Raw genomic sequence first — 46794 nt, forward strand, 5'->3', positions numbered from 1 at the left:
GTGCGGGGGAGCGGGCGGCCCGAGCCTGGTGGGCGGCTCACCATAACTCGCCGCGACCAGGGCGTCGAACTCCTCACGCAGCCACTGGTCGTCGGCGCAGATCAGCTCTGCGAACTCGGGATCCACCCGTGACGGTGCCAGGCCGTGCATCTCGATCACTCCCCCGGAACCTTTGCCAGCGTTGCCAGGTCAACGACCGATCCACCATTCCTATACCCAACGAGCCATGAACCTGTCAACTGCAGCTAGAGGTATCCGGGCTCAGAGGTCTCGCGTGACCTCAAGCGGGCTTCACCATGGCTTTCACGCGACGTCTGCCGGCTGGCGCACGGTCGTTCTGACCGGCACCCGCCCGAAGGGTCGGCCCAGCTACCACGCAGGTTGACAATCCGAGCCACTGGTTATCTATAATTCGAGTTGCAGGTTTCCTTCTCAACCGGTCCATGCGTCCCGGGCCTGAGGACCCGGGGATCTTCGGAGGTGAAGCAACGATGCTGCTGACGTCGATCGACCCCTTCGTGCAGGAGTTCGAGCGCCAGTTCGACCGGGCGGTCCGTCAGGTCACCGGGCACGCCAACGGCGCGAGCATGCCGATGGACGGCATCCGCCGCGCCGACGACGTCGTGCTGCGGTTCGACCTGCCGGGCATCGACCCCGGCTCGATCGAGGTCACCGTCGACCGCGGGGTCCTGTCGGTGACCGCGCGGCGCGAGGAGGAGTTCGGCGAGGACGAGCGGGTGTTCGTTCGCGAACGGCCGATGGGCTCCTTCACCCGCCGCGTCTACCTGCCCGACCACCTGGACGCCGACCAGATCGAGGCCGCCTACAACAATGGCGTGCTGGCCGTCCGGATCCCGGTGCTGGAGAAGGCCCGGCCCCGCAAGGTCGCCATCCAGCAGAGCGGCGACGGCCACAAGTCCATCCGGGCTTGAGTGTGCCGGTCTCCGGCTCGCGGCGCTTTAGCCAGCGGTCAGTGCCAGTAGCGGTGAGCCGGTTCGCGGCCCCGTCTCGGCGAGTCACGGCGTTCAGGGTCACATCGCCGTCTCGCCGAGGCGGGGCCGCCCGCCTTCCCGCACCGGGTCACGCCCAAAGGATCACAACCGAAAGGAGGGGCGGTGACGCTGCCCATGGACGACGAGCACGCGGCCCTGTTCACCGTGGGGCAGGTCGCCGACATGCTGCACGTGCAGCAGGCGTTTCTGCGCCGCATCGATGACCACCAGGTCGTGTCCCCGCAACGCTCGGCGGGCGGGCAGCGCCGCTACTCCCGGCACGAGATCGGACGCATCCAGCAGGTCGTCGGGATGATGGGCGAAGGCATGACCCTGCCCGCCATCCGCCGCATCTTCGAGCTTCAGTACGAACTGGCCCAGGTGACCCGCGAACGCGACGAACTCGCCCGCCGCCTGAACGAGCTGGGTGAGCTGGACGCCGGATCCGCCGCGCCGCCCTGAGCACCCGACCCACGTGTCGGACAGCAACGCGGGCCCGCCCCGCGGGGGGACGGCACAGGCGCCACCACTCCGGCCTCCGAACAGCCCGTGCCGATCCCGGCCACGAGGAGGAGCCTGAGGGGAGGACGAGCGCCATGCCTTTGACCATCGAACATCACCGTTGCGGGGATCTGACGGTGGCGGTCCTGGCCGGAGAGGTCGACGTGGGCACCAGCGCGCAGCTGCGCGAGAGCCTGACCCGCTTGGTCGCCTCCGGCGCCCGCCACCTGATCTTGGACGTGCGCGCGGTCACCCTGATCGACTCCAATGGGCTGGGTGTCCTGCTGGCACTCCACCATCACCTGCGCGACCAGCACGGCTCGGGCACGGGGTCGGTCACGCTCACCGGGGTCAACTCGCGCGTCCGCGACGTTCTGCGGGTCACCCGGCTCACCTCGGTCTTCCCGATCTACGGGACGGTCGACGTCGCCGTCCACGCCCACTACGCCACCCGCGCCTGACACCACGCAGCGATGCCACTCTCACCGCCCTAGCGCGGCAGGCACAACACCAACGCAGGGTGCATGGCCCACTCCCTTCCAGCGGGGACCGGTGCGGCCAGGAGGTAAGGTCCTCACGCGTCGCCGAGCCGGTGCAGTTGACGCGGGGGTTTCGGATGCGTTGTTGAAGATGCCGGGGCCACTGCGAGATGCGAGTCGGGTGCATGAGTCCCGCTGCCGTGAGGTCATCGACGCTGGCCGTGGTCTGATGCGGCCAGCGTCGTAGAAGGTCCGGGCGGATGCCAAGGTCGCTGCTGAGCATGGCTGCGGCTTGCAGATCATCGACGCCGCCCGCCGGGAACCCGCAGATCGCCAACGGGCTGCAGCATGGCGCGATGATCCGGTTCGGAAAGCCGCGAGAGTGAAAGCCGGAGTCAGCCGGTCAGAAGTTCGTCCTGGACGGCCGCGCCCGGCGCCCGTCCCGCCGATCTGTCACACCGAAGGCCGGCGATCGCCTGGTGATCATCGTTGGCCGGGCGCGTTCAGGTGCCGTGACGCTGGCCGGGATTCGGTGCGGCGGTCGTCGGCGCGGCGGACGGTGAGGTGCCCCCATCGCGTGATCACAGCGGCGGCCAGGCGGGCGCGGTGTCGCCTGGTGCGGCGCTTGGCCAGCCCGGCGAGCAGCATCAGGGCGCCGGTGGCCAGCACGTGGCCGGTGAACAAGGCCAGGGCCGTCAGCCAGGTGCCTTGCAGGAGGTAGGCCAAGGCGAACATGCCGGTTGCGATGGCGGTGAGCGCCAGCCCACCGGCGGCGATGGTCGCGGCGGTGAGCGCGGCCAGCAGTGCGGTGGCGCGGAGCCAGCGGGTGGCCCGGAGGTACGGGGCGCCCCGGGTGGCGGCGCTGAGCCGCGGACGTGGACCGCGGGGCCGGGGCGGTGAGCTGGGTGTTCGGTTGCGGTCGGGTTGAGATCGGGGTGGGCCAGGGGGTGAGACGTGGGCGTCGTGTTTCGTCGTGTTGTCGTGTTCGGTCGTGCCCGAACGCGTTGGCACTGCTCGTCCACCAGCTCTCGTTGCTCACTGTGTTTGTGCATGTCCTCAAGTGACGAACACGTGAGCCTGCCACACCCCATTGACAACAGCAAGTATCCACTCAGTCGCTCACCGTGATGGCACGGGCAGTTGTAGACGGCGGCCGTGTGTTCAGCCGACCGCTGGTTGTCGGCCACCGGTTGAGAAGAGCGCTCAAAGGCTGCGGGCTTTAGGTGTGGCTCGACACTCTTTGGCCCGCTTCGTCCTGACCGGACACAGGAGAAAGCGCGGGCCGGTCACTGGCAGCGCTCCCGGCCCGCGCTGCGTGTGCTCCTACCCAAGAGATGGTCAGCAAACCGAACAGTGGAATCTTCGTTTGTAGCTCCCGGGTCGCGCATTCGGCATCGTCGCGGCACGGGACGGTCACTCCCGGCTGCACGTCCGTCGGCCGGCCCAGCCTCGTGCGCGAACGGGGGCGCGCACGGCAGCGCCTCTGATCGCCACGGTCACTCAACCGCAGCCGACGCGCTTCCACGAAGAAACGAATCACTCCCGAAACCGCTCCGTTCCTTGCTGCGTCTCTTTGGGAGGAGGTATTGCACCCCCTCGCTCCACTATCGTTTCGGGTGGACTTTCACGGAGGCTGAAGGTGGGACAAGAGCGTTTCGAAGCTCGTCGCGAGTTCTTCTATAGCACTTCAGCACTCCGTCCACGTGGAACCCTTTCATCCCTGTCACTCAGTATCTTCGCGAGAAATTGGATCGGCGATGGGTGCGGCGGCGGCTGAAAGGGCAGGTCGATGATCTGATGCGGCACACGCTGAAACTCCAGGAGGCGGCAGCACTCCCTGACCCGCGGGTGCCGACGTTGCGGACGGCGCGGTCCGCCATTCACAGTCTCCGCACCGAACTGGACGCATGGGGCGTCCTGGAGGTCAGACCAGGTCAACCGGGCGCGGCCGTTGAAGTGCTGTTGGAACTCGACATCGCCAAAGAACTCGGCAGGCAAGGCATCAGCCTGGACCCGTCGATCGCCGCGCGCCTGAAAGAACTGCGACGAAGGCTCCGCCGTGAACGAATCCAGGGCGTTCAGCTCCACCGCGATGATGACGGTTCGGGCGGGGACGGTGGCGCCGGGCTGAAAGAGTTGCTGGACCTCGCGCTCACGGTGATCGACGAGCTGCTCGAAGATGCCGACCCCGACGACACTCAGTGGCGCGAACGTGCCGGGCGCGTGCTGCACGCGGTCGTCGACCTGCTGTCGAATCTCGTCGTGGCGACCGCAGGAGTCGGCCTGACGATACTCGCCGTCGATGACACCCTCAGCAAGGAAGTCACCAAGAAGATCATTGAGATCCTCACAGGCATGATCGGGCTGGAGCTTGTCCGGGCGGCGAGATCGAAAACGGCGGCCCCTGACCTCGCTGCTGCTCTCCGTGCCGCCGACCGTGGCGTCCGCACCGAGGCCCGCAACCTGCTCACGGTCATGCGACGGATCAGCTCCCAGCGAGATCGTCGCGGCCGCGATCATCTCCAGGCCAAGAAGGCGCTGGCCTGCCTGAGAGGGCATGTCTTCACCGTGGAACGGCTGCTGGAACTCGGAGACACCGGCCAATGGCCGGAGTCCGATGGGTACGTCGAAGCGTGCAGGCGGCTGAACGAGCTCGCGCGGGAGGCGATCGACTCGTTGAAGGACACCTCACTCATCGGTCGATGGCGCACGCGTCGAGGGGTGATGGCGAAGTTTGACCGGGCGGTCGTCGAGCTCGCCACCTTCCAGGTTCCCGAGGCACTTCCAGCATGGCTGCCAAGCCGATTCTTCGGGGACGGCCGACCTCGATCGTGATCATGCCCGAAGGCAGGCTCGTGCCGAGACACGTCGAGGCGTGGCTGAGGGCTCAACCTGACGACCGCTCCGGCTTCAGTCCAGGGTGATGTCGAAGGCGCGGAGGCGGCTCGGGGCGGCGGTGATGTCGATGGCGGTGATCGTGGAGCCGGTGAAGGTGAACTGGATGACCAGGGAGAGCCGGCCTAGCGGGGCCATGACCAGCGCCGGGTCGCCGTCCACCAGGGCCGGGACGGTGAAGCGGGCGCGGGGGGCCGAGGCGAGGGCGCTCTTGGCCACGACCAGGGCACCTTGGAGGGTGAGAGGTCCGGCGGCGCCGGTGACCTCCGGATCGGCGCGCAACTCGACCTGGGGATCGAGCAGCGTCAGCAGCGCCTCGAAGTCTCCGGTCCGGGTCGCCGTCAGGTACGCCTCGACCGCTCGATGACGGCGGGCCGCGTCCGCGGTCATCGTTCCGGCGCCGCCCCGGACCTTGGCGCGGGCCCGGCTGGCCAGTTGCCGGACCGCGGCGGGGTTGCGCTCCATCATGTGCGCGATGTCGCCGAAACCCACGTCGAACATGTCGTGCAGGACGAACGAGACCCGCTCCGCCGGGCTCAGCCGGTCGAGGACGACCAGTAGCGCCAGCCCGATCGAGTCGGCCAGCTCGGCCTCCTCCTGCGGGACGCGGTCGTCGTCGGCCGCGCCGAGCCAGTCGGAGGTGAAGCTCTCCAGCGACTCCTCACGCCGGGTCTGCCGCGCCCGCAGCAGGTTGAGGCAGACCCGGGCGACCACCGTGGTCAGCCACGCGGCCAGGTTCTGCACCTGTGCCAGGTCGGTGCGGTCGTACCGCAGCCAGGCCTCCTGGACGGCGTCGTCGGCCTCGGCGGCGGAGCCGAGCATCCGGTAGGCCAGTGCCCGCAGCCGGGGACGCTCGGCCTCGAAGCCGTCCACCGCCGAAAAATCTTGGGTCACCCTGTCACGTTCCTGCGTTCGCCCGGGTCGTAGCCGTGTTACACCGTCAACCTACAAGAGGGAGATCAACCGATGTCCTCCACCATCCTGGTCACCGGCGGCACTGGGCTCTTGGGCGCGCAGGTGGTCGCGATCCTGCGGCGGTCCGGGCACACGGTCCGGGTACTGAGCCGGCATGACCGTGAACCCGCGGACGGCGTGCGGTACGTGGCGGTCGACCTGATGACCGGCGAGGGCCTGGACGCGGCGCTCAGCGGCGTGCGGACCGTGCTGCACCTGGCCGGAGGCCCCAAGGGCGATGACGTCAGCACCCGCAACCTGGTCGAGGCCGCCCAGCGCGCCGGCTCAGTGGAGCACCTGCTGCTGATCTCGGTCGTCGGTGCCGACGCCGTGCCGGTCGGCTACTTCGCCCGCAAGGCGGCGGCGGAGAAGATCGTGGCCGCCTCCGGCATCCCGTACACGATCCTGCGTGCCGCGCAGTTCCACGAGCTGACGCTGAAGACCGTGCGGGCGATGGCCAAGGCGCCGGTCCTGCCGGCGCCCGGCGGGATCCGCTGGCAGCCGGTCGCGTCCGGCGATGTGGCGGTCCGGCTGGCCGAACTGACCCTGGGGGCACCGGCGGGGCGCGTCCCCGACCTGGTCGGACCGCGCGTCTACACCCTGGAGGAGCTCCAGCGCGGCTACCTGGCCGCGGTGGGCAAGCGCCGGATGAGGCTCCCGATCCGCGTCCCCGGCAAGATCGGCAAGGCCTACAGGTCGGGAGCCAACCTCAGCCTGGACGCACCCGCCGGCAGCCACACCTGGGAGGAGTTCCTGACCACCCAGATCGCCGGCTCCTAGGTGCCTGCCGGTGCTCGGAGAGCCGCGAACAGGGATGGATCAGATGGTGCACGGTGTCTCGCCGCATCTCACGCGGCGGGCACCTCGCCGCCGTTGAGGCGGCTGATCACGTCCGCGTAGGGCCACGACCCGTCGACCGGTATCGGGTACAGGACGGGCAGGTCGACGCCGGCTTTCCGGTACTCCTCGATCCGGGCGCGGCATGCGGCGGGGTCGCCGTGCGCCACGAACGAGTCTGCGACGTGCTGTGGCACGTGGTGGGCGGCGCCGGACCAGTCGCCCGCGCGGACCAGGTCCTGTACGGCGTGGAGCGGGTCGCCGAACAGGCTCGGCGCGGCGGGATGCAGGGTGTAGCGGGGGACGACGGCGCGTGCCCCTCGGGCCGCGGCCTCCGCGTCGTCGGACAGGCAGGTGTGGACGACGCAGACGATCTCGACGTCCGCCGGGTCCCTGCCCGCCGCCGCGGCGGACTCGCGAACCGTGGCCACGGCCTCGGCGGCGCGGTCCGGTGACATGAGGTTGAGGATCACGCCGTCGGCGACGCGGCCCGCCAGCCTCAGCATGCGCGGGCCGAGCGCGGCCAGGTGGATGGGCAGGTCGGGGCGCACCGGCGGGCGGTCGAGCGGCACCCGGCCCGTACGGAAGATGTCGCCGCTGAACCCGGGCTCACCGGCCAGGACGGCGCGGACCACCGCCACGTACTCCTCGATCATCTGGAGCGGCGGCAGCGGCGGCAGGCCGAGCTGGGCGTTCTTGGCGGCGTTGGCGAGGCCCAGGCCGAGCCGGAAACGGCCGCCGGACGCGTCGTCCAGCAGCGCGGCGGTCTTGGCGGCCAGCACGGGTGGACGCAGCGCGGCGTTGGCTATCGCGGTTCCCACGGCCGCCGACGCGGTCGCCGCGATCAGCGGATGGCAGAGCGTCAGGGCGTCGCCGTTGACCTCGGCGACGAAGACGGCGTCGTATCCGGCGTCCTCGGCGGCCCGGGCAAGCTCGCCCATCTCCGTGGGCGGCAGGCCGCTGTTCGACGCGATGGACAGGCCGAGGCGTGCTCCCTGGACGTGCCGGCTCTGCATCTGGCTGCCCCTCTCGTCAGGTCGATGCCCGCATCATTGCAGAAATGAGTTCTGTAGAGCAGACTGCGCGGCGGTGAGCGGGGCCGCTCGTCCTAGATGATCAGTTGGTCGATCTCCCGTACCGCGTCGGTGAGGGCGGCGACGATCGTGCGGCGGGTGGGGACGTTCATGCGGCTCGCGGGAACGGAGATGTTCAGGGCCATCGGGGGGCGGTTCGAGCGGGGCAGGGCCATGGCCACCGACATGACGCCTTCTTCGCTCTCCTCCTTGCTGGTCGCGTAGCCCTTGCGGCGCACGTCCTTCAGCGCCTCCAGCAGGGCGTCGCGGGAGTCGATCGACGCGCCGGTCATTTGTTCGAGCTTGGGTTCGGGATAGAGCTGCATCAGGTCGCCGTCCGGCAACTGGGCGAGCATGGCCTTTCCCGTCGACGTGCAGTGCGCGAGGATGGATCGGCCGAGACGGGACCCGACGCGGACGGCTCGCGGGCTTTCGATCGAATCGATGAAGCGGACCATCTGCCCTTCGAGGGTTCCGAGATGGACGGTCTCCTGCAATTCGGCGTTGAGGCGCTCCAGCACCGGACGTGCGCGTTCGCGCACGTCGAGGCGGCCCAGCAGGGAGAAGGCGATCTTGTCGAGGGACGGCCCCGGCTCGTACACCCGGGACTGGCGGTTCTGCCGGACGAAACCGCGATACTGCAGCATCGCGAGGAGCCGGTGCGCGGTCGACGAGGCCACTCCGAGGTAGTCCCCGGCGTCGGTCAGGCGGAGGCCGCCGCGTTCGCCGATCAGCCAGAGCAGCCGGAGGGCGTTGTCGACCGACTCGATCGGGTACTGCGGGGGCGCGGAGTGCTCCGGCTCGGTGGGCGGATCCGCGTCCGGACCGGCGGCGTGGTCGGGCATTGGTGCCTTTCTGGCGGTTGTCAGGGAATGCGGGTTGTGAGCGCGTCGGGCAACGTGCCCGATCGGGATTTTCCATTATCGCTCCGAGGGCGGCGGCACGCCGCGGTGTTGCTATGCGCCGGCGGACAGCGCGTACAGCTCGTAGACGAGGGTGCTGCCGGTCCGGCGGCCGAGGCCGACCGCCTGGATCCGGTTCAGCCAGCCGTACCGCTCGTCGTCGGTCTCGAAGGTGGGCGCGGTGAAGATGACGCCTCCGTCCGCCGGGGGCCGGTCCGCCTTTCCCCGGTAGGTCATCGCGATGACGGCCCCGTCGTCGGTGCGCAGCAGGATCCGGGCGTCCACGCTGACCGAGGAGTCGGCGTGGATGCGCACCCAGTCGCTGGCGCTGCGTCCGAGCTGGCTCGCCCGGACGCGGTCGCCCTCCCAACGGCAGTCGGCGGCCTCGCCGACGAGCCGGCCGCCTTCGGGGGTGGACGGCAGCATCGTCTGCCGCTCGATGGTGATGGTCAGCGTGCCCAGCGGGTCCAGCTCGATGCCCACGCGGTCCCCTTCTGGCTGCTCGGGGGTTGACATCCGATGAACAGAAAAGCATTCTGCATTGAAGAAATCAACGGACACCCTCGCTGATCAGAGAGGCCAGCCATGACTGGATTCACCCGACCTCGAGGCCTCAACCACGTTGCGTACGTGACCCGTGACACCGCCGCGACCAAGCGCTTCTACACCGAGCTGCTCGGCATGCGGCTGGTCGGCTACGCCATGGACGACAGCGTGGGCAGCACGGGGGAGCCGACGACCTTCCTGCACACGTTCTTCGAGATGGCGGACGGCTCGTGCATCGCGTTCTTCGAGATCGAGGGGCTCGACGCCGACCACCACGAGTCGCCGCTGCCGCGCTGGGCGCCGCACCTCGCGCTCTCGCTGGACAGCCTGGAGGAGGTGGAGGCGGCGAGGGACCGGCTGGTCGCGGCCGGTGTCGAGGTGAAGGGCGTGGTCGATCATGAGGGCATCTGGTCGTCCATCTACTTCTTCGACCCCAACGGCGTGCGCCTGGAGCTGACGTACCAGAACCGGCCGCTGAACGACGACGACGCGGCGGCCGCGGAGAAGGCGGTGAAGGCCTGGCAGGACGAGCACGGCCCGGCCGGCGCATGACGCCCGCGTCCGGCATGACGCTCGCGTCCACCCCGTACACGGTGGCCGACGACGACGCGGCGCAGGACCTGTTCACGCGGAACGGCTGGGGCGACGGGCTGCCCGTCATCCCGCCGACACCGGAACGCGTCGAGAGGTTCGTGGCAGCGTCGGGCATCCCGGCCGGCCGGGTGATCGGGGAGATCGCCGAGCAGGGCGCCGCGCTCACGCTGGAGAAGATCGCGATCAACGCGGTGGCCGCGGGCTGCCGCGAGGAGTACATGTCGGTGCTCGTCGCGACGGTCCGCGCCCTCACCCGCGAGCCGTTCAACCTGCACAGCACCACGGTCAGCGGCGCCACGGCACCGCTGCTGGTCATCAGCGGGCCGGTGGTCGACCAGCTCAACGTCAACACGTCGTTCAGCGTGTTCGGGCCCGGCCACCACGCGAACGCCACGATCGGCCGGGCGGTACGGCTCATCCTGCAGAACCTGTGCGGCGGCGTGCCGGGTGTCCTGGACAAGGCCACCTTCGGGCATCCGGGCAAGTACACCTACTGCATCGGCGAGAGCCGGACATCGCCGTGGCCGCCGCTGCACGCTGACCGGGGCGTGCCGACTGAGCAGAGCGCGGTGACGGTGTTCGCGGGCGAGGCGCCGGTCAACGCGCGCAACGACTGGGCGAGCGAGCCCGGCCCGATCCTCGCCACGATCGCCGACGCGATGCTGCCGTGCCACTACACCGGCGGGAGCTTCGTCGTGGTGGTCGGCCCCCGGCACGCCGAGATCATCCAGCGCGCCGGGATGGACAAGGCGGACGTGCGCGAGGAGCTGTTCCGCCTGGCCCGGCGCAGCGCCGGGGCGCTCCGGCGCGCGGGCCGCCTGCCGGCGGCCCCGGTGCTCGAGGACGACGACGAGCCGCGAACCGTCGTCCGGCGCCCGGAGGACATCCTGATCACCGTCGCCGGGGGCGACCTCTACGGCTACTCCGCGGTCGTCCCGTACTGGGTCGGCGGCCACGAGTCCGCGCCCGTCACCGAGGCGCTCTCCGCGGAGGAGGCCGAGAGGTGCCGGATACCGCAGAGGGAGACGCCATGACCGGACGACTCGTCGTCCTCGATCCGACCGCCGAGGCCCCGCGGGAGACGTCCGGGTCGCTGCCCCGCCCGGTGTCACTGTCCGGGCTCGCGGTCGGCTACCTCGACAACGGCAAGCCGAACAGCGACCGCTTCCTCCGACTGCTGGCCGCGAGGCTGCGGGAGGACGGCGCGCAAGAGGCGGCCTGGGCGCGCAAACCGAGCATCGGCCGCGTCGCGACCGACGAGATGCTCGACGACCTCGCCGCCGAATGCGACGTCGTCGTGACCGGGGTCGGCGACTGCGCCGGGTGCTGCTCGTGCACGGTGCGGGACGCGATCGCGCTCGAACGCCGCGGCGTCCCGGCCTACGTCGTGTGCACCTCGGAGCTGGTCACCACGGCCAGGATCGCGGCGCGGGCGGCGGGCGTCCCCGACCTGCCGCTGACCGTCATCGACCATCCGCTCGGGTCGCTGACCGACGACCTGCTCGCCGCGCGCGCCGAGGACGCGAGCGGCCAGATCCGCGGGCGGGCGGACCGGTGAGCGCGGCCGACGACTACGAGCGGGTGGCGATCGTCACCGGCGGCGGGCAGGGGCTCGGCCGGGCGTACGCCGCCCGGCTGGCCGGCGCGGGGGCGCGCGTCGCCGTGGTCGACGTCGCGGGCGGCGCGGCGCGGTCCGCGGCCGAGGCCATCGCCGAGGACGCCGGCGCGGACCGGGTGAGCGCCCATGAGGCCGACGTCACGGACGAGGAGCAGGTCGGCGCGTTCGTCGGCGCGGTGGTCGAGCGCTGGGGACGGGTCGACGCGCTGGTCAACAACGCCGGCGGCGCGCTGCTGCCGTCCGCGCCCTTCGACTCGTTCAGCCGGGCGGACTGGACGAGGGTGCTCGACGTGAACCTAACCGGGCAGTGGCTGTGCGCGGCGGCGGTCGTCCCGCACATGCGCGCCGCCGGCCACGGCAAGATCGTGAACGTGACCTCGACGATGGTGTCGAAGGGCCTCCCGGTCGGGCTCGCGCCCTACGTCGCGGCCAAGGCCGGGGTGGTCGGCCTGACCCGGGCCCTCGCGCGGGAGCTCGGCCCGGACGGGATCCGGGTGAACGCCATCGCCCCCGGCTACATCCCGGTCGAGACCAGGAAGACGGTGCACACCCCGCAGGCGGCGCAGGCGCTGCGGGAGCGCATGAAGACCGAGCAATGCCTGCCCGTGGTCGGCGTGCCGGACGACCTCTGCGGCGCGGTGGAGTTCCTGTGCTCCCCGGCCTCGGACTTCATCACCGGGCAGGTCGTCAACGTCGACGGCGGCTGGGCCCACGGCTGACGGCGCCTGAGCCCGCCGCACACTCCGCGACGTCCGCGCGACGCCGCGATGCCGTGACGTCCACATGACGTCCGACCAGCGCGAACATCCACCAGGTAGAGGCCGGAAAGGTCTTTACGGACGACCCCGTAATCGCTATTCTCCAGAAACTAATTCTGGAGAAAAGAGAACCTCCCGCCGAGACCGTGCCTGGCAGGCGCTTCGCACGCGCATCAGATGAAGGGATCCCACGATGATCAGAACCGGCACCGCCGGTCGCGTCGCGGTCGGGCTGACCGCCGCATCGCTGGCCCTGGCGGCCTGCGGCGGCGAGGGTTCCAGCTCGGGCGACGGGCCCGGCACCTACAAGATCGGCCTCGTCACCAGCTCCGCCGGCCCGTTCGCCAGCAACGCCAAGACGATGGAGGCCGGCGCCGAGTACGCCGTGAAGCTGCTGAACGAGGCCGGCGGCGTCAAGGGCGCCAAGCTGGAGCTGGTCAAGGTCGACAGCCAGAACAAGCCAGCGACCACCGCGACGCTCATTCCCCAGCTGGCCACCAAGCAGAAGGTGCTCGCGATCGTCGGCCCCGTCGACAGCGCCGGCTGCGAGGTCGCCTGCGCCACGGCCAACAAGCTCAAGGTGCCGATCGTGAGCCCCGGCGCGGCCCGGCCCGGCGTGCTGAAGAACGCCCGCCCGTACGGCTTCACCATCGCCCAGCCGGACGCCGACAACAGCACCCCCGTCCTCACCAAGATCATCCAGGGCCGGAAGCTGAAGCGCGCCGCGATCATCAGCGACGAGGCCAACGCCACCACGAAGGCCCAGGCCGACCTGTTCCGCAGCGTCTTCGGCGCCACCGGCGTCCAGGTCGTCAAGAGCGTGACGTTCAAGAGCGGCGACTCCAGCTTCGCCTCGCAGGTGACCTCGGTCGCCTCCGCCAAACCGGACGTGCTGGCCCTGGCCGCCGGCCCGGACGACGCGGGCCGGATCGCGCGGGAGGTGCGGAGCCAGCGCCAGAACTTCACGCTGCTCGGCACCGGCTCGCTGCAGTCCGGCGGCGCCGCCTACGTCGCGGCCGGCGGGCAGGCCACCGAGGGCACGCTCGCCGCCGCCCAGTACGACCCGCACAGCGCGACCCCCGCGGCGAAGGCGCTGCTGGAGAAGGCGCAGGCCGCCACCGGCCAGGCCGACATCTCGCTCAACTTCGCCTACGCCTTCGACGCCGTCCACATGATCGCCAAGGCCATCGAGGAGAAGGGCGTGAAGCCCGGCGACGACGCCGTCACGAAGGGCCGGGTGGACGTCCAGGAGAGCCTCAACGCCATGCAGAACTACCAGGGCATGGCCGACGCGACCACCTTCAAGGACGGCATCGCGCAGCGGCCGCAGCTCCAGGCGGTCGTCAAGGACGGCAAGTTCGTGATCGACAAGAGCGCCGGCTGACCGCATGCTCGCACAGCAACTGTTCAACGGTCTGTTGCTCGGGGCGACCTTCTGCCTGGTCGCCCTGGGCTTCAACCTGGTGGTCGGCGCCATGGACCGGCTCAACTTCGCCCTCGGGGAGACGGCGATGCTGAGCGCCGTCCTCGGCGCGCTCATCATGACCGAGACCCCGGCGCCCTTCCTGGTGAGCTTCGTCGCGGCCACCCTGATCGGCGGGGGCGTCGCGGTGGCGGTGTACTACGTCTCGTTCCGGTTCGTGTCCGCGGACTTCCCGACGGCGTCGATCCTCAGCAGCCTCGGCTGCGGGCTGGTGCTGACCGCCGCGGTCACCAAGGCGTTCGGCAGCCACCAGCGCTCGGTGCCGGACGTGCTGTCCGGCGTCCGGCTCGACCTCGGCGCGTTCACGGTGTCCGGCGCCCAGCTGGTGATCCTGCTGCTGGCCACGCTGCTGACCGCCGGGCTGTACGTGTTCCTCGAACGCACCCCGTGGGGGACGGCGATCCGGGCGGTGTCGGACGACGCGACCGTCTCGGGCCTGCTCGGCGTGCCGGTGCAGCGGGTCATCCTGCTCACGTTCGCGCTCTCGGGCGTGCTGGCCGGGGCCGCGGGGCTGCTGACCGGGCTCGCGTACCACTCGATCAGCCCGTTCGACGGGTTCACCACCACGCTCACCGCGCTGATGATCATCGTGCTGGGCGGGCTCGGCAGCGTCACCGGCGGCGTGCTCGCGGCCCTGCTCATCGGGCTGATCCAGACGCTGACCGTCGCCTACCTGTCGGCGACGCTCCGCGACCTGATCGTGTTCATCCTCGTCGGCATCGTGCTGCTGGTGCGGCCGCAGGGGCTGTTCGGCCGCAACGCCGGCGTGTTGGAGAGGGTCTGATGTCCAGCTTCAACGAGGCGGTCGTCCTCCAGGTCGGCATCAACGTGCTGCTGGCCCTCGGATACTGGATCGCGGTCTCGACGGGCAAGTACTCGTTCGGCCACACGGCCTTCATGGCGATCGGCGCCTACACCGCGTCGATCCTGACGCTGAACTTCGCGTGGCCGCTGCCGCTCGCCATGGCCGCGTCCGGCGTCACGGCGGCCGTCGCGGGGGCGTTGATCGGGTGGATGGCGCTGCGGCTCTCGCTGCTGTACCTGGCCATCATCACGTTCGTCTTCTCCCAGCTGATCAACCTGCTGATCTCGCAGTGGGACTACGTCGACGGCGCCAGCGGCATGGTCGGGATGACCGGGACGACGGTGCCGCTGGTGCTCGGGTGCGTGGTCCTCGTCGTCGGCTACCTCGTGCTGCTGAGCAGGTCCCGGCTCGGCCTCGCGCACAAGGCGATCCGGGAGGACGAGCGGGCCGCGATGGCGTCCGGGCTGCGCATCACGCGCATCGCGGTGGGCGCGTTCGCCACGTCCGCCGCGGTGACGGGCGTCGCCGGAGCGCTGTCGGCGCACCAGCTCATGGTCATCACCCCGGAGCTGTTCGGCCCGCACCAGGCCTTGGTGATCATCCTGTACTGCGTGCTCGGCGGAGTCGAGTACTTCTGGGGCGCGGCCATCGGCGCCATCGTGCTGAGCCTCCTGCCGATCTACTTCGAGTGGCTCAACGAGTGGTACGAGATCGTCTACGGCCTGCTGTTCGTGGCGCTGATGATCGTGCGCCCGCAGGGGCTGATCGGCCGCGGCGGCGACGGCGGGATCCGGCTGCCGCGGCTCGTCCCGCGACGGGAGCGTGAGTCCGTTGGCTGAGCCGCTGCTGCGGGTGTCCGCCGTGACCAAGAACTTCCAGGGCGTCGAGGCGCTCGGCGCGGTCGACCTGGAGGTGGCCGAGGGGTCGGTGCACGGCGTCGTCGGCCCGAACGGCGCGGGCAAGACGACCCTGCTCAACGTCGTCTCCGGCTACGTGCCGCCGGACGCGGGCCGGGTCGTGCTCGCCGGACGGGACGTCACCCGCCTCACCCCCCAGCGGCGGGTGCCGCTCGGGATCGTCCGCACGTTCCAGAACATCCGGCTGTTCGGCGGGCTGACCGTCCTGGAGAACGTGCTGCTCGGGCAGCACAGCCGGGCGACCACCGGGGCGCGCTCGCTGTGGCCGCTCAGGACAGGCGCGGAGCGGCGGCTGCGCGCGCAGGCCGAGGAGTCCCTGGAGCTGTTCGGGCTGACCGCCTACCGCGGGCGCCGTGCCGCCGAGCTGCCCTACGGCCTGCAGAAACAACTCGAGATGGCACGCGCCCTCGCCGCGCGGCCGAAGGTGCTGCTGCTCGACGAGCCCGCGAGCGGGATGACCGCCGAGGACCGGCGGTCCCTCGTCCCGCGGATCCGGGAGCTGCGGGACGAGGGGCTGACCGTCGTGGTGGTGGAGCACGACATGGACGTGATCTCGAACATCTGCGACCACGTGACCGTGCTCAACTTCGGCCGCAGGCTCACCGACGGGCCGCCCGGGCGGGTGCTGGCCAGCGAAGAGGTAAGGACGGCCTACCTTGGCACCTGAACGGAAAGACCTCGCGCCTCAACGCGACGACGCGGCGCCCGGACGGGGCGAGCTGCTCCGGATCGCGGGGCTGCGCGCCGGCTACGGCCGCGTCACCGGGGTGGCGGACGTGAGCGTCGAGGTGCGCCGCGGCGAGCTGGTCGCGGTGCTCGGGCCCAACGGCGCGGGCAAGAGCACCGTCCTGCGCGCCGTCTCCGGGATGATCCGCCCCTGGTCCGGCGAGGTCGTCCTAGATGGCCGGGACGTGACCGGGCTGCGCAGCGACCTGCTGGTGCGCGCCGGCATGGTCCACGTGCCCGAGGGGCGGCGCGCGCTGCCCCGCCTGACCGTCGAGGAGAACCTCCGGGTCGGCGCGTTCACCCGCCGGGACCGCGCGGAGGTCCGGGCGAGCCTGGACGAGGTCTTCGACCGGTTCCCCCGCCTCAAGGACCGCCGGGCGCAGAAGGCCGGCACCCTCTCCGGCGGCGAGCAGCAGATGCTGGTGATCGGCCGCGCGCTGATGGCGAAGCCGAAGCTGCTGCTGTTGGACGAGCCGTCGCTCGGCCTGTCGCCGCTGCTGGTCCGGGAGGTCTTCGCGATGATCCGCACGCTCGCCGCCGACGGCCAGACCGTGCTGCTGGTCGAGCAGAACGTCGCCCAGGGGCTCGCCGTCGCCGACCGCGGCTACGTGCTCACCGCCGGGCGCGTCACCGCGTCCGGCCCCGCCGCCGAACTGGCGGAGGACCCGTCACTGCTCCGGGGCTACCTCGGCTCCGGCGAATAGCCGCACCCGTACCAAGGAGAGCCACTGTGCCGTCGCCGTCCCGCCGCCGTTTCGAGGAGAGGTCCGTCATCGTCACCGGCGCCGCGTCCGGCATCGGCCGGGAGACGGCCGTCCGCTTCGCGCGCGAGGGCGCGTTGGTGACCGTCGCGGACATCGACGAGGACGGTGCCCGGCAGACCGTCGGGGCCATCGCGGCGGGCGGCGGCGTGGCACGCGCCTGCCGGACCGACGTGGCGGATCCGGAGGCCGTCATGGCCATGGTGGACGGCGCGGCCACGGCGTACGGCGGGCCGCACGTCCTGCACAACAACGCCTACTGGGCGCCGCTGGGCCGCCCGGTCGCGGACACGACCCTGGCGGAGTGGAACCGGACGATCGACACCACGCTGAGGAGCGTCTTCCTCGGCTGCAAGTACGCGATCCCGCGCATGGTCGCCGAGGGCGGCGGGGTGATCGTCAACACGGCGTCGACGGCCGGCCTCGTGGCCAGCCCGAGCTTCGCCGCCTACATGGCGGCCAAGGGCGGTGTCATCGCGCTGACCAGGTCGATCGCGTTCGACTACGGCAAGCAGGGCATCCGGTGCAACGCGGTGGCCCCGGGGCTGATCAGGACCGCGGCCACCGACCCGGTGTTCCGCGACCAGGAACGGCTCGACTTCCTGACCGGCAAGCTGCTCGTCGGGCATCCCGGCGAGCCAAGGGACATCGCCGAGGCCGTCCTCTACCTCGCCGGGGACGAGTCCCGCTTCATGACGGGCCAGACGCTCGTCGTGGACGGCGGCCGGCTCATCGCATGACGACAGATCGCAGACGAAAGGTGTGTGAGCGGTGATCGAGCTGCTCGGGATCCCGATGGCGGCGGGCGCCGGCATCGACATCTACTCCGGGGTGGCCCGGATGGCCGGGAAGGTGTGGGGGTCGCTGCACCGCGCGGCGGAACCGTCGCGGACGGCCGTCGTCGTGGTGCATCCGAGCTCGAACTTCCTCGGGCACTACCTGCTGGGCCCGCTCGCCGAGCGCGGCGTGGACGCCGTCGGCCTCAACACCCGGTACATCGGCAACGACAGCACGCTCATCATGGAGAACTGCGTGCTCGACGTCGGGGCGGCCATCGGGTTCCTGCGCGAGCGCGGCTACGAGAAGGTCGTCCTGATCGGGAACTCCGGCGGCGGCGGGCTCACCGCCTTCTACCAGAGCCAGGCCGAGTCCCCGACCGTGACCGCGACGCCCGCCGGCGACCCGCCCGACCTGACGAAGGCCGCGCTGCCGCCGGTGGACGGCCTCGTCTCGCTGATGGCCCACCCGGGCCGCGCCATCGTGTACACCGAGTGGCTGGACCCGGCGATCGTCGACGAGCACGACCCGTCCGAACGCGACCCCGAGCTCGACATGTTCGACCCGCGCAACGGCCCGCCGTACAGCGCGGAGTTCGTCGAGCGGTACCGGGCCGCGCAGCTCGCCCGCGGCCGGCGGATCACCGCCCGGGTCCGCGAGCGGCTCGCCGAGCTGGACGAGCACCCGCACGGGCTGCGCGACCTGCCGTTCCTGGTGCACGGCACGGTCGCCGACCCGCGGTTCCTCGACACGACCCTCGACGCGTCCGACCGCAAGCCCGGCACCCTGTGGGGTCCGCCGGTGACCGCGAACCTGCTGCCGGCGACGCTCGGCCACCACACCAGCCTGCGCTCCTGGCTGAGCCAGTGGAGCGTGGACGACTCCAACTGCGACGGCCCCTACCACCTGGCGCGGACCCACGTCCCGACGCTCGTCATGTACGGCACCGCCGACCAGGTCTGCTTCCCGAGCCACGCCCGGTCGATGTACGAGGCGATCCCGCACGACGACCGGCGGCTCGTGCCGGTCGAGGGCGGCAGCCACTACCTGCAAGGACAGCCGGGCCTGGTCGCGTACGTCGCGGACACGCTGGTCGGCTGGCTGGAGGAGAAGGGATTGCGCGCGTGACTGAGCTGCATCCGGATTTCGCCGACCTCGCCGTCCGGCCCGGCGAGTCGCACATCACCGCCAGGCATGAGCTGTTCGACGTCGTCAACGTCATCGAGTTCGGCGGCGCGGCGGACCGCCCGACGCACGTGCCCGCCGAACTCGGCGCGGTCGGGCCCGTCTCGATCTGGGAGTCCACCGGCGCCGCGGACCGCCTGCCGTTCTGGAACACCAACCTCGACGGCGACCAGTTCCTCTACATCGTGCACGGCAGCGTCCGGGTCGAGTTCAAGGAGACCGAGGGCGACGAGCACTACGGCCACTACATCGGCAGGACCGGCGACCTGCTGCGGCTCCCCAAGGACGTCGCCCACCGGACCTACTCCGGCGACGGTAGGCGGCGCATCAGCCTGGAGCTCATGCCGCGCAACCCGTTCTGGGACGACCTCGGCGCCGAACCGGTCACGCCGGACACGAGCCGGCGGGCCGGCGGTTTCGCCTTCGAGATCCACGACACGGAGGTCGAGATCACCTGGCCCGGCGGCGGCGCGCTTAGCACTCCGCGCGACCTGTTCACGCGCGGGCTGCACGCGCTGTGCGCCTACGAGCTGCACCTCGGGCACAACGAGTTCGACGGCGGCTTCGTCGTCCACGACCTCGGCGAGCGGGTGCGGCTGAAGGCGCCCGGCCATGCCGAGACGCTGGACGGCCGGGACGTGCTCGCGGTCTTCCACGGCCTCCGCGACGCGCTCTAGCCCGGTCGCCGGTCCGGCGGCGGGAGGCGGCTGAGCTCGTGCCGCCAGGCCGTGGCCTCGTTGAAGGCGCCGCCGAGGTCGGGAAGCTCGGCGAGGTCACGGCCTGGAAGGTCGCGCAGCGTCCCGCCCGCGCTCGCGACCGTGAGCGACATCCGCGCGATGGCGTCGACCGAGATCGCGCGCAGCACCGCCTCCGGCACCGTGGCGCCGGTGCTGGTGATGCCGTGCCCGCGGAGCAGGACCACGGCCCTGTCGCCGAGCGCGTTGACCATTTCTCCGGCCAGCCGCCGGTCGCGGACCAGCACGCCGCGCGGATACACGGGCACCCCGGCCTGGGCGAGCCGGGCACCGGGAATGTCGAACGCGCCGACGATGGGCCGGATCGCCAGCCCGGCCAGGTCGGCCGCCACGACGGCGGGCGGGTGGGCGTGGACGACGGCCTGGACGTCCGGACGCCGCCGCAGCACCTCGGTGTGCAGGGGCAGCTCGTTCGGGGGCGTCCAGCCTCCGTCGAGCTCGCCCTCGGCCGCCGGTGCGCCGTCGAGGTCCAGCAGGTGGACGTCCGCCGCGGTCGTGTGCGCGAGGCCGCGCTCGTGCGGCCCGCGGCAGCGGACGAGGAGCCGGTCGGGGCCGGCCCGCAGGCTGATGTGGCCGAGGATCCCGTCCGCCAGCCCCCGGACGGCCAGCACGCGGCAGGCGTCGGCGATCTGCCGGCGAAGCTCGGCGAAGGGTTCGGTCATCATCGCCTTCCTGTCGGCCGGGCGTCGGCGAGCACGTCCAGCTCGGCGATCGCCTGGGTGTAATCCGCCTCCGCGGCCAGGAGCCGCCGGCACGTGACCAGCGCTCGCGGCCAGTTGAGGGTGACGGCGGCGCCGAGGCGCCCGGTGGTGTCGGTGTAGGCGACGGCGGCGCGCGGCCTGTCACCGGTGAGGTCGCCGATCAGCGTGTGGCCGCCCATCCGGGCCGGGCTGCCGGCGATCTGGATCTTCCAGCCGTACTGGTCGCTCCACACGTACTCCACCGGCCGGTAGGGGAGCGGTTCGCCGGGGCGGACGATGGCGCGGGCCACGCACGCCGCCTGCTCGACGGCGTTCGTCCAGTGCTCCACCCGGACGTGCCCGCCATGGCGCGGGTGCGGCCACCGGGCCACGTCACCGGCCGCGAACACGTCCTGCGTTCCCCGGGCGCGGCAGTACTCGTCGCAGATCACGCCGTCGGCGATGTCCAGGCCGGACGAGCGCAGCCACCCGTCGTTGGGCACGGCCCCGATCCCGACGACGACCGTCGACGCCGCCAGGACGCTTCCGTCGTCCAGGAGCACCCGGAGATCACCGCTCGTCCCCTCGATGGCGACCACTGCGGTGCCGAAGCGGGTCCGGACGCCGTGGCGCTCATGGATCCCGGTCAGCAGCGGCCCGACCTGCGGGCCGAGGACCCGCGCCATCGGATCGGGGAGGGGATCGACGACGGTGACCGGGCGGCCGAGCCCGCTCGCCGCGGCGGCCACCTCGGCACCGATGAACCCCCCGCCGACCACGACGACCTCGCCTCCCCGCAGAAGGTCGCGCCGCAGCGCGGCGCTGTCCTGGAGGGTCCGCAGCACGTGGACGCCGTCGCGCGCGGCCCACGGCGAGGGCCGCGCGGACGCACCGGTCGCGATCACGCACACGTCGTAGGGCACGCGCGTGCCGTCGGCGAGCCTGACCTGCTTGTCCGCGACGTCCAGGTGCTCGGCCGCGGCTCCCAGCCGCAACTCGATCCGCTCGTCCGCAGGCCCGCCGTTCAGCAGGGACAGCCTGCCGGTGTCCCAGGCGCCCGTAAGGAAGTGCTTCGACAGGGGCGGCTTGTCATAAGGCTCGGTGTTCTCGGCGCCGACGACGAGGACGCGGCCGTCGAAACCGCCGGCGGACAGGGCCTGGGCGGTGCGGATACCCGCCACCGACGAGCCGACCACGACCGCGGTGCGGCTCATTCGCCCTCGACGGTCAGCGCCGAGACCGGACAGCTCCGGGCCGCTTCCTCGACGCGCTGCCGGTCCTCTTCGGGGACGCGCTCTTTCAGCAGCACGACGACGCCGTCGTCATCGATGTCGTAGACGTCCGAGGCGCCGGTGACGCAGTTCGCATAGCCCTGGCAGGCGCTTTTGTCAGCCCGGACGATGGGCATGGCGACACTCCTTTCCTTTTCTGTGAGGCGTCCCTCAGGCTTTGGCGGCCATGCCGCCGTCCGGATGCACGACGTCGCCGGTGATCCCCCGGGACCGCGACGAGGCGAGGAACACATAGCTCCACGCGTGGTCCTCGCCGCTCAACGCGACGCCCAGCGGAGTGCGCGCGGCCAGGTCGGCGGCACGGCCCGGGGTGTCGTCAAGCCGCCGCGACTGCTGTCCCAGGCTGGGGATTCCCCGCAGGTCGGTGTTGAGCGTGCCGCCCGGTGCGACACCGTTGACCCGGACGTCCGGCGCCAGCTCGTGCGCCAGCGACGTCACCAGCCCGCGCACCGCGAACTTGGACGACACGTACAGCACACCGCCCCGCCCGGGGTAGTAGGCGGACGTCGACTCGGTGAGCACGATCGAGCCGCGCGACTCGCGAAGCGCGGGCAGCGCCGCCTTCACGGCGTGCAGGTGGCTCTTGACGTTGGTCGAGAACATCTCCGCGAACGCGTCGTCGATCACGTCGGCGTCCAGGTCCTCCAGGCCGCGGTAGAAGTCGAACACCCCGACGCAGCTGACCAGCACGTCCAGGCCGCCGAACGCGGAGACCGCCGCCGCGACGGCCTCGTCGTTCGCCTCCCGCGTCGTCGCGTCGCCGACCGTGACGGGCACGTCGGGAAGCGCCTCGCCGATCGCGATGGCCTTGCCCGCGTCCCGTTCCAGCACGGCGACGGACGCGCCCTCCGCGCGGAACGCGTCGAGGACCGCGCGCCCGATGCCCGAGCCGGCGCCCACGACGAGCGCGCGCCGCCCGTCCAGCCATCCGGTCATTCGCCGTCCTCCACGTCCGGTTCGTCCTTCACGAGCGAGCCGAACGGGTGGCCGATCATCTCCGAGAACGTCGCGGTCTGCTGCCAGGTCAGCGCCTCCAGCTCCAGCGGGCACAGCGCGATCCACTGCCCCGAGCGCGGGGACTCCACCAGCAGCCGGGCGCCGTTGCGCGTCTCGACCTTGGTGACCCTGATCTCGGAGAACTCGTTGCCCAGCACGAGCGTCTCGCCCTGGGCGTGCTCCAGCAGCCGCAGCCGCTCACGCTCGGCCCGCGCGGCGTTGTCGGCGTCCTCCCGCTCGCCTTCCCAGCCGATCGTCATAGGAAGATCGCAAGGTTCTGCATGCGGATCACCGATTCGTCCACCAGGATGGTGCGCCGCGCCAGCCGCCAGCCTCCGGCCTCACGCCGCAGCAGGTCCTCCCGCCCGGCCGAGACCAGGGACGGCTCGCGGACGTCGCCGCGGCTGCGGAACAGCAGCACCCCGGAGTCGACGATGAGATGGTCGTTGTCACCGGTCGCGAACGTGCGCACATTGGTGACGTGGTGGCGCAGCCTGGACGGGGGGTCCTCCGTCCAGGCGTGCTCGGTCAGGAACCGGGCGACGCGCCGTGACAGGGAGTACTTGTTCTCATCGAAATGCGCGGCGCCGGGCGCGGTGTCGAAACCCGTTCCCAAGGCGGTCGTCACCCGCACGGGCATCAAATAGTGGATGTCATCGGTCAGCAAATCCAGCCACTGCGTGTACGCCTGATCGTCCAGCAGATACGCCTCGTCGACGAGCCACTGGTGCGCCAGCAAATGGCGTTCGTCACCGAAAGGCAAAGTGGAACCGGTGCGCTGTTCCCGCGGAGCGTGGCCACCCAGGACCGACCGTGCCGAATGGGTGCTCTGCTCGCCGGTCACTGCCCGGCCTCCGCCCGCCGGCCGTTGGTCCCGACCTCGACGCCCGCCGCTTTCGGCATCGGCCGTTCCATGTGGTCCGCCCAGCGCCGGAGCAGCGCGCGCTGATTGTGCTCGCTGTATCCCGTACGGGCGGTGCCGGGCCCGCTGAACCCCTCCGGAGGCAAGGCGGGAGAGACCTCGGTACCGTCCTCCAGCAGGCCCATCCGGCTGTTCAGCATGAGCCGCCGCGCCATTGATCCCGCGGCCGTGTTGGTCAATGACACCCAGTTCTCGACGTCGTCCTGCTCGAACATTCCCGTGCTGCCGAAGCACATCAGATACGCCTTGTAGGAGAGGCGTTTGAACTCCTCAGGAGCCTCGGCGTCCACGGCGAACCAGGACAGGACCTCGGTCTCGTCCTGGCTGACCGGTTGCCACTGCCGGACGGAGATGAACGGGACGACGTCGTTGGAGTCCTCGACGCGCGGCCAGTTGTGCACGAAGCTCAGGTTCGGGAACACCGAGGCCGCCGAGATCATGAACCCGTCCCGGCCGATGACCTCGCACTGCTCCCGCGACCATTCCCGCTTCATCCGGGCGATCATCTCGTCGGGATAGCCGACATAGCGCAACCGCTCGTCCAGGCCGCCGGGCGGCAGCTTGTACGTGGTGCCGCCGCCATTCCCGGCCCAGTAGGTGGCTCCGTCCCGGCGCTTCTCCGCCTTGGGCTCGCGGAACAGCCCGATCTCCACCACGCTCGTGTGGGTCTGTGGCGTGTGGTACATGTCGCCGGCGAAGTTCTCCGCCCCGATCTTCCAGTTCGCCTTGACCCGCCAGCGCTGCGGGCCGCGCATTTCAATACCGCTCGGGCTCTGCTTGGTGTAGTAGTCGAGATAGAACGTGAAGTCTCCGAGGTATTCCCGCAGCGACGGCGCGTCACCGTCCAGGCTGATGAAGATCATGCCGTTATAGGAGTCGATCTTCGGTGCGCGCAGCAGCCGCTGGCTCTTGCGCTTGAACCCCGCCTCCCCGCCATAGGCGTCCTGGTGAAACGGCAGGCCGACGATCCGGCCGTCATTCCGGTAGGACCATCCGTGGTACGGGCAGCGGAAATGCGACGCGTTGCCCATCTCGGCCCGGCAGACCTGCATGCCCCGGTGCAGGCACATGTTGAAGTGCGCGTGGATCTCGCCCTTCTCGTCGCGGACGACGATGAACGAATCGTCCAGGACGCGGCGGACGACGTAGTCGCCCGCGCTGGGGATCTCCGACTCATGGGCGACGAACATCCACGCTCTGCCGAACACGCGTTCCTTCTCCAGCGCGAACACGTGCTCGTCGTTGTAGATGTGCGCCGGGATCATGCCCCGCCGCACGCTGCCCAGCACACCCGCTTGGTCGATCATCCGCGACGTCTCCCCACGGTCTCCCACCCGAACAGCTCACCCAAGTTTCTCTGTACTACAGAGCGTTCCTCTGGATAGTAGAACAGTGCTCCGACGCGACTGTCAACCGGGGTCACCGCCGCGGGTCCATGGCCCCCCGCAGCGCTGGCCAGCACACTTGCGGGAGGAGACGTCAGCGATGCGCTACTTCCATGCCTGCTCGCACAGCCGACCAGCCGGATACACAGAGCCCGCAACGAAACCGCTAGCGAAGCCCATGCACAGGGGCTCGCAGCCTGCGGCTCCCACCGGCGCCGGTCCGGCCGGCTAGCCGCCGGGCCTGCCCATCTGGAAGGGGTCGATCGACGGATACTGCGGGTCTCCTTCGCCGCCGCCGCTGCGTACGAACTGGACGATCGCGAGCAAGGCGGCGACCTGGGCGAGGAGGAAGGTGAGCTGAGTCGGGAAGGAGTCCAGGCGGTAGGCGTCCATGAGGAACTGCAGCGGGCGGCTCCAGCCCGGCAGGGTCCGGCGCAGCGTCCGCAGGTCGACCAGCAGGCCCAGCAGGGTGAGCAGCGCTAGCAGGAGCCCGCACCGCAGCATCAGCAGCGAGGTGTCCGGCTCGTTGGCGATCGTCATTCCCAGCAGCGTTACGCCGGCTCCAGCGAAATAGCCGAGGGCGAGCGGCAGCGCTTTGACAGGCCCGCTGCGGCCGGGCAGGTGCCGCCACAGCAGCCCCAGCAGGAAGCCCGGGAAGACCCAGAAAAGCACTTCAACGGCCAGGCCGATGGGGAGTTCGGCACCGCCAAAGAGCGGCCCTTCGGATAGTCCGGTCCAATACTTATCTACATACTCCTGCCAGTAGAAGTAGCCGGCGACCGGCAGGCTGGCGAAGAAGGCCAGCCGGGCGGTGTACCGGGCCAGCAGGGCGGGCTCCACTTCTGGACCGACGCACATCGCGACGTCGAACGGGGTCACTCCCGGAGGCAACTCGGCCCCGCGCGACCCGTCACCGCGTCCTGGCGGCCAGCGCAAGAGAGCCCGTTCGGCAGAGGCGATCCGGTCATGCTCCTCATTGCCGTCCTGCAAGGGCTCGCCCGGTCTCTGCTGGTCGTGCCGGCGTCCCCGCCGATGCAGGACGAAGAACCTGCCCGCCGCGTCATGGACGTCCGCCAAGGGCACCAAGGCCACGGCATCGCGCAGTCGCAGGTACCGCCTGCCCGGCCGAAGGGGCGGCCCCGTCAAATGGCGTTCGAGCACGACCCAGCGCTGGACCAGGACGAACACGAACACAATGGCCAGGAAGGCGGTGAGCACGGGGATCGGGAGCGGCACACCGCTGAAATAGACGCTCCAGTAGAACGCGTTCCCCGCAAACACCCAGCCGACGACATAGGCGGCAGGTGAGCGGCGCGAGAAGTCCACTCCCTCTGGGCGACTCACCAGTACCACCAGTACCGCGGTCAGGCCGGCCAACGGCCACAGCCAGAGGGACGCCAGGTGGAACATGTTCACCGGGAGCCAGAGCAGATTGGCCGCCGAGCCTTCCTCGATCGTGCTGTCCCGTGCGGCCAGCCACGCTCCACTGTTGCGGATGCCAATGTCCGCGTTGATGTACTGCACAACGGTGGCGACGGCGATGCCCCCTCCGGCCACCCACGGCCACTTCGCCTTCGCGGAAGCGCCCGCGGCGCGCGTGATGGACCAGCCGACACGCAGCCCGTTCAGCACCCCGGCCCACAGCAAGGTCCCGAGGGCGCCCGCCGACATCCCCAGCGGCACGAGCACTCCGAAAGAGACGTCGGACGGCCTGCCGTCGGGGCCGTCGAGCACGCCCCCGACGGCGAGGGCCGAGACATAGCCTCCGGCGGCCAGCGCCGCCAGCGCGATGAGCGGTCGCCGCGGAAGCCGCGCGAACCACGCCACGGCCACGCATATCAACGCCCACACCGACATGTCGACCAGGAGAACGAGGTCTGGAACAGAGGCGCCGGGTGGACCGTCCGCCAGGTCGAAGAGCGGCTCCCTGAAGCACCCGACGACGCTCGTGACGATGGGCAGGACGAAAAGGAACAGCGGCGGCCGCCCGGGAGCGCCCGCCCGTGACCATGGTCTCGGCAGTAGCGCCAGCGCCAGCGCGACCATTCCGGCGGAGATGAGCCAGCCCCAGCTCTCGCGCCAGGCCCACCACGGGCTCACGCTCAGCTCGAGTTCGGCCCGCGTCACCCGATCAGGCTTCAGCCATACCTCGGGCCGAGGCTCAGAGGTGATGCGCCTCCAGGTGACGCTGTCGGCGTCCGAGGCGGTCGGCATCTTCGCCGTACGGTCCAGCCATCCGCCGGGAAACTCGACGGTCACCTCGTCCCAGACGGCCGCCTTGGTCTCACGCTGGTCGACCAGGCTCAGCCGCCACCTGGCCCCACGCAGGTCGACCTGCCAGGGCCCGACACGGGTCGCGGCCGGGGAGGCGTGGTTGTCACCGCGGACGTCCAAGCCCGTGGCCACGAACTCATCGCGGACCACGACCGCCCCTTCACGGACCTCGACCTTGGGCCGCCGCGCGCGTCTCTCGTACCAGCGCCACACGTCCTCGTCGTTGGCCCGCAGAAGGCACCGCATCGCCAGGCGGTAGTCCCGCGACTCGGGCCCTTTCAACAGGTCCGCGGCACGCTCCCAGGTCATCGGAACCGTGACCTTGAACGTGCCGCGGAACGTGGGTTCGCCTTCCGCGTCGAGCGTCAGGGTGGTCGACCGGTGAGCTCCTGCGACCGTCGGACGCGTACACGGCTCCCACGAACCCTGGGGCACCGAGGAAGGCTCGTCCGGCGGAGGCCATAACGAGCCGCCGACAACCAGACCCGCCCCAACGATCGCAATCAGAAGCCACCCGACGACCCGACCCACGCAACCATTCTTCCGAATTGACCGACTCCAGACCACAGCAACGGAAACAGAGATCCCTCCACAACTGATAGGGCACACCCAAGCCCCACCGGCTGGAGCCAGGCGTGTGAGATCGTGAGATGACAGGCCGTAAACGATCAAAGGGTCCCGTCTCATGAGCCAGAACTAGGGCCCTGACCTGCGGCTACCTGGTGGGGACGGCGGGATTCGGCCCCACGGGTCGGCGTCGCCGCCGCGACTAACGCCAAGCACTGTGCCTAGGCCGCCCGTGGGATCACATTGGGATTGGGCCGCTTCAGAACGAGATCACCGCGCTGCCCTAGCCCGGCCATCGCGGCCGGCCTGGTGTAGAATCCGCCGCATGCGTGACCGTGAGAACACGTTCTCCGAACGCTCACCGACCTTCATGATCCATTGCCCCGTGAGAGCTGGGGAGCATTTCTTTGTGCCGGTAGGGCCCGGTCGGCGCATGAACCCCTCTTCGCCGCCACGGCGGCGACCTCCCTGATCCCCATAAAGGTCTCATGTTTGGTGAGTCCGCGTTCAGGGGAGCCAGTGCACCATGCCAGATCCCTATTCTCCTCGGCCCTACGTCCGCCTCCGGCATCCTGACTGGTGCAAGGACGCGGTCCTGTATCAAATAAATACGCGCCAGTTCACAGACGAGGGAACGATCCGGGCGGCGACGCAGCATCTGGTACGACTGCGCGACCTCGGCGTGGGGATCCTGTGGTTGATGCCTGTCCACGAGATCGGCGAGGCCAACAGAAAAGGCCCGCTCGGCAGTCCCTATGCCGTCAAGGACTACTACTCGGTCAACGCTCAACTGGGAACGATGTCGGACCTGAGGGAATTCGTCTCGACGGCCCATCGCCTGGGAATGCGTGTGATATTGGATTGGGTCGCCAACCATACCGCATGGGACAATCGGCTGTTGACCGAGCACCCCGACTGGTATCTCAAGGACCGTAACGGCCGGCCCCGTCCGACGCCGTGGTGGGACTGGAGCGACATCGTAGAACTCGACTACTCGGTTCCCGACCTGCGCCGCTATATGACCCGGGCCATGCTCTACTGGCTGGAGGAGGCCGGGGTGGACGGGTTCCGCTGCGATGTGGCCGGGTTCGTCCCGCTCGACTTCTGGGAGAACCTGCGCCGTGAGGCGGAGGCGGTCAAGCCGGTCTTCATGCTGGCGGAATGGGAGTCGCGGGATCTCCACGCGGCCGCCTTCGACGCCACCTACTCATGGACCTGGAACGACACCCTCCATCAGATAGCCAGGAAGGACCTGTCGACGGACGCGCTTCGCGTGTACTACTCCTGGAACGCGAAATTCTGGCCGCATGAGGCAATGCGCATGACTTTCGTCTCCAACCACGACAAGAGCGCCTCGGAGGGCACCGAGTTCGAGCAGTTCGGCGAAGCGCTCGAGGCCTGCGTCGTGCTCTCCGTCCTTGGGGAGGGGGTCCCTCTCATCTACAACGGACAGGAGGCGGGCTTCGATGAGCGGCTCGACTTCCTCGGAGAGAAGTCGATCGTGTGGCGTCCACACCCCATGGGCGATCTGTATCGCCGGCTGATCGCTCTCAAGAAGACACACTCCTGCCTGTCCAATGCGCAATGGGGCGCGCGCATGGAACCGCTGGACGCCGGGGATCCCGTCATCCTCGCTTTTGAACGCAAGGACGGTTCGAGCCATGTCGTGGTCGGCGTCAATCTTTCCGACGTGCCTCGGACGGCTCGCCTCGCGGACGCGGACGGGTCCGGCGCCTGGACTGACTGGGCCACGGGCGCGACGGTGTCATCGGGCGCCTTGGCCGACGTCCACCTGCCCGCCTGGGGATATGTGGTGCTGTTAGGCGGACGCCATGCCTAGCGCCGCGCGAAGTCCGGAGCCGAGCCAGAAAAGTTCAAACGGCGACCCTGCTCGCACGTTGGTGGTGGTCCTGCCTTGGTGACGGTCTTTCAGTTCTTGAACCTTGTATTCTCCCTGGTCGCGATGGCGATAGCATTCGGCGCCTATCGAATCAACAGATTGAGGCTCTTTGACGACCGCCGAGAGCAGCTTCTGTCCCAGGCCCGAAGGATTCATTGGAATCTGCGGTCGAACACGTCCAGCGAGGGCGAAAGCGAATTTATCCTTTCGTTCGTCAACAAGAGCGACGATCCGGTGTGGAACGTCGATGCGAGGGTGGAGGACAGCGAGGGCAACTCGATCGTGCATGCTCGCCAGGTCCGGCTGGACCCCTTCACCGAGCAGGCCGCGCCCGAAGTGGTGGTCAAACCGGAGACGGATCTCACGCAGCGGGAGATCCGTGTCGAACTGTCGTTCACGGATTCACGGCAGAACCGATGGAAACTGGGCGCGGGCGGGAACCTTCGCAAGGTGCCCTCGCTCCTGAGGGTCTGCAGCGGGCTTGAGCTGCGCAAGGGTTTGGTGCAGTTCGGAGAGGATCTGCTGCACGAATACAGTTTGACGATAGATTTCAACCCGCTGGGCGGTGAGGCGTTGCGACAGCTGCTGTCCCAGCGCCCCGAAGAAGCCAAGAGCATCGCGCATGTCGCCGTCGTGCCGCACGACTGGCTCGACGAACTCGAATTCTCCTCACATTCCCTCACGCTCTTTTCGACCCGGCGCATAGAAAGTCAGGACGCTCTCGTCGCTGCCACGCAACACCATTTTCGTGCCGGCAACCGGGCACGTGGGATTCCTCTTGGCCTGGACTGCCCGCTCTTGATCCGGAACAGGGACATGGTCAGGGAGGCCCCTGAAACCATCGAAGAACTCCTCGATATCGGCCAGAGAATAGCGACCTCCTTCCCCGCCTCCCGAGACGAGGTCTTCCGGCCCATGTGCCTGCCCATCGGCCCGACCGGGGACCCGGTCATGGCATGGCATCTGCTGGCCGGCGCGGGTGCGAAGATATTCGCCCCCGGTCCGCACCACACCTGGACCCTTGACCCCACCCCACTGCGGTCCGAAGAGACCCGGCGTGCGCTTGAGCGATTCCAGAAACTACACCGCGAGTATCCCGAGGCCTTCGACGTGACAGTCGACCACGCGGAGGCGCGGCGCCGGTTCGCCGCACGCCTCTCGCCTTTCCTCATCGACACGGCCGGCGCCTACGAGCGATGCGAAGAATGGGACTTCGGCCACGCGGCCAGCCGGATCCCGCCGTTCGCGGGCCAGGCCCGGGGCACGGGAATGGCGATCATTTATGGTTTCGTCATCCCGGACCGCAGCGAGAACGGCGAACTGGCAGAAGACTTCTTCGAGCCCATGCTCGAAGAACGTCGCCACTATTGCCGGGCTCTGTCCCGGGAGATGCGCCTGCCAATACTGTCCGGCGGCAACATCATCGCCGAGGGCGAGGTGCCCGGTCTCATCGTGGACATCTGCCGAGAGGGGCTGTTCATGCCGAACGCTCCCGCCGTCGCGGATGTCTGGGAGATCCTGGGCACGCTGACTCACGGACTCCTTGAGGGCGCCCACGCCCGGGAACTCGCCCACCGCGTCGCCGACGACATCGAGCGCGCCGCCGAACAACCAGCCCCAAGCGGAGCAGGCTAGACGGCCCCTGGCCCTGTTCGGGCTCTGGACACTTCGCGCTCTCAAGTCCGGCGAACGGTAGGCCAAAGTGTGGTCGGCCGTCGCCGTGTTGGTGTTACGGGGTGGTGGCGCGCTGCGAGGGATGATGCAGGAGGGTGCGTGTCGGATGGACGGTCATGGCGGCGAAGACGGCGCGCACGGTATCGCCGCACCCTCAACCGCTGGACCGTGGCCCGCCGGCCGACCTCCGTCCCGACCAGTCCGTCCCATACCTGGTAACTGGGCGGCGTGGCGGACGGGCGACCAACGCGGTTCTTCGCCTCAGCGAGCCGATCGCGGTAGCTGGTCTCCACCGCCCCCGGACGGCCGCCAGGATGGGGGCGAGTGACTGCGAGCGGGGTGAACGAACATGAGGCCGGACGATCTCACCGCACCGGAGGAAGCGCTCTGGGAGGCGGTTTGTGGGGGCGATCCTCTCGACCTCAGTACCGGGCGGATGGAAGACGGCGATCCCGCAGGCGGCGATGGTTGGGGGCTGGACCGGACGATCCGCGCGAAGGTCATCCGTACCCTGCTTCTGGGGGTGGACGAGACTCCTCGGGGCGGGGTGGTGCCCGCACTACGGCTGGCCGGCGCCCGCATCGATGGCTGCCTGGACCTCGCCCACAGCGAAGTCTCGATGGCGGTCTTCTTCGACGGCTGTGCGTTCACCGACCCACCGGACCTGACCTGGGCACGTACCCGCGCCGTCGAACTGACCCGGTGCCGGCTGCCGGGTTTCGTGGCCCGATTCGCACGCATGGACGCGAACCTGGTGGTGCGGTCATGCGGCATCGACGGCTGGTCGGACTTGTTCGGCGCCCACGTGTCCGGGCAGTTGGATCTCCAGGGGACGTGCCTGTCTCGCCCCGGGGATGTCGCTCTGACCGGGGACGGCCTCGCCGTCGACTCCGGAATGCTCTGCGGGGGAGGTTTCTCCGCAGAGGGTGAGGTGAGCCTGGTAGGAGCACGGGTGGGCGCGATCCTGGACCTGCGGCAGGCCCGGCTGAGCACTCCAGGCGGACAGGCGCTGAACGCCGACCGGATCACCATTGACGGGGCCTTGATGTGCTCCGCCGGGTTCGCCGCCGAAGGCGAGATCTGGCTGCGTGGCGCGCACATAGCCGGCGATCTCACACTCTCCGGCGCGTCCCTGCGCAACGAGAAGGGAAGGGTGCTGGACGCCGGGCACCTGAAGGTTGACGGGGGCCTGTTCGCGGTCGGTATCGCCACCGAGGGAGAGATCAAGCTCCATTCCGCTCGCGTCGGCGGGCCCCTGTCGTTCATCGACGCCCGGCTCTCCAACCCCGGCGGAACCGCTCTGCTGGCCGAGGACGGTCTCACCGTGGGCGCAAGCACGTTCTTCGGCAGGGCCGAGGTGGCCGGTGAGATCTGCCTGCTGCGCGCGAATATCGGCGGGCTGCTCAGCCTCACGGGAACGCGGCTGGCCAACCCCGGCCGTCGAGCACTGCAGCTACATGGCCTCACCGTCGAGTCTGGACTGCACCTCGGAGGCGCCACCATCGAGGGCGAGGTGGGAATGATTCAGGCACGTATCGGCGACTGGCTCTACCTGCGCGACGCCCGGCTGAGCAATCCCGGTGCCGCCGCCCTTGTCTGCCCCGGAACGTCCATGCACCTGCTGGTCCTGCACACACGCGAGCGGATCGAGGGAAGCGTCGACCTTACCGGCGCGCGCATCGAGCGGATCGACGACGACTTGCTTTCCTGGCCGGACCGGGTACGGCTGGACGGGCTGACCTACGACACCCTGGCCGAACCCGGCCCTGTCGACCCGCGCTTGCAATGGATCGGCAGGGACCGCGCCTTCGTCCCCCAGCCCTACGAGCAGCTGGCGGCGGCCTACCGGCGACTCGGCGACGACGCGGCCGCCCGCAGTGTGCTACTGGCCAAGTACCGTCGCCATCGCGGCAACCTTGCCTGGTACGCCAAGGCGTGGGGCCTTCTCCAAGACGTCACCGTCGGCTATGGATACCGCCCGGCCCGTGCAGCAGGTTGGCTACTGGCCCTACTGGTGACCGGAACGGTGGCCTTCGCCTCTCATCATCCGCCACCGGTCAATCCGGGCGGGCAATCGGCCTTCAACCCCTTCATCTACACCCTCGACGTGTTGCTACCGGTCATCAATTTCGGTTTCGAAACCGCCTACAGGCCGGACGGTCTCTGGCAGTGGCTCACATTCGCACTCACCGCGTCCGGCTGGATCCTGGCGACCGCCATCATCGCTGGCATCACCCGCACCGTTATCCGCCAATGACGAATGCACGTCCCGCTAGCCCGGCAGCGGCCGCGCTATTGCCTCCAGCACCGGTTCGCCTTTCTGGTCCACGACGCCGGCCGGTCGGCCGGTCCGGATGTCGAGCGTCGGGGACTGCCTGGCGATCTCCAGCGCGAGGACTGCCTGCCGACGCAGGTCGCACCGATTAGGTTTCCGCGCCGCACCCGTCTGTACGTGTGAGATCGACTCACGGGAGGCCGGCACGATGCGGAAACTGATCTTCGCCATGAACGTGACCCTGGACGGCTACATCGCCGCGACCGGCGACGACATCGGCTGGAGCGGGGGAGAGGGGCCGGACGAGTCGCCGGGCGACGAGCTGTTTCAGTGGTGGTCCGACCGGGTGGCCGCGACGAGCCTGGCGCTGTACGGGCGCAAGCTGTGGGAGACGATGAGCTCCCACTGGCCGACCGCCGATCAGCGGCCCGGCGCCAGCCCGGCGGAGAGGGAGTTCGCGCGCCGCTGGCGGGACATGCCGAAGGTGGTGTTCTCATCGACGATCGACAAGGTCGACTGGAACGCCCGCCTGGTCGCCGGCGACGCGGTCGCCGAGATCGCCCGGCTCAGGGCAGAGGACGGCGGCCCGATGGACATCGGCGGCGCGACGCTCGCCGGGGCGGCCATGCGGGCCGGGCTGATCGACGAGTACGTTCTGGTCACCATGCCGGTTCTGGTGGGCGGCGGCACGCCGTTCTTCACCGCGCTGGACGGCTGGGTGAACCTGAGCCTGGTCGAGACGCGGACCTTTCCCGGCGGCGTGCTGCTGACCCGATACGAGAAGAAGCGCTGAGCACGGGCCACATACTCGTCTCGTAGCGCCAGGTCGAGATCTTTCCTGGCGTCCGGGGTGTTCTTGCTCGCCGTCGGCGGGCGCCGGTCCGCGACGGGACCGGCGCCCGCACCACGGGGCGTCAGGCGACCTTGCCGAAGAACTCCCGGATGTCGCCGATGAGCAGGTCGGTGGCGTCGTGCGCGGCCCAGTGGCCTCCGCGGTCGTAGTCGTTCCAGTGAACGATGTTGGAGTGGTCGCGTTCAGCGAACTTGCGGATCGGCTTGAAGTCGTAGGCGAACGAGGCCAGGCCGATCGGGACGGTGGTCCTGGCGTTGTGGTTCTGGCCCTGGTGGGTGGCGAACCAGTCGCGGTTCTCGAAGTAGAAGCGGGCCGAGGACGCCGAGGTGTTGGTGAACCAGAACAGCGAGGCGATGGTCAGCAGCTCGTCCGGTTCCACCGCGTCGCCGAGGAGCTGCCCGATCCAGGCCAGCTGGCCGGAGGGGGAGTCGGCGAGGGCGTGCGCGAGGGTCTGCGGCTGGTTGGCCTGCGACCGGTCGTGGATCGCGTGCTCGATGAACGCCTGGCCGAACTGCAGATGGCCCATCTCGGCCTCGGTGAGCCCCTCGAACTCACCCGGCTCGCCCTTGGGAAAGGAGAAGAGCTGGTTGACGTGAACGCCGATGACGCGGTCGCGGTCGAGCTCGCCGAGGATCGGCGCGACGATGGCGCCCGCGTCGTTGCCGTGCACGCCGTACCGCTCGTAGCCGAGGCGGGTCATCAGCTCGGCCCACGCGGCGGCGGTCCGCGCGGCGTTCCAGCCCCGCTCCCGCGTCGGCCCGGAGAAGCCGAAGCCCGGGATGGACGGGATCACCACATGGAACGCCTGACCACCGGCGTCCGGCCTGGTCAGCCGGTCGACCAGCCCGAGGTACTCGGTGAACATATTCGGCCAGCCGTGGGTGAGGATCAGCGGGGTCGCGCCCGGCTCGGGCGACTTGACGTGCACGAAGTGAACGGTCTGGCCGTCGATCTCGGTGGTGAACTGCGGGTACCGGTTGAGCCTGGCCTCCTGCGCGCGCCAGTCGAAGTCGTCGCGCCAGCGCTCGACCAGGGGGCGCACGTACGAGCCTGGGACGCCGTACTCCCATCCAGGCGGGGTCGGGATGCCCTCCAGCTCCCCGGCGAACTCCTCGGCGGGCAGTTCGTCGGCGAAGCGGGTGCGGGCGAGTCGGCTCTTCAGGTCGTCGACGTCCGCCTGCGGGATCTCGATGCGGAACGGCTTGATCTCGGTCATGCTCTGCCCCTTTGCTGAACGGAACGTTCTGTTCCTATAGTAGCAGAACGAATCGTTCCGTTCCAGTCGCTGCCTGGAGTTGGACACGTCGGGCAAGGTTCGTCTGCAACAAGGAGCAGAACGAACCCGGACGCGCCGGCCCTGCGCTGGACTCGTCGACACTGGGGACGTGCCCGATCAGAGCATCGCGGGCAGACCCAGCCATGGTTTGTCGGTGGCGTCGAATCCGGTGAGCTCGGCGATCTTCCCGTCGGCGATGCGCAGGACCGCGATGGTGAACAGACGGTATTCCGGGTCGCCGGGGGCGCGGAGGTACAGCGCGGCGGCAGGCATGCGGTTGACCGTCGTGGCGATGCAGCGCCAGTCGTCCTTGCCGCGCTGGAAGAGCCCGCTGGAGACCCAGCCGTCCACCGCGTCCTTGGCCGTGACGATCACCTTGCCGGGATCGGGCAGCATCGCGAAACGCAGGTCGTCGCGCAGCAGGGCCATCAGCGCGTCGAGGTCGTTGCGCTCATGGGCGTCCATATACGACCTCACGACGCCGCGCTCGTCATCCGACAGCTCGCGCGTGGCGGGGCTGCGCCAGTCGAGGCGGCGGTCGGGCAGTTGCTCGCGCATCGTCACGCGCGCCCGCTGCAGCGCGCTCGTCACCGATGCGACGGTCAGCTCGAGGGCGTCGGCGGCCTTCGGCGCCGGCCAGCCGAGGACGTCGCGCACGATGAACACCGCCCGCTGCCGCGGCGGCAGGTGCTGGACGGCGACGATGAACGCCAGCTCGATCGTCTCCCGGGCGACCACCGATTCCTGCGGGTCCTCCGGGAGCATCCGGTCCGGGTAGGGCTGCAGGTAGTGCACTTCCGAGCCCGCGCCCGCCGGCTCGGCAGGCACGGGCGTGCGGTCGTTGCGCTTGTCCAGGAAGTCGAGGCAGGCGTTCGTCGCGATCCGGTACAGCCAGGTCCGCAGCGCGGCGTGGCCCTTGAACGACTCTCGCTTGTTCCACACCCGCAGGAATGTCTCCTGCGTCAGGTCCTGGGCGTCCTCGTAGTTCGCGAGCATCCGGTAGCAGTGCACCTGCAGCTCACGCCGGTAGCGCTCCGTGATGAGCGCGAACTGTGCCGCGTCGTTCGAGCGGGCCGCCGCGATGAACGCGGCCTCGTCGCCGCCCAGCACTTCGGAGTCGTTCATGGTTGTCAATCCTTCCGCGGGTGGCGAGGGCCTACCAGTACTGACGATGTGTCGGAGGATTTCTGAGCGGTTGTGCCTTTCGGGGGCGTCGCGGTCACGCGGCGGCCGGACGGCGGAGCGCCAGGGCCGACCAGGTGGTGCCGAGGAGGAGGACGGCCGAGGAGGCTATGAGCAGGGCTTGGAGCGGGCCCGGCATGGTGCCGATCGTGAGGACGGGCCCAGGCCGATCAGGACGGCGGCGGCCTTCGGCACGGTGGCGCTGCGGTAGAGGCCCACGGCGAGGGCGATGGCGCCGATGACGCCGAGGAGGGAGGTGAGGAAGAAGGCGCCGGCGGCACCGTCGTTGTGGGCGTCCATTCCCGCCACCACGGAGGGAAGGGGGCGTGGTCGGCGATATCGGCGGCTTTCCCAGCAAGGTCGTGACGGTCTGCATGGACGTGGTGATCGCTTCGTCCCAGGCGGGGTCGTCAGCGGCAGCCATGATGCGCTCACCGAGCCGGCGGACCCTGTTCAGCTGATCACTCGGCAGATCTCGATGCGGTCGGGCTTGGACAGCAGCGCCGGGTCCACCTCCCGCGGGACGGGCGCGGTGTAGACGGCCTGGGACCCGGCCTCGAGGAGCTCGAACGTGGTGGACATGATCACCGCCTTGACGGCCCTGGCATGTGGTTCCCAGAGCAGGAGGCCCCGGACGAAGCCCTCGGCCGTCGCGCTGGCGGGCTTGAGACGCAGCAGGTGATCCTGGGTCCCGGCCTCGGCCTGGGCCTCGCTGACCGGGCCGTCGAAGCTGGTGATCGCGGCCGCTTCAGGGACCTGTTCGGCGGCGGGGCCGGACCAGTCGTCGAGCACCTCGTAGGTGCCCGCGGTGGCGTCCAGGACGAGCGCGAAGCGGTGGCCGTCTCCGACGCTCTGGAGCACGTAGTGGTCGCCCTTCTCGGGCGCTGTGTCATGGAAGGTTGCGTACATGGGTGGAGTGTCGCCCGGTGAGTCGTCGCGGGGCCTCAGTGCTGGTACGCAGATCAGCCGCGTATTCCGTTGCGGAGGGCCCAGGCGGTGAGCTGGGTCCGGTTGGCGAGGGAGAGCTTGGCGAGGGCGTTGCGGATGTGCGTCTCCACGGTGCGCTCGGAGAGGTGGAGCCGCCCGGCGATCTCACGGTTGGCCAGGCCCGCGGCGACCAGGCCGGCGACCTCGCGTTCGCGGCCGGTCAGGGCGGCTGCGCCGCTCACCCCGGACAGCTCGTCGGCCAGTGCCGAGGCCTCGCGCGCCACCCGTGCCATGCCGAGGCGCCGGGCGGTGCGGGCGGCCTGCTCGGCGAGGGTCAGGGCGCGGGCCCGCTCCGCGGACCTGGCTCGGAGCAGCCTGGCGTGGGCGAGCTCGGTCAGCGCGAGCGTGGGGAGCGCGGACGTCCTGCGCTCCATCCTCGCCGCCGCCGTCAGGTGCTGTTCGGCGTCGTCGAACCGGCGGAGGCAGGTCGCGAGCACGCCCAGGGTCCTGGCGATGGATCCACCGCACCCGGCCGCCTGGTTGTCGTAGTAGCCCTTGTACGGCCTGAGCATGAGCAGGCAGCGTTCGGCCGTCTCCTGGTCGTCCAAGGCGGCGGCCAGTTCGGAGACGGCCGTCACGATTCCGGTCCAGCGCTGGTTGACCGGCAGGTCGTCGAGACGGGACCGGAGCCGTTCGAACAGGACCGCGGCCTCGTCGGGCTCTTCACGCTCGAGGTGCAGCATCGCCGTCACGGCCATCAGGATCGGGACCTGGTGGATCACGGTGGCGTAGGCGGCGGGCGGTTGTGCCCGTCCTTGCTCGCCGGTGCGCCGCTCCAGGTAGGTGGCGAACACGAAGGCCGCACCCTGGGCCGACACGTCCCCGGTGTGCTCGCCGATCTCCTCGAAGGCCCGCGCCAGGTCGGCTGCCTCGTTGAGGCGGCCGGTGAGCAGCGCCAATGACGCCTGTGTACGCAGCAGATGCCACCGGGCCAGCAGGCCTCCCGGACGCGCCGCGAGATCGGCGAGGCCGCGGGTCTCCGCCTCGACCGCCGGGATGGCGCCGAGCTGGAAGGCGGCGTCGATGCGCCAGGTGTGGCCCCACAGCGCGGCCGTCGGACGGTCCTGGCTGAGTGAGCCGAGCCGGGCACCGACGGCCAGCCGTTCGGCGACGCCGTCCGGGCCTCCGGCCGCCTGGTGCCGGGCGTGCAGGGCGGCCACGACGGCATCGAGGTCTCCCGAACCTTCGGCCAGGGCCAGGGCCCGGGCGCTGACCGGCCCGGTTTCGGGATCGTCCGAGACGGCCATCGAGACGGCCTGCTGGGCCAGGACTCTGGCGCGCGTCGCGTCGTCCAACGGCGCTTTCAGGGCGCGTGCGCACAGGCGGCCGACCGTTCCGGCCTGGGGGCCGCCCACGCCCTCGACGGTGATCGCCGCTTTGGCGAGCGACGCGGGGTCCGCGAGCTGTTCGGCGAGCCCGGCGGCGGTTTCGCAGGCTTCCAGGGCTTCCGCGATCCGGCCCGCCCGGTAGGCGGCTTCGGCCAGGCCGAGCAGCCTCCGGCAGCGTTCGGTGTCGTCGGCGGCGAAGGCCAGGGCCTGGCCGTGCCAGTAGCAGGCGCTGTCGAACGACGACCGGCGCTCGTCTCGTTCCGCCGCGCGCGAGCAGGCCTCGGCGGCGGCCCTGCGGTCCTCCGGATCCACGGCCGCCCTGGTCCAGTGGGACGCGGCGGCGTGCAGATCGCTGTGCGCCCGGGCGATGCGGCGGTGCCAGGCAAGGCGTTCGTTTCTGGGCAGCCGGTCGTACCAGGCCGTCCGGACGAGCCCGTGAGACCAGCTCAGCGACCCGGGCCTGCGCGGATCCTCGACCAGGATGCCCGCGGCGACGGCCTCCGCGACCGGCTCGGGGTCGGGCCGCAGGACGTCGACGTCGATCTGGTCGCCGTAGACCGCGCACCCCGCGAGCAGCGCACGGCACGCCTCGCCTAGTCCCGCGCCCCTGACCTCGATCAATCTGCGCAGCGCCGACGGAACGGGCAGCCGGTCCGGGGCCGGCCCGGCGAGCCGGCCCGGAAGCGTCCGCGTGAGCTCGCGCAGGAACAGCGCGTTGCCGCCGCTCTCGCGGTGCAGCCGGAGGGCCCATGACGGATGCGCCTCAGCGAAGCGCGACAGGTACTCCGCCACGTCCCCCTCGCCGAGCGGGCCGAGAGCCGTGGAAGCCACCTCGGCGAGAAGATCGGGCACCGTCCGGCAGGTGCCGAAGAGCACGATCCTGGTGTGCCGCGCCTCGCCCGCCAGGTGACGCAGCAGCCGCAGCGAGGCTTCGTCGGCCCAGTCCAGGTCCTCCAGCACCAGCACGAGCGGTTGCCGCTCCGCCGCCTCGGCCAGATCGCGCACGGCCCGGTCGATGGCCTCGAACCGCAGGCTCGCGGCGTCCTGCCCGGGTGGCGTGAGCACACGCAGGCCGAGCCCCAGGGCCGCGCGCGACTCCATGAGCTGCGACCACGGCCAGAAGTCCGGCGCCCCCTCTTCCCGGGCGGCGCGTCCGGTCAGCACGACGGCGTCTCCGAGCCGCGAGACGGCCCGGCCGACCAGGGCGGACTTGCCGACGCCCGCCGCACCGCCCACCAGCACGACGGACCCGCGCCCCTCGGACGCCTCCGCACCCGCGCGCTCCAGCTCCGCCAGTTCCCGCCGGCGCCCTACGAACGGTTCCTCCACCCGGCCAGTGTCACCCAGCCCCGATCACCCGGTCCCGCGAATCAGGCCCTCGCCGCGTGACTGATAGCCACGACACTCATCGGGTAGCCCGAAGGTTGTCGCCGTTCCGCAGGCGCTTCGCCGTTCGGCACGGGCGTTCATGACCCACGTAGGCTCCTTGTCCTCCGCACGGTGGACTTCACAGGTGGCCCAACGGCCTTTGGAGTCGCTCTATCCACCCACGCCCCGGCGAGCCTTTCCGTCGATTGGCCACCTTCCTAAATCACGCGGCGGGCATCCCGCACCACCCCGGACGTGCTGGTCGGCGACCGGGCCTACTCGGCCCGGCGGATCCGCACCTACCTGCGCCGCTGCCGGATCCATACGGTGATCCCCGAACCTCGCGATCAGCAGGCAACCGGGCCCGCAAGGGCAGCTGCGGCGGCCGCCCGCCTTCGACGCCGAGTTGTACGAACACCGCAACGTGGTCGAGCGCCGCTTTGCCAGGCTCATCCTGTGGCTTCGCCACCACCAATTATCAGACACGACCTAGCCCACCTTTTAGACAGCCTCAGTTACCCATGACGGTGGATGGTTCTCCGAACATTGGGCAGATGTTTTGGAATTTGTGGCCGGAGGACACATATTGTACCCACTCTCCGGGTTCCAGCATTCGACCGGCAATGACGCAGGTCGCATTAACGAGATCGCCTGGCAATGCGATGTTCCACAACCGGACCGTATGGTCGTCGCTGCTGCTGGCCAGGGTCTTGCCGTCCGGGCTGAAGGCGACGGTATTGATCGGACCGGTATGCCCGTCAAGGAGGGGGCCGATCTGGCTGCGGGTGGTCATGTCCCATAGACGGACGTGGTCGTTGGCGCTGCTGGCCAGGGTTCTGCCGTCCGGGCTGAAGGCGACGGTATTGACTGGGCGAGCGTGGCCGAGCAACGCCGGGCCGGTCCGGCGGAGGCTGGGAGGGGTGGCCTGATCCCATCCCCACAATTGCACCGTGCCGTCGTCGTCGCCTGTGGCCAAAGTCTTGCCGTCCGGGCTGAACGCCAAAGAATTGATCCGGCTCCGCGGGTCGGGAAATGATCGGGACCATCCTTTGGTCATACTCCAAAGGCCCACAACGTGATCGTCCCCGCCGGTCGCGAGGTGACCGTCCGAACCGAAGGCCACGGCGTTGACCTTGGTGATGCTCAATGGATGACCACCGACCGGCTGGCGGGCGGCGATGTCCCACAGCCGGACTGTACGGTCCTGGGCGCTGCCGGTGGCGAGAATCTTGCCGTCCTGGCTGAAGGCGGCTGTGTTGATCGGGCCGGTGTGGCCGGTCAGGGGTGGGCCGATCTGCTGGCGGCCGGTCATGTCCCACAGGCGTACGGTGCCGTCATCGCCGCCAGTGGCCAGAGTCCTGCCATCTGGGCTGGACGCCAGCGTACGGACCGGACCAGTGTGGCCGGTCAGGGGTGGGCCGATCTGCTGGCGGCTGGCCACGTCCCACAGGCGTACGGTGCGGTCATCGTCGGCGGTCGCGAGGATCTTGCCGTTTGGACTATAGGTGGCCGCGTTGACTGCGGCAGTGTGGTCCAGGCGAGAGCCGCGGAGGCGGCGGTCGCCCACACTCCACACGCGCACCGCGCCCTCGGCGGCAGTCGCGAGGGTCTTGCCGTCCGGGCTGAAGGCGGCTGTGTTGATCGGGCCGGTGTGGCCGGCCAGGGGTAGGCCGATCTGCTGGCGGCCGGTCATGTCCCACAGGCGTACGGTGCGGTCATCGCCGCCAGTGGCCAGAGTCCTGCCGTCCGGTCCGAACGCCAGCGTACGGACCGGACCAGTGTGACCGGTCAGAGGTGCGCCGATCTGCTGGCGGCTGGCCATGTCCCACAGTCGTACAGTGTGGTCATCGCCGCCGGTCGCGAGGGTCTCGCCGTTCGGACTGAACGCCATCGTGCGGATTGGGGCGGTGTGGCCGACCAGAAGTGGCCCGGCCTGGCGGCGAGTGGCCACATCCCACACACCTGCCACTCCATGGTCACCGCCGATAGCGAGGGTCTTTCCGTCGGGGCTGAAGGCCACCGTGCGGGCCGGGCCCGTACGGTCGCTAAGGTTCAGGCATGGCGGGCGTATGCGACGTCCGGCCGCGTCCCACAAGCACGCACTACCTAATGGGCCGTCGCCGCCGACGCCGGCCAGGGTCTGCCCGTCGGGGCTGAAGGCCACCGAGCTGATCGGGACATTATGGTCTGTGAGCCTGCCCTGATACGGGCCTAGCAAGACGGCGATTAGGCTGGCGCGGGCTTCGGGAGTGGGGTTGATGCGCCAGGCCGCGATGGCTAGAAGGGCTGCGGTTTCGGGGTCGTTGAGGAGTCGGCTTTGCGCGGCGAGCTGGCGGGAGACGGCGATGTCACGTTGAGCGGTGGTCTCCCGCGCGGCCCGGATGGTCATGACCGTGGTCGCAACGGCGATGACGAGGAGCCCCGCGAGGGCTATGAGGAAGGACCAGCGTCGCTGGACACGGCGGATCTCGGCCTTGACGCTGGCGTTGAGAAAGTCCTGCTCTTCTTGGCTCAGCGCAGGATAGCGATCGGGGGCCCGGCGCCAGTGTGACTGCGCGTTAGAAACCGCGGCCAGACGTTCCCCCCGGTAAAGATAGGAGGAGGGCTGGCCATTACGGGCCCACTCCGTGGCATCATCGCCAAGCTGGCCGTACAGCGCGCGGATCGCTGGCTCGTCTTGCAGCCAGGAGCGAAGCCGTCCCCAGGCCTGCAGCAGAGAGTCGTGGGTGATCTGTGCGGTTGCCCCTTCCACGACGAGAAGCCGTTGCGCCGCGAAGGCATCGACCACGTCTTCGATCCCAGCGGGAACGTCGGTACCGTGCCCTTCGACGGTGATGAGAGCCTCCGGCGGACCGGGAGAGCCGACTTCAGGATCAACCTGCCGGCGTACGTAGGGCATGGGACGGCGAACGGCCCGGCCATCGCGGGTGATCTTGGTGAGGCGGTGGAACACCTGGCGGGCCGTGTCCTGCTGGGCGGGGAGCAGCGACTGGTAGACAGCTTCGGCGCTGGTCTGGATGGCATGGGCCACCCCGCCGGATCGTTCGTAGCCGTGGTGGGTGAGCCGGTCGCCATCGCGGTGGGTCCAGGTGACGCGCATCGCCTCCGACAGCAGTGGCAGCGCCCCCACCTCGTACCCGCCATCGGCTGAAGAGACGGGCAGATCAGCAAGGATGGTGTCGACCAGAGTGGGATCGATGTGCAAGCCCGCTGTCTCGGCAGGACCGGTGATGGTCAGCCGCAACTGCGCCGAGGTCATTGGTCCGACCAGGAAGAACCCCTCCTTAGCCGATTCGGCCAGTTCGGTGTGGGCTGCGCACGCGCGCAGAAGGTCAGCGCGGATCACCGCGATCACCACTGCGGCCGGTTCTCCACCGGGCCCGCACGGACGCGTGGCGGCGGCATGCAAAGCCGTGATGAAGTCCTGGCGTTGCCGCTGGGACAGGCCCGCGCGATCAGGGTCAGCGTCGTCGGGGAGAGTGAAGATCTGCTCGAACTGATCCACCACCAGCACGAGCCGATCCCCAGTGCTGGCCGCGGCCGCACCTGTGGTGGAGGAGCGGGCATCCACCAGGTCCCGCACCACGACGTGCGACTGCTCCGGGGTGACCTCGAGCACCGAGCGGACGACGGCTGGATCTCGGTCGGCGATCTTGGCCAGCACACGCGCCAGCTCATCGATCGGCCGGCTGGTGGGCTGGACCACCGCCACCGGCCAACGGGCCGATTCGGCACTGAGTGCTCCCGAGGCCAGCGCTGGCAGCAGGCCCGCCCGCACCAGAGAGGACTTGCCCACGCCCGACGCTCCGCTCACCAACAATATCCCCGGCCGGTCCAGCCGATCAGCTAGCGCGTCCACCAGCTGTGCAGTCAGTTCCTTGCGGCCATAGAACACCTCGGCGTGGCCATGCCCAAAGGGCGCCAACCCCATATAGGGGCACTCATCAGCCCACCTGCCGGCCGCCACGGCCTGTGAGAGTGCCCCGGCATCTTGGGCAGGTTCAGAAGGCTCGGCCGGGGACGGCAGGGCAGGTGGGGAGTTGCGGGCGGCACGAAGCCAAAGCCGCCACTGCTCCTCGTCCAACAGCCCCGGGCTGGCCTGGCCAGAAGACACTCGGCGACCACGGCAGTGCTCAATCAGCACCCGGACGAAGACCAAGAACGCCGCTTCGGACTCGGGGAGATGCCGGCCGCGCTTCCAATCGCTGACTCGCCGCCCCGACACCGGACGCCCGCGCCCGGTGGGCCGCCGCCGATTGGCCTCAGCGACCACCCTCTTGAGGGGAAGGTCCGCGGTCACCCCAAGCAGTTCAGTAAGCCGGGCGGCGAACAACTGCCGCGGTGTCGGCTCCTCCTCGCTCACCAGTGCCCCTGCCGCTGAGCCGTGTCATCCGGACCGGACCGGACCGGACCGGAAAACCACGATAGACCGCCCGCCTGCGACAACGCTTCCGGTCAAGTCCAGATGGCAGATGTCGGCCCCGACGAATGCGTCAATCGGCAGCAACCGGCCTTCGAGCCGACCAACCACTCGACCACTGGCAGGAGAGTCCACGTGGCCACGACCATCCTGAACGTGATTGGCGCTCTCATCGTCGTCATGGGTGCCGCAGCCGGCCTCCCCCGAGCGGCCGCCCACTTCGTCAAGTCCTGCATCCCTCTCATCACATCAATCACCGAGCTACGTGCCGCAATCAGTGATGCCAACCGGCGAGGCACCGCAGTCCAAACCAGGACGAGGTCGCGCGCCGGGTAGCGGTTCGCTTGCAGACGTCGATGCGCGGTCTCGATGCCGTTCCACTGGAGTGCAGGATCGGAGCCGTTCGCAGGGCCACCGGGCTACGCCGTGAGCACCGCGGCTGGCAGCCAGAAGGGCCTGGAGCCGGGCAGTGGCGTTGCGCCGTGGTGACCTCGGCTGCACATGTCACGATCTAGGGCTAGCGCCCCGGGGCGGCCTCCGCGTGATCCGCGGTGTTTGCGGTGACCCTTCTGATCGTTCTTGATGATCGCGACGCCGTTGCATTCCGCGTCGTCCTTGTCGTCGAAACGGATGCCCGCGACGTCGGCGGCGAGCGTCACCACCTGGACGAGCACGAAGGTGGTTTCGGGGCCGCGTTGGACGCATTCGCGCGCGGAGCGGGTGTCCATCCTCACTGGCCGGGACGGCGAGCTGGAGATGATCCTGCTCGGCGGCTACACCGGTATGCGGTGGGCCGAGCTGGTCGGCCCGCGGCTCGGCAGCGTCCGCGTCGAGTGGCAGCTGTGGGAGGACGACGACGGAATCTTGCACCGCATCCCGCCCAAGGACGACTCCTATCGAACCGCCGAGCTGCCCCCGTGGCTGTCGGAGCTGGTGTTGGACCAGATCGCCCGCACGGCCCCAGAAGCCGTGGCCGTGCCACGGGCGCCGCTACGTCTTCCGCAGCCGGCAGCCGGCAGCCGGGCGCGCCGGGAGTGTGGCGGCGGCGGACGTCGCCCGGCGTACGGGGCGTGAGCGTCGGCACCGTGTCCAACGTCCTCAACCATCCTGAGCGGGTGACCGACGGCCTCCGCGAGCGGGTCGAGGAGGTGATCGCGGAGTCGGGATTCGCGCCCACCACCGTGTCGCCTGCGGCGGTCGGGCTTCGCCTCCTGGGTCTTCACCCCGGCCGCCTCAGGCTGGTACCTCAAGAAGCCCCCCGGCCCGCGCACCCGGTGCCGCTGGCGGCCGAGCTGTTCCCCGGGCGGCCACTGCGGGGCCGGAACTCGCAGGGCCGGGCACAGGCGTGCTGGACGCCGATCGCCGCGGACCTGACGCCGCACGGTCTGCGGCACAGCCGCCGCACGACGCTGGAGGAGGCCGGTATTCGGTCGGTGCTGATCGACGAGCGGATGGGCCACGAGGACGGGTCGGTGCAGCGACGCTATACGCACGTCACGCAGACGATGCGAGACGAACTGAACGTTGAACTCACCGCGCGGTGGGAAGCGTCCCTGGACGCCCGGCCCGCCCTGTCACAGAGTTCGCCGGTGGCTGCGCTGGACGAGTTGCTTCGAGCCCGCCATCTGGCAAAGGAAAAGGGACGAAACGAAGATCGTCCCACAGAATTCCCACAGACGAACATCTCTGTCCTACGTGCCACGCCCGAAAAGTGGGCCTGGCCTGTGTCGGGACGGCGGGATTTGAACCCACGACCCCTTGACCCCCAGTCAAGTGCGCTGCCAAACTGCGCTACGTCCCGGTGCCCGTTGGAGCGGGCCTGATTACTGTAGCGCAGTTTGGCAGCGCACTTGACTG

General features: G+C 69.8%; 44 protein-coding genes and 1 tRNA gene. 23 read left to right on the forward strand and 22 right to left on the reverse strand.

Features of this window, described 5'->3' with window-relative positions; genetic code table 11:
- Nucleotides 1-491: 491 nt before the first annotated feature.
- From E1264_RS06885 to E1264_RS06895, 3 genes are all read left to right on the forward strand, one after another.
- Nucleotides 492-932, forward strand: coding sequence for an Hsp20/alpha crystallin family protein (locus E1264_RS06885; protein ID WP_132170738.1), 441 nt, complete (start codon nucleotides 492-494; stop codon nucleotides 930-932).
- A gap of 183 nt (nucleotides 933-1115) precedes the next feature.
- A complete protein-coding gene (locus E1264_RS06890) occupies nucleotides 1116-1454 on the forward strand; it encodes a MerR family transcriptional regulator (RefSeq protein WP_132170740.1) in 339 nt (112 codons plus the stop codon).
- Between the two features lie 134 nt (nucleotides 1455-1588).
- Nucleotides 1589-1954, forward strand: a complete 366-nt coding sequence (locus E1264_RS06895; RefSeq protein ID WP_132170742.1) for an STAS domain-containing protein — start codon at nucleotides 1589-1591, stop codon at nucleotides 1952-1954.
- 501 nt (nucleotides 1955-2455) lie between these two features.
- Here E1264_RS06895 and E1264_RS06900 read toward each other — a convergent pair.
- The gene (locus E1264_RS06900; RefSeq protein WP_132170744.1) at nucleotides 2456-2983 is read right to left on the reverse strand and encodes a hypothetical protein; all 528 of its coding nucleotides are present in this window, start codon (nucleotides 2981-2983) and stop codon (nucleotides 2456-2458) included.
- Nucleotides 2984-3733: 750 nt separating this feature from the next.
- Between E1264_RS06900 and E1264_RS06905 the strand changes: the two genes are divergently transcribed.
- A complete protein-coding gene (locus E1264_RS06905) occupies nucleotides 3734-4807 on the forward strand; it encodes a hypothetical protein (protein ID WP_132170746.1) in 1074 nt (357 codons plus the stop codon).
- 75 nt (nucleotides 4808-4882) lie between these two features.
- Here E1264_RS06905 and E1264_RS06910 read toward each other — a convergent pair whose 3' ends face one another.
- Nucleotides 4883-5761, reverse strand: coding sequence for a sigma-70 family RNA polymerase sigma factor (locus E1264_RS06910; RefSeq protein WP_243710799.1), 879 nt, complete (start codon nucleotides 5759-5761; stop codon nucleotides 4883-4885).
- A gap of 72 nt (nucleotides 5762-5833) precedes the next feature.
- Here E1264_RS06910 and E1264_RS06915 point away from each other — a divergent pair, with 72 nt between their 5' ends.
- Complete coding sequence (locus E1264_RS06915) at nucleotides 5834-6601, forward strand: NAD(P)H-binding protein (protein ID WP_132170748.1); 768 nt, start codon at nucleotides 5834-5836, stop codon at nucleotides 6599-6601.
- 68 nt (nucleotides 6602-6669) lie between these two features.
- On the opposite strand, the gene E1264_RS06920 is transcribed toward E1264_RS06915, so the two are convergent.
- From E1264_RS06920 to E1264_RS06930, 3 genes are all read right to left on the reverse strand, one after another.
- The gene (locus tag E1264_RS06920) at nucleotides 6670-7674 is read right to left on the reverse strand and encodes an LLM class flavin-dependent oxidoreductase (protein ID WP_132170750.1); all 1005 of its coding nucleotides are present in this window, start codon (nucleotides 7672-7674) and stop codon (nucleotides 6670-6672) included.
- A 92-nt stretch (nucleotides 7675-7766) separates the two neighbouring features.
- Nucleotides 7767-8576, reverse strand: a complete 810-nt coding sequence (locus tag E1264_RS06925) for an IclR family transcriptional regulator (protein ID WP_132170752.1) — start codon at nucleotides 8574-8576, stop codon at nucleotides 7767-7769.
- 111 nt (nucleotides 8577-8687) lie between these two features.
- Nucleotides 8688-9116 (reverse strand): DUF3237 domain-containing protein, encoded by a 429-nt coding sequence (locus E1264_RS06930; protein WP_165964042.1) that lies wholly within the window; start codon nucleotides 9114-9116, stop codon nucleotides 8688-8690.
- Nucleotides 9117-9218: 102 nt separating this feature from the next.
- On the opposite strand from E1264_RS06930, the gene E1264_RS06935 reads away from it, so the two are divergent.
- The 12 genes from E1264_RS06935 (at nucleotide 9219) to E1264_RS06985 (ending at nucleotide 19480) form a co-directional block, all read left to right on the forward strand.
- Complete coding sequence (locus tag E1264_RS06935) at nucleotides 9219-9731, forward strand: VOC family protein (protein ID WP_132170756.1); 513 nt, start codon at nucleotides 9219-9221, stop codon at nucleotides 9729-9731.
- Entirely contained in the window at nucleotides 9728-10807 is a 1080-nt protein-coding gene (locus E1264_RS06940) for a hypothetical protein (protein WP_132170758.1), read from the forward strand. Before E1264_RS06935 ends, E1264_RS06940 begins: the two co-directional genes overlap by 4 nt.
- Complete coding sequence (locus E1264_RS43180) at nucleotides 10804-11331, forward strand: UGSC family (seleno)protein (RefSeq protein ID WP_165964044.1); 528 nt, start codon at nucleotides 10804-10806, stop codon at nucleotides 11329-11331. The genes E1264_RS06940 and E1264_RS43180 overlap by 4 nt, the downstream gene beginning before the upstream one ends.
- On the forward strand, nucleotides 11328-12110 hold the full coding sequence (locus E1264_RS06945; RefSeq protein WP_165964045.1) for an SDR family oxidoreductase: 783 nt from the start codon (nucleotides 11328-11330) through the stop codon (nucleotides 12108-12110). The genes E1264_RS43180 and E1264_RS06945 overlap by 4 nt, the downstream gene beginning before the upstream one ends.
- A gap of 232 nt (nucleotides 12111-12342) precedes the next feature.
- Entirely contained in the window at nucleotides 12343-13533 is a 1191-nt protein-coding gene (locus E1264_RS06950) for an ABC transporter substrate-binding protein (RefSeq protein ID WP_132170762.1), read from the forward strand.
- Nucleotides 13534-13537: 4 nt separating this feature from the next.
- Nucleotides 13538-14416, forward strand: a complete 879-nt coding sequence (locus E1264_RS06955; protein ID WP_132170764.1) for a branched-chain amino acid ABC transporter permease — start codon at nucleotides 13538-13540, stop codon at nucleotides 14414-14416.
- A complete protein-coding gene (locus tag E1264_RS06960; protein ID WP_132170766.1) occupies nucleotides 14416-15276 on the forward strand; it encodes a branched-chain amino acid ABC transporter permease in 861 nt (286 codons plus the stop codon). The genes E1264_RS06955 and E1264_RS06960 overlap by 1 nt, the downstream gene beginning before the upstream one ends.
- Nucleotides 15269-16021, forward strand: a complete 753-nt coding sequence (locus E1264_RS06965; RefSeq protein WP_207935764.1) for an ABC transporter ATP-binding protein — start codon at nucleotides 15269-15271, stop codon at nucleotides 16019-16021. The genes E1264_RS06960 and E1264_RS06965 overlap by 8 nt, the downstream gene beginning before the upstream one ends.
- Nucleotides 16011-16784, forward strand: coding sequence for an ABC transporter ATP-binding protein (locus tag E1264_RS06970; protein WP_243710800.1), 774 nt, complete (start codon nucleotides 16011-16013; stop codon nucleotides 16782-16784). The genes E1264_RS06965 and E1264_RS06970 overlap by 11 nt, the downstream gene beginning before the upstream one ends.
- 26 nt (nucleotides 16785-16810) lie before the next feature.
- Nucleotides 16811-17581 carry an SDR family oxidoreductase gene (locus tag E1264_RS06975; protein ID WP_165964046.1) on the forward strand — a complete coding sequence of 257 codons (771 nt, stop codon included), beginning with the start codon at nucleotides 16811-16813 and terminating at the stop codon, nucleotides 17579-17581.
- A gap of 31 nt (nucleotides 17582-17612) precedes the next feature.
- A complete protein-coding gene (locus E1264_RS06980; protein ID WP_207935765.1) occupies nucleotides 17613-18746 on the forward strand; it encodes an alpha/beta hydrolase in 1134 nt (377 codons plus the stop codon).
- Nucleotides 18743-19480, forward strand: a complete 738-nt coding sequence (locus E1264_RS06985; protein WP_132170772.1) for a hypothetical protein — start codon at nucleotides 18743-18745, stop codon at nucleotides 19478-19480. Before E1264_RS06980 ends, E1264_RS06985 begins: the two co-directional genes overlap by 4 nt.
- Here E1264_RS06985 and E1264_RS06990 read toward each other — a convergent pair.
- The 8 genes from E1264_RS06990 to E1264_RS07025 all read right to left on the reverse strand — a co-directional run bounded on the left by E1264_RS06990 (nucleotide 19477) and on the right by E1264_RS07025 (nucleotide 27794).
- A complete protein-coding gene (locus E1264_RS06990) occupies nucleotides 19477-20223 on the reverse strand; it encodes a class II aldolase/adducin family protein (protein WP_207935766.1) in 747 nt (248 codons plus the stop codon). The two genes, E1264_RS06985 and E1264_RS06990, sit on opposite strands and share 4 nt — an antisense overlap.
- On the reverse strand, nucleotides 20220-21452 hold the full coding sequence (locus E1264_RS06995) for an FAD-dependent oxidoreductase (protein ID WP_132170774.1): 1233 nt from the start codon (nucleotides 21450-21452) through the stop codon (nucleotides 20220-20222). The genes E1264_RS06990 and E1264_RS06995 overlap by 4 nt, the downstream gene beginning before the upstream one ends.
- On the reverse strand, nucleotides 21449-21646 hold the full coding sequence (locus E1264_RS07000; protein WP_132170776.1) for a ferredoxin: 198 nt from the start codon (nucleotides 21644-21646) through the stop codon (nucleotides 21449-21451). The genes E1264_RS06995 and E1264_RS07000 overlap by 4 nt, the downstream gene beginning before the upstream one ends.
- Before the next feature lie 34 nt (nucleotides 21647-21680).
- Complete coding sequence (hcaB, locus tag E1264_RS07005) at nucleotides 21681-22466, reverse strand: 3-(cis-5,6-dihydroxycyclohexa-1,3-dien-1-yl)propanoate dehydrogenase (protein ID WP_132170778.1); 786 nt, start codon at nucleotides 22464-22466, stop codon at nucleotides 21681-21683.
- Nucleotides 22463-22786: a hypothetical protein gene (locus tag E1264_RS07010; RefSeq protein WP_132170781.1), complete on the reverse strand. Its 324-nt coding sequence runs from the start codon at nucleotides 22784-22786 to the stop codon at nucleotides 22463-22465. Before E1264_RS07010 ends, hcaB begins: the two co-directional genes overlap by 4 nt.
- Nucleotides 22783-23370: a 3-phenylpropionate/cinnamic acid dioxygenase subunit beta gene (locus tag E1264_RS07015; protein ID WP_132170783.1), complete on the reverse strand. Its 588-nt coding sequence runs from the start codon at nucleotides 23368-23370 to the stop codon at nucleotides 22783-22785. The genes E1264_RS07010 and E1264_RS07015 overlap by 4 nt, the downstream gene beginning before the upstream one ends.
- Entirely contained in the window at nucleotides 23367-24755 is a 1389-nt protein-coding gene (locus E1264_RS07020; protein ID WP_132170785.1) for an aromatic ring-hydroxylating dioxygenase subunit alpha, read from the reverse strand. The genes E1264_RS07015 and E1264_RS07020 overlap by 4 nt, the downstream gene beginning before the upstream one ends.
- A 306-nt stretch (nucleotides 24756-25061) precedes the next feature.
- Complete coding sequence (locus tag E1264_RS07025) at nucleotides 25062-27794, reverse strand: DUF6185 family protein (RefSeq protein ID WP_243710801.1); 2733 nt, start codon at nucleotides 27792-27794, stop codon at nucleotides 25062-25064.
- Between the two features lie 406 nt (nucleotides 27795-28200).
- Between E1264_RS07025 and E1264_RS07030 the strand changes: the two genes are divergently transcribed.
- From E1264_RS07030 to E1264_RS07040, 3 genes are all read left to right on the forward strand, one after another.
- Nucleotides 28201-29514, forward strand: coding sequence for an alpha-amylase family glycosyl hydrolase (locus E1264_RS07030; protein ID WP_132170789.1), 1314 nt, complete (start codon nucleotides 28201-28203; stop codon nucleotides 29512-29514).
- Between the two features lie 78 nt (nucleotides 29515-29592).
- A complete protein-coding gene (locus E1264_RS07035; RefSeq protein WP_132170791.1) occupies nucleotides 29593-31209 on the forward strand; it encodes a hypothetical protein in 1617 nt (538 codons plus the stop codon).
- Between the two features lie 388 nt (nucleotides 31210-31597).
- Complete coding sequence (locus E1264_RS07040) at nucleotides 31598-33505, forward strand: hypothetical protein (RefSeq protein ID WP_132170793.1); 1908 nt, start codon at nucleotides 31598-31600, stop codon at nucleotides 33503-33505.
- Nucleotides 33506-33520: 15 nt separating this feature from the next.
- On the opposite strand, the gene E1264_RS07045 is transcribed toward E1264_RS07040, so the two are convergent.
- Nucleotides 33521-33754 carry a hypothetical protein gene (locus E1264_RS07045; RefSeq protein ID WP_132170795.1) on the reverse strand — a complete coding sequence of 78 codons (234 nt, stop codon included), beginning with the start codon at nucleotides 33752-33754 and terminating at the stop codon, nucleotides 33521-33523.
- Here E1264_RS07045 and E1264_RS07050 point away from each other — a divergent pair.
- Nucleotides 33732-34316 (forward strand): dihydrofolate reductase family protein, encoded by a 585-nt coding sequence (locus E1264_RS07050; protein WP_132170797.1) that lies wholly within the window; start codon nucleotides 33732-33734, stop codon nucleotides 34314-34316. The genes E1264_RS07045 and E1264_RS07050 overlap by 23 nt on opposite strands.
- A gap of 121 nt (nucleotides 34317-34437) precedes the next feature.
- Here E1264_RS07050 and E1264_RS07055 read toward each other — a convergent pair whose 3' ends face one another.
- The 3 genes from E1264_RS07055 to E1264_RS07065 form a co-directional block, all read right to left on the reverse strand.
- The gene (locus tag E1264_RS07055) at nucleotides 34438-35592 is read right to left on the reverse strand and encodes an epoxide hydrolase family protein (protein WP_132170799.1); all 1155 of its coding nucleotides are present in this window, start codon (nucleotides 35590-35592) and stop codon (nucleotides 34438-34440) included.
- Nucleotides 35593-35769: 177 nt separating this feature from the next.
- A complete protein-coding gene (locus tag E1264_RS07060; RefSeq protein ID WP_132170801.1) occupies nucleotides 35770-36777 on the reverse strand; it encodes an RNA polymerase subunit sigma-70 in 1008 nt (335 codons plus the stop codon).
- Between the two features lie 165 nt (nucleotides 36778-36942).
- Entirely contained in the window at nucleotides 36943-37134 is a 192-nt protein-coding gene (locus tag E1264_RS07065; protein WP_132170803.1) for a hypothetical protein, read from the reverse strand.
- 26 nt (nucleotides 37135-37160) lie between these two features.
- Here E1264_RS07065 and E1264_RS45880 point away from each other — a divergent pair, with 26 nt between their 5' ends.
- Entirely contained in the window at nucleotides 37161-37295 is a 135-nt protein-coding gene (locus tag E1264_RS45880) for a hypothetical protein (protein WP_279490011.1), read from the forward strand.
- Here the strand turns inward: E1264_RS45880 and E1264_RS07070 are convergent.
- The 4 genes from E1264_RS07070 to E1264_RS44490 form a co-directional block, all read right to left on the reverse strand.
- Entirely contained in the window at nucleotides 37288-37743 is a 456-nt protein-coding gene (locus E1264_RS07070) for a hypothetical protein (RefSeq protein ID WP_132170805.1), read from the reverse strand. The genes E1264_RS45880 and E1264_RS07070 overlap by 8 nt on opposite strands.
- 53 nt (nucleotides 37744-37796) lie before the next feature.
- Nucleotides 37797-40478, reverse strand: coding sequence for a LuxR family transcriptional regulator (locus E1264_RS07075; protein WP_132170807.1), 2682 nt, complete (start codon nucleotides 40476-40478; stop codon nucleotides 37797-37799).
- 550 nt (nucleotides 40479-41028) lie between these two features.
- On the reverse strand, nucleotides 41029-44880 hold the full coding sequence (locus tag E1264_RS07080) for an AAA family ATPase (RefSeq protein WP_132170809.1): 3852 nt from the start codon (nucleotides 44878-44880) through the stop codon (nucleotides 41029-41031).
- A gap of 476 nt (nucleotides 44881-45356) precedes the next feature.
- Nucleotides 45357-45665 (reverse strand): hypothetical protein, encoded by a 309-nt coding sequence (locus E1264_RS44490; protein WP_207935767.1) that lies wholly within the window; start codon nucleotides 45663-45665, stop codon nucleotides 45357-45359.
- Between E1264_RS44490 and E1264_RS44495 the strand changes: the two genes are divergently transcribed.
- On the forward strand, nucleotides 45658-46011 hold the full coding sequence (locus tag E1264_RS44495; RefSeq protein ID WP_207935768.1) for a hypothetical protein: 354 nt from the start codon (nucleotides 45658-45660) through the stop codon (nucleotides 46009-46011). The two genes, E1264_RS44490 and E1264_RS44495, sit on opposite strands and share 8 nt — an antisense overlap.
- A 653-nt stretch (nucleotides 46012-46664) precedes the next feature.
- On the opposite strand, the gene E1264_RS07090 is transcribed toward E1264_RS44495, so the two are convergent.
- A tRNA-Pro gene (locus tag E1264_RS07090) sits at nucleotides 46665-46738 on the reverse strand.
- Nucleotides 46739-46794 lie beyond the last annotated feature (56 nt).

It is taken from the genome of Actinomadura sp. KC216 (genome assembly GCF_004348535.1).
Taxonomy (GTDB): domain Bacteria; phylum Actinomycetota; class Actinomycetes; order Streptosporangiales; family Streptosporangiaceae; genus Spirillospora.

Coding starts and splice junctions, on each gene's coding strand:
- E1264_RS07065 (WP_132170803.1), bottom strand. CDS start 37,134: ATGGACGCCCACAACGACGGTGCCGCCGGCGCCTTCTTCCTCACCTCC.
- E1264_RS06990 (WP_207935766.1), bottom strand. CDS start 20,223: ATGATGACCGAACCCTTCGCCGAGCTTCGCCGGCAGATCGCCGACGCC.
- E1264_RS07045 (WP_132170795.1), bottom strand. CDS start 33,754: ATGGCGAAGATCAGTTTCCGCATCGTGCCGGCCTCCCGTGAGTCGATC.
- E1264_RS07000 (WP_132170776.1), bottom strand. CDS start 21,646: ATGCCCATCGTCCGGGCTGACAAAAGCGCCTGCCAGGGCTATGCGAAC.
- E1264_RS06955 (WP_132170764.1), top strand. CDS start 13,538: ATGCTCGCACAGCAACTGTTCAACGGTCTGTTGCTCGGGGCGACCTTC.
- E1264_RS06950 (WP_132170762.1), top strand. CDS start 12,343: ATGATCAGAACCGGCACCGCCGGTCGCGTCGCGGTCGGGCTGACCGCC.
- E1264_RS06925 (WP_132170752.1), bottom strand. CDS start 8,576: ATGCCCGACCACGCCGCCGGTCCGGACGCGGATCCGCCCACCGAGCCG.
- E1264_RS07060 (WP_132170801.1), bottom strand. CDS start 36,777: ATGAACGACTCCGAAGTGCTGGGCGGCGACGAGGCCGCGTTCATCGCG.
- E1264_RS44490 (WP_207935767.1), bottom strand. CDS start 45,665: ATGGACACCCGCTCCGCGCGCGAATGCGTCCAACGCGGCCCCGAAACC.
- hcaB (WP_132170778.1), bottom strand. CDS start 22,466: ATGACCGGATGGCTGGACGGGCGGCGCGCGCTCGTCGTGGGCGCCGGC.
- E1264_RS06960 (WP_132170766.1), top strand. CDS start 14,416: ATGTCCAGCTTCAACGAGGCGGTCGTCCTCCAGGTCGGCATCAACGTG.
- E1264_RS06935 (WP_132170756.1), top strand. CDS start 9,219: ATGACTGGATTCACCCGACCTCGAGGCCTCAACCACGTTGCGTACGTG.
- E1264_RS06920 (WP_132170750.1), bottom strand. CDS start 7,674: ATGCAGAGCCGGCACGTCCAGGGAGCACGCCTCGGCCTGTCCATCGCG.
- E1264_RS07010 (WP_132170781.1), bottom strand. CDS start 22,786: ATGACGATCGGCTGGGAAGGCGAGCGGGAGGACGCCGACAACGCCGCG.
- E1264_RS06885 (WP_132170738.1), top strand. CDS start 492: ATGCTGCTGACGTCGATCGACCCCTTCGTGCAGGAGTTCGAGCGCCAG.
- E1264_RS06995 (WP_132170774.1), bottom strand. CDS start 21,452: ATGAGCCGCACCGCGGTCGTGGTCGGCTCGTCGGTGGCGGGTATCCGC.
- E1264_RS06915 (WP_132170748.1), top strand. CDS start 5,834: ATGTCCTCCACCATCCTGGTCACCGGCGGCACTGGGCTCTTGGGCGCG.
- E1264_RS07030 (WP_132170789.1), top strand. CDS start 28,201: ATGCCAGATCCCTATTCTCCTCGGCCCTACGTCCGCCTCCGGCATCCT.
- E1264_RS07050 (WP_132170797.1), top strand. CDS start 33,732: ATGCGGAAACTGATCTTCGCCATGAACGTGACCCTGGACGGCTACATC.
- E1264_RS07040 (WP_132170793.1), top strand. CDS start 31,598: ATGAGGCCGGACGATCTCACCGCACCGGAGGAAGCGCTCTGGGAGGCG.
- E1264_RS07020 (WP_132170785.1), bottom strand. CDS start 24,755: ATGATCGACCAAGCGGGTGTGCTGGGCAGCGTGCGGCGGGGCATGATC.
- E1264_RS07070 (WP_132170805.1), bottom strand. CDS start 37,743: ATGTACGCAACCTTCCATGACACAGCGCCCGAGAAGGGCGACCACTAC.
- E1264_RS07025 (WP_243710801.1), bottom strand. CDS start 27,794: ATGAGACGGGACCCTTTGATCGTTTACGGCCTGTCATCTCACGATCTC.
- E1264_RS43180 (WP_165964044.1), top strand. CDS start 10,804: ATGACCGGACGACTCGTCGTCCTCGATCCGACCGCCGAGGCCCCGCGG.
- E1264_RS07055 (WP_132170799.1), bottom strand. CDS start 35,592: ATGACCGAGATCAAGCCGTTCCGCATCGAGATCCCGCAGGCGGACGTC.
- E1264_RS06895 (WP_132170742.1), top strand. CDS start 1,589: ATGCCTTTGACCATCGAACATCACCGTTGCGGGGATCTGACGGTGGCG.
- E1264_RS06940 (WP_132170758.1), top strand. CDS start 9,728: ATGACGCCCGCGTCCGGCATGACGCTCGCGTCCACCCCGTACACGGTG.